General features: G+C 42.9%; 50 protein-coding genes (2 of these 50 only partly in view). 30 read left to right on the forward strand and 20 right to left on the reverse strand.

All coding sequences use genetic code 11. The features are described from left to right. The 3 genes in view from arsS to MJ612_RS02460 are tightly spaced (at most 9 nt apart) and all read left to right on the forward strand, a layout consistent with a single transcriptional unit that may run on beyond the window. A protein-coding gene (arsS, locus tag MJ612_RS02450; protein WP_187029109.1) for an arsenosugar biosynthesis radical SAM (seleno)protein ArsS crosses the window boundary here: on the forward strand, positions 1-538 show its 3' portion. 518 nt of this gene lie to the left of the window's left edge; only the last 538 of its 1,056 coding nucleotides appear in the window; the start codon falls outside the window, past its left edge; its stop codon occupies positions 536-538. A 9-nt stretch (positions 539-547) separates the two neighbouring features. Beyond that, positions 548-1,051, forward strand: coding sequence for a rhodanese-like domain-containing protein (locus tag MJ612_RS02455; protein ID WP_187029111.1), 504 nt, complete (start codon positions 548-550; stop codon positions 1,049-1,051). Continuing rightward, positions 1,041-1,643 carry a TIGR04282 family arsenosugar biosynthesis glycosyltransferase gene (locus MJ612_RS02460; protein ID WP_187029113.1) on the forward strand — a complete coding sequence of 201 codons (603 nt, stop codon included), beginning with the start codon at positions 1,041-1,043 and terminating at the stop codon, positions 1,641-1,643. The genes MJ612_RS02455 and MJ612_RS02460 overlap by 11 nt, the downstream gene beginning before the upstream one ends. Before the next feature lies 1 nt (position 1,644). Here the strand turns inward: MJ612_RS02460 and MJ612_RS02465 are convergent, their stop codons facing one another. Then, on the reverse strand, positions 1,645-2,730 hold the full coding sequence (locus MJ612_RS02465) for a L,D-transpeptidase family protein (protein WP_187029114.1): 1,086 nt from the start codon (positions 2,728-2,730) through the stop codon (positions 1,645-1,647). Positions 2,731-2,924: 194 nt separating this feature from the next. On the opposite strand from MJ612_RS02465, the gene MJ612_RS02470 reads away from it, so the two are divergent. Further along, the gene (locus MJ612_RS02470; RefSeq protein WP_187029116.1) at positions 2,925-3,797 is read left to right on the forward strand and encodes a hypothetical protein; all 873 of its coding nucleotides are present in this window, start codon (positions 2,925-2,927) and stop codon (positions 3,795-3,797) included. Continuing rightward, complete coding sequence (locus MJ612_RS02475) at positions 3,775-4,494, forward strand: DUF2461 domain-containing protein (protein WP_250419028.1); 720 nt, start codon at positions 3,775-3,777, stop codon at positions 4,492-4,494. Before MJ612_RS02470 ends, MJ612_RS02475 begins: the two co-directional genes overlap by 23 nt. A gap of 1 nt (position 4,495) precedes the next feature. Here the strand turns inward: MJ612_RS02475 and MJ612_RS02480 are convergent, their stop codons facing one another. The 3 genes from MJ612_RS02480 to MJ612_RS02490 are packed head-to-tail and all read right to left on the reverse strand — an operon-like array spanning position 4,496 to position 7,991. Then, positions 4,496-5,830 carry a glycosyltransferase 87 family protein gene (locus MJ612_RS02480; RefSeq protein WP_187029118.1) on the reverse strand — a complete coding sequence of 445 codons (1,335 nt, stop codon included), beginning with the start codon at positions 5,828-5,830 and terminating at the stop codon, positions 4,496-4,498. After that, entirely contained in the window at positions 5,827-7,293 is a 1,467-nt protein-coding gene (locus tag MJ612_RS02485) for a cellulose synthase family protein (protein ID WP_317233015.1), read from the reverse strand. The genes MJ612_RS02480 and MJ612_RS02485 overlap by 4 nt, the downstream gene beginning before the upstream one ends. A gap of 8 nt (positions 7,294-7,301) precedes the next feature. Beyond that, the gene (locus tag MJ612_RS02490; RefSeq protein WP_187029120.1) at positions 7,302-7,991 is read right to left on the reverse strand and encodes a glycosyltransferase family 2 protein; all 690 of its coding nucleotides are present in this window, start codon (positions 7,989-7,991) and stop codon (positions 7,302-7,304) included. A 120-nt stretch (positions 7,992-8,111) separates the two neighbouring features. Here MJ612_RS02490 and MJ612_RS02495 point away from each other — a divergent pair, with 120 nt between their 5' ends. Continuing rightward, entirely contained in the window at positions 8,112-8,579 is a 468-nt protein-coding gene (locus MJ612_RS02495; RefSeq protein WP_187029122.1) for a peroxiredoxin, read from the forward strand. Between the two features lie 53 nt (positions 8,580-8,632). Here the strand turns inward: MJ612_RS02495 and MJ612_RS02500 are convergent, their stop codons facing one another. After that, positions 8,633-9,196 carry a hypothetical protein gene (locus MJ612_RS02500; RefSeq protein WP_187029124.1) on the reverse strand — a complete coding sequence of 188 codons (564 nt, stop codon included), beginning with the start codon at positions 9,194-9,196 and terminating at the stop codon, positions 8,633-8,635. Between the two features lie 731 nt (positions 9,197-9,927). Continuing rightward, positions 9,928-11,289, reverse strand: coding sequence for a neutral/alkaline non-lysosomal ceramidase N-terminal domain-containing protein (locus MJ612_RS02505; protein ID WP_250419029.1), 1,362 nt, complete (start codon positions 11,287-11,289; stop codon positions 9,928-9,930). A gap of 234 nt (positions 11,290-11,523) precedes the next feature. Between MJ612_RS02505 and MJ612_RS02510 the strand changes: the two genes are divergently transcribed. From MJ612_RS02510 to MJ612_RS02565, 12 genes are all read left to right on the forward strand, one after another. Beyond that, positions 11,524-13,785, forward strand: coding sequence for a Tex family protein (locus MJ612_RS02510; protein ID WP_187029128.1), 2,262 nt, complete (start codon positions 11,524-11,526; stop codon positions 13,783-13,785). Positions 13,786-14,012: 227 nt separating this feature from the next. Next, positions 14,013-14,546 carry an outer membrane beta-barrel protein gene (locus MJ612_RS02515; RefSeq protein WP_187029130.1) on the forward strand — a complete coding sequence of 178 codons (534 nt, stop codon included), beginning with the start codon at positions 14,013-14,015 and terminating at the stop codon, positions 14,544-14,546. Positions 14,547-14,748: 202 nt separating this feature from the next. Further along, positions 14,749-15,387 (forward strand): porin family protein, encoded by a 639-nt coding sequence (locus MJ612_RS02520; RefSeq protein ID WP_187029132.1) that lies wholly within the window; start codon positions 14,749-14,751, stop codon positions 15,385-15,387. Positions 15,388-15,610: 223 nt separating this feature from the next. Next, positions 15,611-16,267: a porin family protein gene (locus tag MJ612_RS02525; RefSeq protein ID WP_187029134.1), complete on the forward strand. Its 657-nt coding sequence runs from the start codon at positions 15,611-15,613 to the stop codon at positions 16,265-16,267. Positions 16,268-16,444: 177 nt separating this feature from the next. Further along, entirely contained in the window at positions 16,445-16,996 is a 552-nt protein-coding gene (locus tag MJ612_RS02530; RefSeq protein ID WP_187029136.1) for a hypothetical protein, read from the forward strand. A 201-nt stretch (positions 16,997-17,197) separates the two neighbouring features. Further along, entirely contained in the window at positions 17,198-18,094 is an 897-nt protein-coding gene (locus tag MJ612_RS02535; RefSeq protein WP_250419030.1) for a M48 family metalloprotease, read from the forward strand. A gap of 137 nt (positions 18,095-18,231) precedes the next feature. Continuing rightward, positions 18,232-18,825: a hypothetical protein gene (locus MJ612_RS02540; protein WP_187029138.1), complete on the forward strand. Its 594-nt coding sequence runs from the start codon at positions 18,232-18,234 to the stop codon at positions 18,823-18,825. 119 nt (positions 18,826-18,944) lie between these two features. Beyond that, a complete protein-coding gene (locus MJ612_RS02545) occupies positions 18,945-19,145 on the forward strand; it encodes a hypothetical protein (RefSeq protein ID WP_187029140.1) in 201 nt (66 codons plus the stop codon). A 56-nt stretch (positions 19,146-19,201) separates the two neighbouring features. Then, on the forward strand, positions 19,202-20,116 hold the full coding sequence (locus MJ612_RS02550; RefSeq protein ID WP_187029142.1) for a M28 family peptidase: 915 nt from the start codon (positions 19,202-19,204) through the stop codon (positions 20,114-20,116). A 250-nt stretch (positions 20,117-20,366) separates the two neighbouring features. Next, positions 20,367-21,137 carry an outer membrane beta-barrel protein gene (locus MJ612_RS02555; RefSeq protein ID WP_250419031.1) on the forward strand — a complete coding sequence of 257 codons (771 nt, stop codon included), beginning with the start codon at positions 20,367-20,369 and terminating at the stop codon, positions 21,135-21,137. Between the two features lie 84 nt (positions 21,138-21,221). Then, positions 21,222-22,244 carry an SDR family NAD(P)-dependent oxidoreductase gene (locus MJ612_RS02560; protein ID WP_187029144.1) on the forward strand — a complete coding sequence of 341 codons (1,023 nt, stop codon included), beginning with the start codon at positions 21,222-21,224 and terminating at the stop codon, positions 22,242-22,244. Positions 22,245-22,287: 43 nt separating this feature from the next. Continuing rightward, positions 22,288-22,806: an NUDIX domain-containing protein gene (locus MJ612_RS02565; RefSeq protein ID WP_187029146.1), complete on the forward strand. Its 519-nt coding sequence runs from the start codon at positions 22,288-22,290 to the stop codon at positions 22,804-22,806. Positions 22,807-22,872: 66 nt separating this feature from the next. Here MJ612_RS02565 and MJ612_RS02570 read toward each other — a convergent pair whose 3' ends face one another. Together MJ612_RS02570 and MJ612_RS02575 are read right to left on the reverse strand one after the other, a co-directional pair. Beyond that, positions 22,873-23,583, reverse strand: coding sequence for a hypothetical protein (locus tag MJ612_RS02570; RefSeq protein WP_187029147.1), 711 nt, complete (start codon positions 23,581-23,583; stop codon positions 22,873-22,875). Positions 23,584-23,651: 68 nt separating this feature from the next. Next, on the reverse strand, positions 23,652-25,481 hold the full coding sequence (locus MJ612_RS02575; protein ID WP_187029149.1) for a glycoside hydrolase family 3 protein: 1,830 nt from the start codon (positions 25,479-25,481) through the stop codon (positions 23,652-23,654). Positions 25,482-25,644: 163 nt separating this feature from the next. Here MJ612_RS02575 and MJ612_RS02580 point away from each other — a divergent pair, with 163 nt between their 5' ends. From MJ612_RS02580 to MJ612_RS02590, 3 genes are all read left to right on the forward strand, one after another. Then, a complete protein-coding gene (locus MJ612_RS02580) occupies positions 25,645-26,475 on the forward strand; it encodes a rhomboid family intramembrane serine protease (protein WP_187029151.1) in 831 nt (276 codons plus the stop codon). Positions 26,476-26,928: 453 nt separating this feature from the next. After that, a complete protein-coding gene (locus tag MJ612_RS02585; protein WP_187029153.1) occupies positions 26,929-27,426 on the forward strand; it encodes an RlpA-like double-psi beta-barrel domain-containing protein in 498 nt (165 codons plus the stop codon). An 84-nt stretch (positions 27,427-27,510) separates the two neighbouring features. Then, positions 27,511-28,074, forward strand: coding sequence for an HD domain-containing protein (locus MJ612_RS02590; protein WP_187029155.1), 564 nt, complete (start codon positions 27,511-27,513; stop codon positions 28,072-28,074). A gap of 26 nt (positions 28,075-28,100) precedes the next feature. Here the strand turns inward: MJ612_RS02590 and MJ612_RS02595 are convergent, their stop codons facing one another. Then, entirely contained in the window at positions 28,101-28,292 is a 192-nt protein-coding gene (locus MJ612_RS02595) for a hypothetical protein (protein ID WP_187029157.1), read from the reverse strand. Positions 28,293-28,450: 158 nt separating this feature from the next. Between MJ612_RS02595 and MJ612_RS02600 the strand changes: the two genes are divergently transcribed. Further along, positions 28,451-29,386 carry a sterol desaturase family protein gene (locus MJ612_RS02600; protein ID WP_187029159.1) on the forward strand — a complete coding sequence of 312 codons (936 nt, stop codon included), beginning with the start codon at positions 28,451-28,453 and terminating at the stop codon, positions 29,384-29,386. A 60-nt stretch (positions 29,387-29,446) separates the two neighbouring features. On the opposite strand, the gene MJ612_RS02605 is transcribed toward MJ612_RS02600, so the two are convergent. After that, a complete protein-coding gene (locus MJ612_RS02605; RefSeq protein ID WP_187029161.1) occupies positions 29,447-29,878 on the reverse strand; it encodes a hypothetical protein in 432 nt (143 codons plus the stop codon). Positions 29,879-29,989: 111 nt separating this feature from the next. Then, entirely contained in the window at positions 29,990-31,039 is a 1,050-nt protein-coding gene (locus tag MJ612_RS02610; protein ID WP_187029163.1) for a nucleoid-associated protein, read from the reverse strand. 267 nt (positions 31,040-31,306) lie between these two features. Here MJ612_RS02610 and MJ612_RS02615 point away from each other — a divergent pair, with 267 nt between their 5' ends. Then, complete coding sequence (locus tag MJ612_RS02615) at positions 31,307-31,984, forward strand: porin family protein (RefSeq protein WP_187029165.1); 678 nt, start codon at positions 31,307-31,309, stop codon at positions 31,982-31,984. A 141-nt stretch (positions 31,985-32,125) separates the two neighbouring features. Here the strand turns inward: MJ612_RS02615 and MJ612_RS02620 are convergent, their stop codons facing one another. From MJ612_RS02620 to MJ612_RS02630, 3 genes are all read right to left on the reverse strand, one after another. Further along, on the reverse strand, positions 32,126-32,761 hold the full coding sequence (locus MJ612_RS02620; RefSeq protein ID WP_187029167.1) for a hypothetical protein: 636 nt from the start codon (positions 32,759-32,761) through the stop codon (positions 32,126-32,128). A gap of 286 nt (positions 32,762-33,047) precedes the next feature. Continuing rightward, positions 33,048-33,866 carry a response regulator transcription factor gene (locus MJ612_RS02625; RefSeq protein WP_394802018.1) on the reverse strand — a complete coding sequence of 273 codons (819 nt, stop codon included), beginning with the start codon at positions 33,864-33,866 and terminating at the stop codon, positions 33,048-33,050. After that, the gene (locus MJ612_RS02630) at positions 33,790-35,922 is read right to left on the reverse strand and encodes a sensor histidine kinase (RefSeq protein ID WP_187029169.1); all 2,133 of its coding nucleotides are present in this window, start codon (positions 35,920-35,922) and stop codon (positions 33,790-33,792) included. The genes MJ612_RS02625 and MJ612_RS02630 overlap by 77 nt, the downstream gene beginning before the upstream one ends. 280 nt (positions 35,923-36,202) lie before the next feature. Between MJ612_RS02630 and MJ612_RS02635 the strand changes: the two genes are divergently transcribed. Continuing rightward, on the forward strand, positions 36,203-37,360 hold the full coding sequence (locus tag MJ612_RS02635; protein WP_187029171.1) for a T9SS type A sorting domain-containing protein: 1,158 nt from the start codon (positions 36,203-36,205) through the stop codon (positions 37,358-37,360). Positions 37,361-37,432: 72 nt separating this feature from the next. Here MJ612_RS02635 and MJ612_RS02640 read toward each other — a convergent pair whose 3' ends face one another. Beyond that, positions 37,433-37,660 (reverse strand): hypothetical protein, encoded by a 228-nt coding sequence (locus MJ612_RS02640; RefSeq protein ID WP_187029173.1) that lies wholly within the window; start codon positions 37,658-37,660, stop codon positions 37,433-37,435. Between the two features lie 292 nt (positions 37,661-37,952). Here MJ612_RS02640 and MJ612_RS02645 point away from each other — a divergent pair, with 292 nt between their 5' ends. Continuing rightward, positions 37,953-38,324, forward strand: coding sequence for a hypothetical protein (locus MJ612_RS02645; RefSeq protein ID WP_187029175.1), 372 nt, complete (start codon positions 37,953-37,955; stop codon positions 38,322-38,324). Positions 38,325-38,474: 150 nt separating this feature from the next. Next, the gene (locus MJ612_RS02650; protein ID WP_250419032.1) at positions 38,475-39,047 is read left to right on the forward strand and encodes an AraC family transcriptional regulator; all 573 of its coding nucleotides are present in this window, start codon (positions 38,475-38,477) and stop codon (positions 39,045-39,047) included. A 60-nt stretch (positions 39,048-39,107) separates the two neighbouring features. Here MJ612_RS02650 and MJ612_RS02655 read toward each other — a convergent pair whose 3' ends face one another. Then, positions 39,108-39,518 (reverse strand): response regulator, encoded by a 411-nt coding sequence (locus tag MJ612_RS02655; protein WP_187029179.1) that lies wholly within the window; start codon positions 39,516-39,518, stop codon positions 39,108-39,110. Then, positions 39,487-42,870 (reverse strand): PAS domain-containing protein, encoded by a 3,384-nt coding sequence (locus tag MJ612_RS02660; RefSeq protein WP_187029181.1) that lies wholly within the window; start codon positions 42,868-42,870, stop codon positions 39,487-39,489. The genes MJ612_RS02655 and MJ612_RS02660 overlap by 32 nt, the downstream gene beginning before the upstream one ends. A 371-nt stretch (positions 42,871-43,241) precedes the next feature. On the opposite strand from MJ612_RS02660, the gene MJ612_RS02665 reads away from it, so the two are divergent. Next, positions 43,242-45,479, forward strand: coding sequence for a heavy metal translocating P-type ATPase (locus MJ612_RS02665; RefSeq protein WP_187029183.1), 2,238 nt, complete (start codon positions 43,242-43,244; stop codon positions 45,477-45,479). Between the two features lie 27 nt (positions 45,480-45,506). Continuing rightward, positions 45,507-45,713 carry a heavy-metal-associated domain-containing protein gene (locus MJ612_RS02670; protein ID WP_187029185.1) on the forward strand — a complete coding sequence of 69 codons (207 nt, stop codon included), beginning with the start codon at positions 45,507-45,509 and terminating at the stop codon, positions 45,711-45,713. Between the two features lie 39 nt (positions 45,714-45,752). Here the strand turns inward: MJ612_RS02670 and MJ612_RS02675 are convergent, their stop codons facing one another. From MJ612_RS02675 to MJ612_RS02685, 3 genes are all read right to left on the reverse strand, one after another. Then, on the reverse strand, positions 45,753-46,127 hold the full coding sequence (locus MJ612_RS02675; RefSeq protein ID WP_187029187.1) for a transmembrane 220 family protein: 375 nt from the start codon (positions 46,125-46,127) through the stop codon (positions 45,753-45,755). A gap of 124 nt (positions 46,128-46,251) precedes the next feature. Beyond that, positions 46,252-47,268, reverse strand: a complete 1,017-nt coding sequence (locus MJ612_RS02680; protein WP_187029189.1) for a PorP/SprF family type IX secretion system membrane protein — start codon at positions 47,266-47,268, stop codon at positions 46,252-46,254. A 5-nt stretch (positions 47,269-47,273) separates the two neighbouring features. Next, a complete protein-coding gene (locus MJ612_RS02685; RefSeq protein WP_187029191.1) occupies positions 47,274-54,497 on the reverse strand; it encodes an Ig-like domain-containing protein in 7,224 nt (2,407 codons plus the stop codon). Between the two features lie 1,109 nt (positions 54,498-55,606). Between MJ612_RS02685 and MJ612_RS02690 the strand changes: the two genes are divergently transcribed. Both MJ612_RS02690 and MJ612_RS02695 read left to right on the forward strand, forming a co-directional pair. Continuing rightward, a complete protein-coding gene (locus MJ612_RS02690) occupies positions 55,607-57,001 on the forward strand; it encodes an undecaprenyl-phosphate glucose phosphotransferase (RefSeq protein ID WP_187029194.1) in 1,395 nt (464 codons plus the stop codon). Continuing rightward, positions 56,991-57,671, forward strand: the 5' portion of a protein-coding gene (locus MJ612_RS02695) for a WecB/TagA/CpsF family glycosyltransferase (RefSeq protein ID WP_187029196.1). Its footprint extends 147 nt past the window's final position; the window shows 681 of its 828 coding nt (coding positions 1-681); the start codon lies at positions 56,991-56,993; the stop codon falls past the right edge of the window. The genes MJ612_RS02690 and MJ612_RS02695 overlap by 11 nt, the downstream gene beginning before the upstream one ends.

Genomic DNA, 57,671 nt, shown 5'->3' on the forward strand with positions numbered 1-57,671 from the left:
ACGCGGCGATGGGGTGTTTGACAAATCGATAAAAGCGCTGCAACTGTTAAACGAAGTGGGCTTTGGAAGGGAAGATTCTGGTTTGCAACTGGACCTGGTCTATAATCCATCAGGTGCATTTTTACCGGCAGCACAGCAATCTCTGGAAGCTGAATTTAAACGCAGGCTGAAGTCCGGTTACGACATCGATTTCAACAACCTTTTCTGCATTACCAATCTGCCGATAAGCCGTTACTTGGAGTATTTGCTGCAAAGCGGAAACTATGAAAGTTACATGGAAAAGCTGGTAGATGCTTTTAACCCTGCAGCCGCTGCCAATGTAATGTGTCGCAACACGATCTCGGTAGGGTGGGATGGCAACCTGTATGACTGCGACTTTAACCAAATGCTGGAGCTTCGCGTAGCATCATCTGCACCGCAACATATCCGCGATTTTAACTTACAAAGCCTGAACAACCGCAACATCGTTTTAAACCAGCATTGCTATGGGTGCACGGCAGGTGCCGGTTCCAGTTGCGGCGGACAAACTGTGGCTTAAACTAAACTGATGCCAAAAAGAATACTTTTTATACTTGTGGTTTTAGCGGCAAGTATATTTTTTACTGATCTGGGGAAGAACTATGCTTATAGTTTGATAACAAGTACTGTTTCCAACCAGGCTGTACCCAACATCGATCCCGAAGATCTGTATGCCTTGGAACAACCTTATGTACTGCTTGATTTGCGCACACCCGAGGAGTATGAAATTAGCCACTTGAAGGGTACAAGGTTTGTTAACTATAACACATTTCAGGTTGATGATTTGGCTGATATTCCGAAAGATGCTAAGCTTATACTTTATTGTGCAGTTGGAGTACGCAGCTCTAAAGCAGGCGTAGCATTACAAGAGGCCGGTTATACAAATGTGTTAAACCTGCGGGGCGGTATCTTTAACTGGGTTAATAAAGGTTTTCCGGTTTTTGATGCCAAAGGACAAACAGAACGTATACATGCGTATTCCAGATTCTGGGGATTCTGGTTAACAAAAGGAGACAAAGTATATGGACAATAAAGGACTGCTGCTGCTGTTTGTTCGTGCCCCTGAACTAGGTAAAGTAAAAACGCGCCTAGCAGAAGCTGTTGGCCCGGAAGTAGCACTTGAAATTTATATCCATTTGCTGCAACATACCCGCCAGATAACTGAAAAGTTAGATGCTGCAAAAGCCGTATACTTTGCTGATAACATTGTAGATGATAGCATGTGGCCGAAAGAAATTTACCAGCACAACCTACAAGCCGAAGGCGACCTTGGCCAGAAAATGCAGACTGCTTTTGAAGATGCTTTTGCGGCAGGCTATACTTCTGTAGTTATTATCGGCAGCGACTGCAAACAGCTTACCCAGGAAATAATAGAACAGGCATTTGATGTCCTGAAAACTCATGAGATAGTAATTGGGCCAGCGCTAGACGGCGGCTATTATTTATTGGGCATGAACAAACTATACCCGGAGTTATTTCAGAATAAAACGTGGAGCACAGCCACCGTTTTTGCTGAAACCATATATGATGTGGAGCGGCTGCACCTGTCGCATAAACTGTTGCCAGAGCTATCGGATGTAGACCACGTAGAGGATGTGGATTTCGACTGGCTGGCAGATTCCTGAACTATAACTTCAGGCTTTCATAACCATACACATCAGGCCGGAACTGCACCTGGCCTTCCTTGCTGACCCAGCAGGTCTGGTAAAGTATAAGCAGCGGCATCGGTTTTCTGATTCTAAGATACAGGTTCCGGTCCCGCCTGGCCAGCAATTCTTTCACTTTCTTTTCAGTTTGCCCCGACCGTTCTTTCAGCAAGTATAAAGCCAGTTCGTAAGGTTTCTGAAGCCGTATACATCCATGGCTGAAATCGCGCTGCTCGTACTTAAATAATTGTTTACGAGGCGTATCGTGCATGTACTGGTTGGCCTTGCTTACATATAAAAATTTCAGCTCTCCTAATTCATTTTGCTTACCCGGTAGCTGTGTTATCTGAAAATCATAATTGCCTGCATTGATCTTTTTCCAGTTAATCCGCCAGGGGTTTACCTGTTTGCCATGATGGTATACCCGCATATTTCGTTTATAGAGGTAGTTCGGGTTTCGGCGCAGAATGGGCACGATCTCATTCACGGCTATAGAGCGTGGCAGGTTCCAGATCGGGTTTACAACTATACTTTGCAGTACCGTTTTATTCAGGTAGGTTGGCGTAGCTTTCTCACCAATAATTACCCGCATCTGCAGCAGAACTTCACAAGTATCCAGCAGGTATAGCCTGAAATCAGGAATATTGATCATTACAACAGGAAACTCAAGCTCGGTGGTAGTTGTGTTCCAGCGATGCAGGTTGTTTTTTAATAATTCAACTCTTCGGGATGGCGGCACATTAATAGCAGCCACGGTTCCGGCACCTACAAGTCCGTCTGGTTTCAGCCCATGGCGTTTCTGGAAGTTTATAGTTGCCGCAACCAACACCGAGTCATAAACAGTTGTAGAATCGCAGTGCTCAAACCCCAGGTCTTTGGTAAGTAATAAATTATGTTGCAGTTTAGGTACAACTATGTTTGTATCGCCGGGGCTCAGTCGCAGGTCTGTTGGTAATGTGTGCCAGTCGTTTGTGTTGGCAATACAACTGTATAGTTCAATTGCCTGCTGCATCAACTGTGTCTGTCGCTCCGGGTTTAGCCATGCCGGATCCGAAAGCTGTGCCATACTCCTGAAAGGGAGATAGAGTAAAAGCACCGCTACACACCAGTAAAACATGATAAAATAAGAGAGTCTGTACTTTTATCTACGGACCAGCATTTTTATAGTATAGTTTTAAACTGATAACATTTTAACTTGTGGTATGGTTAATCATCAAAATATCATCTGTACTTAGGTTATACTTTCAAATCAACTGCTAAATGCACTTTAAGCAACTATACTTTTACAGTTTTATACTTCTGCTATTATCAGCCTGCTCCGATGCCGGAACCAACCGACAACAAGCAGAAAATGCCGAAGGCTACAAAGCCATAGCTCCTAATTTTAATGCTGACTGGGCGATGCACAAACTTTGGGATGATGGACTGGCCGAAGTAGCAATATATGATGCAGAGCGGGTGGTGTACGGCAAAAAGCGCAGTTTCGATTTCACGATCATTACGGTAAAAGAAGATTTTAATAATGAGCACAATGCTAAAACAGACGACTATATCCGCGGTGATCTTTTCCCGGTGATGAAGGTGAACCAGTTCTGCCGTATCCCAACCGATAACTACCCTTATCATTACCTTACTTCAGTATTTATTAAACGCGAACAACCGTGGCATCTGCATAAACAAACCACATCGTCGCAGGAGTGGTGTGGCAACACGTTTAAAGCCATTACCGATTCCGGCGATAAGTATAATTTAAACTATAATTCGTATTTCGACGGGCAGGGCGAAGGCAACTATAAACTGAAGAAGGAGTTGTTGTTCGAAGATCAGTTACCCTATACTTTGCGAGCACTGCGCTTCCGGAACGGCCTTACTTTTAAAGCCGATATTGCAGAAACGCAGCAAACAAACAAGGCCACGCAACCTGTAGCATATAACGCTACCATCACAAGTAAGAAAGCAACAATAAACAATAGAGAAGTATGGCAGGTACAGGTGCAACTTGCTCCGGATAAAATTAACAGCTACTGGTTTGCTACTGAATACCCGAACACATTAATCCGGCAACAAACCTGGGATGGCCGTAAACTGGAACTGAAAAAGATAAGCCGTTATGCCTACTGGCAAGGCAACTAACTATAAAACAACCATGTCAGCAACTATAGATAAAAGCACACTTCAGTTTTTAAGAGATCTGGCCCGCAACAACACCCGCGAATGGTTCGCTGAGAACAAGCCACGTTACGAAAAAGCACGCAAGAACTACCTGGATTTTCTGGATGAGATGCTGAAAGAAATGGCCCGCTTTGAGCCAGTGGCCAATGCACAAACAGGTAAAGATCTGGTTTTTAGAATTTACCGGGATGTGCGTTTCTCCAATGATAAACGACCCTACAAAGATCATTTTGGTGCCTATGTAGCTGATGGTGGCCGTAAATCTATACTTCCGGGGTACTACCTGCACCTGGCTGGTAATAACAATTCTTTTCTGGCCGGCGGACTCTGGATGCCACCCGCAGATTACCTAAAAGCTGTGCGGCAGGAGATTGATTATAACCTGCATGAGTTCAAGGCTATAGTTGAAGCTACGGCTTTTAAAAAGAAGTTTGGAGACCTGCAGGGCGAGCAGCTAAAAACTACACCTAAAGGTTACGAAAAAGAAAACCCTGCTATAGAATACCTGCGCTTTAAAAGCTGGAATGCTGTTATGCCCCTAACAGATAAACAGGTGCTGAGTAATGATTTCATGGCTGTAGTGATGGATGGATTCAAGAGCCTGAAACCTTTCAACGATTTTCTGACAGCGCCTTTAAAAGAGATCGGGGAAGATTAAGTTACGTCAGGTTTGCATGTTTGCGGCGCTGGCGGTACAGGTATAGTTCTACCAGCAGCCACAGCAGCACCAGGGTGTATTCCAGCGTTATAAGTGCGGTATCTTCGTTGAAAGAACTGGTGCGGTAAGCTGCATAGCTTAATATGGCCAACCCAGACCAAGCAATAGCAAACCGGAACAAGCTGGCTGCAGTAAGTGCTACCAGTGTTGTAATGTACCACGGATGTACTGTAGTTGCCAAAAGTAAATAAACAGCTAGTGCAGCGGCCATATAACCCATCAATCTCTTTACAGAGCCTAACTTTTTAACTGCTGCCATGGTCACTACTATAGCAAATGTTACCAGCGAAAGAAATGGCCCGATCACCGCGATCTGGTTATAGCCTGTAAGTTGAATTCCGGCCCATCGCATTAAATAATACACACTGGCATTAAACTCGAACCGCTGAAAGTATAGATTCACGCTTTTTGCCATATGTTCTATTACTTCCAGGTTTATCAGCGGGAAACTAACCACTAAAAGTGTAAGCCCTACAGCTGTTAAGAAATATACAAACCGCTTAAAGCCTAATTTGCGCCACATAAACGGTAAGAATAGCAGCGGTAATAATTTAACTCCTATGGCAAGGCCAAAAGCACAACCTGCCCAAACTACCCGCTGGTAAAAAAGCTGGTACAGGCCAAGCAGCACAAAAAAGATCATCAATGCTTCCAGGTGCAGGTTGCCAGTCAGTTCAAGTATAACCAGCGGGTTCAAGGCGTAGAGCAGTACATATCCGTCAGGTAAGCCCATTTTGCGTAATAGCCGCAGCAAGAGTAGTATACTTAGTATTTCTGCTGCTATAATCATTACCCGTATAGTTACTATACTTCCGCATATACTTTCAGGTGAAAGCTTTGCTGATAGCCAAAAGATAGCCTGCGCTACCGGCGGGTAAACACTATAGTATTCCGGGGAGTTGAGCTTCAGGTAAAGAGCCTCGTTTATACCTGCCACTGCTACAGCGCCTTCCTGCACAAAGTATTCTGGTAAATGTAAGTATGGGTTTATACCTGCTGCCATTAGCCTGCCATCCCAGATAAACCGGAAATAATCATCTGAAAGCAGGGGAGTGGCTGCGAGCAAAATCAACCTAAAAAAAATAGCAGCTGCAATGCCATGCCACACCGGTAACCGCTGATTCACAACATATACATACGCTGCAAAGCAGGCCGCAAACAGCAGCACCAGCTGTGTGAAATTTACCCGGGGCGTAGCGTAGCCCAACGCAGCATATACTATGGATGAAGCTCCAAGTACAACATAAGCAGCAATCGTCCGGCGTCGTTTGATCATGCCTTCTTGTAATGTGCCAATGTATAAAAAAACACTAACCCAAAGCCCATTGCCAGCATACTATGGAATGGCAGTAACCCATAATCTTTTAGTTGCAGATCGAGCCAAATGCCCCATACAAAGTATAAAGCCAGTAACCCTTCGAGCCATGTAACGATACGTATAGTTGGTAAGGTATAAAGTTTTTTCTGCCAGCTGTCCTGCGCTTTTACAATATTGTATTTCGGAGTCCGGATAAAAGGTGTTTTACGCCCCATATACCCTTCCAAAACAGCCACACTGTTATGCAACGACATCCCCATCGACATGATAAGAAACATTAAAAATTCTGGGATAAAACGGATAGCTGCCTTACTAACTCCACGCCTGCTTGCAGATACCCAGTAAAAAGTAACCAAGGCCAGAAAGCTTATTATAAAAATAGCTCCTAAATTAAATACCCAATCAAACTGAGGATTACTTTCTTTTATAAAAAGAACAGGTATAGAAAGTATAGCCGTGAGTAGTACACATACAAACACACTGCTGTTAAGCAGATGGAATAAGGCATGCAACTTTGCATGTAACGGCTTTGGAGATATTAAAACATCAGTCAGGTGTTTACGGGCTGTTTCTGCAGCGCCCTTTGTCCAGCGGTATTGCTGCGATTTCAGTCCGTTTATTTCAGCAGGCAGCTCTGCCGGAGACTCGGTTTGTTCCTGGTACACAAACTCCCAGCCCTTTAACTGTGCGCGGTAACTCAGGTCCAGGTCTTCTGTAAGAGTATCGGCTTGCCAGCCACCGGCGTCAACTATACAGGTTTTACGCCATACACCGGCTGTACCGTTAAAATTTATAAAGTAATGGCCATTGTTGCGACCCTGTTGCTCCACAGTAAAGTGTGCATCCAAACCAAACGCCTGCAGCCTGGTAAGTAACGAATAATCTCTGTTCAGATGTCCCCAGCGGGTTTGCACAACACCAATCTGAGGTTTGGTAAAAGCAACTATAGTTTTTTTTAGAAAATCAGGGGAAGGCACAAAATCAGCATCAAAAATAGCGATGAACTCCCCTGTAGCACTTGCCAAGCCATGTTGTAAGGCACCAGCTTTAAAGCCTGTACGGTCGCCTCGTCTTACATGCGCGAGTGTCAGGCCATGGCTTTGCAGCAGCTTTATCTTTTCAGCAATTAAAGTTGTGGTTTCATCAGTGGAGTCGTCCAGTAGCTGTATTTGTAGTTTATCTTTAGGATAATCGAAAGCGGCAACAGCATCTATTAACCGGGATACTACATAGCGCTCGTTATAAACTGGTAGCTGCACTGTTACAGTCGGCCAATCTTTCGGAATTACAGTCGGAACTTGTGTTGGCGTGCGGGTAAGGTATAACCAGGTAAGGTGCAGCTGTACCAGACTATAGCAGAATATGAAGGCCAGACAAAGACTATATACCACTACCACTATAGTTGCTACCAGCGTCATCATTTATGCAGTTATATGTACCTAAATATCGTGAAAATAATTTTATAGCCGGCCAGCACGGAGCCTTTTATAGTTCCCGATACTTTAGATACACCAATGCGCTTACGATAGGAGACCGGTACCTCTACTGATCTAATATTCCTTTTAGCTGCTTTTGCCTGCATCTCTACGGTCCAGCCATAGGTACGGTCCTGCATATTTAAAGCCAGCAGCGTGTCCAGTTTTATAGCCCGGAACGGCCCTAAGTCGGTATACTTTACACCATAGAGTAAGTGTAGCAGTTTAGTAGCCAGCCAGTTTCCGAACAGTTGCTGTGGCAACAACGAACCAGCTTCTCTTTTACCCAACACCCGCGATCCGATTACCATTTCTACTGCACCTGAAAGTATAGGCTCCAAAAGTAGAGGCATCTCGTGCGGGTAATCAGAGAAATCGCCATCTAGGAAAACGATAATATCAGGGCGGGTATCTACTGGTTTTGCTGCGACATAGGCAATCCCTTTCAGGCAGGCATGTCCGTAACCAGGTTTAGGCTCGAGTAAAACGGTGGCTCCGGCTAAGCTGGCAGTTTCGGCGGTGCGATCAGTTGAGTTGTTATTCACTACAATTACATCCTCTACCAAAGCTGGTATGGCAGCTACTACTTTACCAATTGAAAGCTCTTCGTTATATGCCGGGATAATGACGTTTACGCGTGCCATAGTTCAGGTTGAACTGCAAAGATGCCCATTTATACTTACTGATACCAGAAACAACTTTACCTTTACTGCCAACTTTTATAACAACATAGTGTTTAACTAGAACAAACAAGTTAAAACCAGATGAGTCAGAAAGTAAATGTGGGGGATAAAGCCCCGGATTTTGAATTGATTAAGCCAGACGGAAGTGTATTCAGGTTAAAAGACCAGTTGAAAGATAAACATGTGGTGCTATACTTTTACCCGAAAGACAATACACCCGGCTGCACCAAACAAGCCTGCGAATTCCGTGACCAGTATGAAGTTTTTAAAGAGTATGATGCTGAAGTAGTAGGCATAAGCAGCGACAGCGCAGACTCGCATGATAAATTCGAGCGAAATTTTCATCTTCCTTTTATACTTCTCAGCGATCAGGGGAATCATGTGCGCAACATGTTTGGCGTACCTCGCAAATTCGGTATTATACCTGGCCGCGTTACTTATGTAATTGATAAAAACGGGGTAGTACGCTACATCTTCAACTCCATGACAAAACCTTTGGAACATGTGAAGAATGCACTTGATGTACTGAAAAGTATGAATAAGAAATAATTAAAAAAGGCCTGCTGAACAGCAGGCCTTTTTTAATTATAATTTGCATGAATTTAACGCTTCAGTGTTAAGGATTTTCCATCATAGAATGATACATGAAGGAAACCGAATTCTTTATTGAAAAGAATTTGCTTAACACTATTTGGTTTAGTGCTGTCCGGAAGTACTTCAAATACATTAAAATACTGATGACCATTTACATCATAAGACGGATAAGTAGGGTTATCTTTATCTATTGGCCAGTCACCACGGTTCTGAACAGCTAATCTTACTGTCAGAGAATCAGGGCGACGCAGGATATAAGTAGATAAATTAAGATGTTTTCTGGTAGTATCCTGTATTGTTAAGGAGGCCTGTGAATCTAGTTTTTCAATACAATCGTCACCCAGAGAATAACCTTCTCCAGGTACGTTCTGAGCAACAGCACTGATAAATTTATAAGGTGCAATATCGCCTACTTCATTTTCGAAATTAACTCTGCTGTTTTCTTTGTAAGCTAACCAGGCAACATCAGCTTCTGAGATCTGAGTTATTGTAGGGTTTTCACACGTTTCGCAGGAATATAAAAATAAGCTGCCCAAGAGCAAGCTAACAATTGAGGTATAAGTTCTTTTCATGGGTGAATGTTAATTAAAACAGATGCAAAATACACTATAAATAACTTAAAATTAAATATTTTGATAAATATTACGACTATTTATCATACTTAATGTTTAGACATTTATTGTGTATATAAATCTGCTTCAGAAAGGAACTTGAGGAGGGGGTAATACCTGCAAATAAAAACTGTCGGCTCTCAGGAGCTTCAGCAAAAAAAGTAACATCAACACTACCCAACAATCTACTTTTTCCGCTTATTACTACGCTGCTAACCGACAGTTATACTTTAACTACTATATCAATAATTTATTACTAGTGGCTTCACCTTTGGTCGGATTAATAACCATAGAAATGTTCCGGCTATTGTACCCGAGAAAAAAGTGAAAGCTGTAACCAACCAGCCATTAATACCCCGCAATTCTGCATCATGATATACCCAGGTTAAAATAAAACCCAACAATGCGATGTATATTATAAATGTTGCAAGTATAACGGCTGAGGTAATATACGTCATCCAGATTTCCATCTTATTACATCATCAGTTGTACATTAACAGTTCTCTAAATTGCACTGTCTTTGTAAGATTAAACTTCTGGTGAAAAGATATGTTTTGGATAATTTGAAGAACTTAATTGTAATGTGGTTATTGTGCAATAAGATTCATTGGATTTTTCTACAAATTGAAGAATGTTATTGCCTAGGGAATTGTACTTGAAGCAACAAATGCCTTTTACCAGGCCAGTTGTAGTTATTTGTTGTTCTGGTGGGCCTGTATTACTTTCTTAAATATAGCCGTGAGATAATCTCCGCCCCAGCGTCCATAAAAGTTCATACCCCGCGCTTCGTAGGCATCAAGGTTATAGTGCCTTGATGGTAGCAGGTAACCCATGTAGCCACCATTAAACCCGGTAACTATCAGTTTCTGATTTTGCTGTGATGCCTGTTGCTCCAGTTGTGGTAAAAATTCTCCTGAATAATCGGCAGGTGCTCCGGCAAGTATAATATCACCTATTTGCAACGAGGTTACAAAGGATGGGTATTTGCCAAACAAGTTATAGAACAACCATGGAGCCAGATGGTAATTATCGCCTATCCGCCATTCCGGGTCAGGTAATAGTAAGGGCAGCCTGTTATAGCCAAGTTTATAGGAGTAGTCCATGCTTACCTTCGGTAATTCAGGAAGTATAACCCTAGCCAATTGATTGCCCATAGAATCTACACTTATAAAAGTATCCCCATGCTGGTAAACAGGCCTATGGCTCGCAACCGCTCCAGCTGAAAAGGCTGCAAAATCAACTTGCTTTTCCAGGGCTGTAACTAATGCACCAGGGTAATCGCGGGATAGAATCTGTTGTTTGGATGGTAACACAGTAGCATGGGCAGAAAAGGTAGCCAATACAGCCACATCTCCATCTGCCTGTTCAAACTTTATAAACCGCACGGTAGTATCACGTACTGCTTCTTCGCCATTCAATCGGTTTCCTACCAGGTGCCCGGCAATAGCTTTTCCGTAACCTACTTTAGCAGTTTGAGCATTGGCTTTGGCTAGTTTTATACTTTGGATGATTTGATCTGCTGTGCTATTGACCTGTTCCTGGCTATACTTGCCGGCCATTACCCAACCCATCAGGTTCTCACCCCAACCGCCAAAACTGGTATGTGTGTGTGTGGCTGATAAGTATAGCTGTTCTGGTTTTAAACCCGCTTTTATACTTGCCGCTTCCAGAGCTTTCGTCAGCGTCATGGGTGTAATAAGCAGGTCCAGAGCTACTAAATAAGCTTCCTGTTTACCGTTGTTAAAAGCAAAAGTCCTGACATAAGCAGAATCGTGTACTTCGGTGTATGCTTTACCAAGTCGTTTGCCATAACCAGCTAGCGGAAAAGGCGGAGGTGGAGTTATACTTATCTTTGCCCAGCCAACCTGCAAGGTATCTGCTTCTGAAATAATAGGCCTATGCTGCTGCAGTGAATTAACTGTTTCCTTATAATAAACGGTTTCGGCAAAAGGTGTGGCATCGTTACGACGAATAGCACAGGCCAGCAGCAACAGCAATGGCAGCAGAAAATAAAGCGCTTTACGCAGAATACGATAGATGGATCTCTTCTTCAAACATTGCAAGTTACTACAATTTTTCTGCTCGCTTAAGCTGTACATTATACAATTTTACAGATCAAACAAGTTTAGGAATTAAAGTATAAACTATAAATTTGGCTTTCTGAAAACCGGCACTATAACCGGATATGGCTTTGTGAACATGAAACTGCGGGTAATTAGCCGGAGAAACTATAAAGAGATATTTATTTAAACTTACTTAATACTACTGATCTTATCAGTTAATTGCCTATGGATTTCAACATCAACCATTTGCTCAAAATTGCTTCGGAGCTTAACATCACCATCAAACAGATCGAAGCAACAGCTACGTTACTGGATGAAGGTGCAACTGTGCCTTTTATATCACGATACCGAAAAGAGGCAACCGGCTCACTTGACGAAGTACAGGTTGCCGCTATCCGTGACCGCCTGGAGCAGCTTCGAGAGTTGGATAAGCGCCGCGAAAGTATACTTAAATCTATCCGGGATCAGGAAAAGCTTACACCGGAACTGGAAGAGCAGATCATGGCTGCTGAAACCATGGCTGTGCTGGAAGATATCTACCTGCCTTACAAGCCAAAGCGCCGCACCAAAGCAACTATAGCACGTGAAAAAGGGCTTGAGCCACTGGCACAGCGCCTGTTTGAGCAGGAAAACTTTGATGTAGAAGCAGAGGCTGCCAGCTTTATTTCGGAAGAGAAAGAAGTGAAAGATACTGCCGAAGCACTTGCCGGAGCCCGCGATATTATGGCTGAATGGATGAACGAGAATGCCGATGCCCGTGCTACCATGCGCCAGCTCTTCGAGAAGAAAGGTGTGTTTAAGAGCCGGGTAATGCTGGGCAAGGAAGAAGAAGGGCAGAAGTTCAAGGATTACTTTGAGTGGGAAGAACCAATTGAGAAAGCGCCATCGCATCGTGTGCTGGCCATGCGCCGCGGCGAAACTGAGAATATACTGATGCTGAGCGCACAACCTGACGATGAAGAAGCGCTTGCCAAACTTGAAGCTATATTTGTGCAGGGCAACAACGCAGCATCGGAGCAGGTTAAACTAGCGGCCAAAGACTGTTATAAGCGCCTGCTGAAAATGAGCATGGAAACGGAAGTACGACTAAGTTCTAAAAAACGTGCCGACGAAGAAGCTATTCGGGTATTTGCTGATAACCTGCGTCAGTTGTTGCTTTCCTCGCCACTAGGTCAGAAAACAGTGTTGGCTCTGGACCCTGGTTTCAGAACAGGTGTGAAATCAGTTGTACTGGATAAGCAGGGCAAACTGCTACATAACGAGACTATTTATCCGCATACAGGGCAGCATAAAGAGCAGGAAGCTGCGCAGGCTGTTCGTTACATGGTAACACGTTTTGAGGTAGAAGCCATTGCTATTGGTAACGGTACTGCCAGCCGTGAAACAGAAGCGTTTGTGAAAAGCCTGAAACTACCTGCATCTGTAATGGTGGTGATGGTGAATGAAAGTGGCGCTTCTATTTACTCTGCATCCGATGTTGCCCGCGAAGAATTCCCGGATCAGGATGTAACTGTACGTGGTGCTGTTTCTATTGGTCGCAGATTAATGGATCCTCTGGCTGAACTGGTAAAAATAGATCCGAAAAGTATAGGTGTTGGGCAGTACCAGCACGATGTAGATCAATCAGCTTTAAAACACTCTTTAGATGATGTGGTGATGAGCTGTGTGAATGCTGTAGGTGTGGAAGTAAACACTGCCAGTAAACAGCTTTTAACCTATGTATCTGGTTTAGGTCCAGCATTGGCTCAGAATATTGTAGAGTACCGTAACGAAAATGGCCCGTTCCGTACCCGTACTGAATTAAAGAAAGTGCCGCGCTTAGGAGACAAAGCCTTTGAACAGGCAGCTGGTTTCTTAAGAATCAGGGATGCGAAAAACCCCTTGGATGCTTCGGCAGTACACCCGGAAAGTTACCCGATTGTAGAGCAGATGGCAAAAGACCTGGGCGTAACTGTGCAGGACCTGATGCAGAAGGATGAGCTACGGAAGCAGATAAATCTGAAGAACTATGTTACTGAAACGGTAGGTCTGCCAACCCTGCAGGATATCATCAGTGAACTTGCCAAGCCAGGCCGTGACCCGCGCCAGACTTTTGAAGCTTTTAGCTTTACAGAAGGAGTTAATGAGATAAAAGACCTACGCGAAGGCATGAAGCTGCCGGGTATAGTAACAAATGTGGCAGCCTTTGGTGCTTTCGTGGATATCGGGGTACACCAGGATGGTTTAGTACACGTGAGCCATTTATCCGACCGCTTTGTGAGCAACCCGCATGATGTAGTGAAAGTGGGGCAGAAGGTGGAAGTTACCGTGCTGGAAGTAGATACTAACCGCAAGCGCATCTCACTAAGCATGAAAGGCGACCCTGCTGCTCCGAAGCCTGCTGCTAGCAGAGACCGAAACAACAGCAAAGGCGGTAACAAAAAAGAAGAAGAGCCGATGGATGATTTCCAGGCGAAACTGGCCAAACTGAAAGGGATGTTCAAGTAAACATTATACTTGTACTTTCTACAAGAAGCACAGCTTATAAAAAGCTGTGCTTCTTGTTTTTAATTCTATTCCAAATGAATAAGTACTACTAAAACCAAATAGATTAAGAAATACATCAACCCTATACTTATTCCTATTATAATTTTTAATAAAATATATTATAATTTGAATATTATGATTTTTGTTTGAAAATTTGTTTTAAATCTTTCAACCAAACTTATAAAATCATGAAAAAAATATTACTCGCATTAGGGCTGGTAGTTTTGGCCACTGGTGCAACAATGGCTCAGGAACAAGGACAAATTAACGCTAAAGCAGGTTTAGCATTAGGTACAAAAGCTTCAGTTGATGATGATGGTGATGCGAAAATGGGTTTAGGTATTAACTTAGGTGGTGAGTACTTCTTCACAGACGCTATCAGCATTGCTCCGACTTATACCTTATTTTTCCCAACTAAAATAGGCGAAACTAAAATTATTCCAAGCGTGCTTAACCTTGATGGCCGTTACTATTTTAATGCAAATGGTCTGTCACTTTATGGTACTGCAGGTCTTGCTGTTCAGAGCGTTAAAGTTAAGTGGGAAGGCGACTCTGATACAGGCAATTTAACAACCTTTAACTTAGGCGCAGGTATTTTATATCCACTTGCTGACAAAATTAGCTTAGATGGCCAGCTGAAATTAATGGGTGGCGATGAAGATGAGACTTTTGATGGTGCCCAATTTGTTTTAAGCGCAGGTATTTCTTACAGAATTAAATAAAGGTTATCTGAATAAGATAATACCTTCAAAAGTAAAAGGCACAGCTTAAAGCTGTGCCTTTTACTTTTGAACCACTTCGAATTGAGATTGTAGTTATGCCAGGTGTATAACATAAGGTATATAAAATATTTATTCTTAAATATTTGGAATTATATATATTAAACGTCAATCTTTGTATTACAATTTAATCTAATTCCTTTTTATGAAAATCAAATTTTTACTAGCATTGCTTTTTGTTGTAGGCCTAGGGTTTACATCAATGGCACAATCAATCTCCGTTGGTCCTCGCGTGGGTGCTACATTTGCTAAAATTAGCATTGCAGGCGATGATTCAGATGAATTCAATGAAGAAATTAAGTCAAACGCAGGCGTACAGATTGGTGCTGTTGCCAATGTTATGATTAATGACATGTTCTCAATTCAGCCAGAGCTTCTTTTAGTTCAGAAAGGTTTTAAAGTAGGAGAAGATGGTGACTTTATGAAAGTTAAGACTAACTATCTGGAGCTTCCAGTTCTTGCTAAAGTAAACTTTGGAACAGAGGAACTTCATGGTTTTGTTACAGCAGGTCCTACTGCAGGTTACCTGATGAATGGCAAAATGAAAATGGAATTTGATGGCGAAGAGGAAGAAGAAGATCTTGAGTTTGAAGATGAAGACAACAGATTAGAACTTGGAGCTAGCTTTGGTGTAGGTTTAGGCTACAAGGTAGGTGCTGGTACACTTAACCTGGATGTTCGTTACGGCTTAGGTATTTCTAGCCTTTACGAAACTGAAGGTGATGAAGAAAAAACTAGAAACCGTGTATTTGGTGTATCTGTAGCATACCTGTTTGGTTTGTAATCAGTACTAAAGTTTAATAAAAAAGGCCCTGCGAAAGCAGGGCCTTTTTTATTGGTATGAATTGTAACATCAGGTTCAGAATAGAATTAGATAAAAAATAAAAGGCATTGGGTATACTTAATATTGTGACCTTCAACGTTGATGTATTCGTATGCAAAGCTGCGGTTTTACATATAAAGCTGTTTAAAATATTTTGGAAACACAGTATTATTTATAACTCTTTATGAAGATCAAAATTTTCCTCGTTTTGCTGTTTATAGTAAGTATAGGATTTACATCAACGGCACAAACTGTATCAATTGGCCCTCGGGTGGGCTTAAACTTTGCCACACAAGTAGTAACCGGCGATGACAGCCAGTATGCCGATGACTGGAATGATGAAGTAAAGGCAGCAACCGGTGCGCAGGTAGGGCTAGCAACTAACTTTATGCTCGGCGAGGTGTTCTCCATCCAACCTGAGTTTCTGTACACACAAAAAGGCTACAGATTTGAAGACGCAGATGAGACTGTAACAGGTAAATATGATTACATAGATGTACCTGTTCTAGCAAAACTATCTTTTGGTTCTCCTCAGCTGAAGGGTTTTGTTACTGCCGGTCCTACTTTCAGTTACTGGATGGGTGGTAAAGACACTTTTGAATCAGATGGGATGGATTTCAGCGAAGATATTGATTTTGATAATGAAGATGATGGCATAGAAAACCAGTTTGAAGCAGGGGCAAGTATTGGCCTTGGGCTGGCTTACCTGATAGGTACTGGTACTTTTAATGTTGATGTACGCTATGGCGCCGGCTTATCCAGCGTTTACGACACAGATGATGACGCAAAGCTAAAGAATAACGGTGTCAGCGTATCAGTAGCTTACCTGTTCGGTTTATAGGCAAAACAATTTATACTTAAAAGGCACTGTGAGAGCAGGCCCTTTTTTGTTTTTATATACTTCTGAGCCTTACACTAAACTTTAACTGGTGCGTTTTTTGTTTGGTTAAGTATAAAATTACTTCAGATGAATCTAATTATCAGAAATTTAACTTTTTGTTTTAGCTTAATTCTCTTAGTGGCAGGCAGCTTCTCCTGTAAGCAGGCCAGCGACCTGAAAGCCTTTACTGAAGCAAATTATAAGCTTCAAGGTATAGAAGATCTAAGGCTAAACGGAATAGATGTAACCAATAAACGCACCCCTTTCGATTTCAGGACATCGGAAGGAGATAGCCTGTTAACTGCTTTTACAACCAATAATTTAAGCGCCACCACTACTTTATACCTCGATGTACAGATGCAGGAACCTGAGGAAACACGAACAATGCAGGTAACCGAACTGGAGTGGCAGTTATTAGTAGATGGAAAAGAAACCCTTATCGGAAATGTACTGGAGCCGATAAACCTGCAGAACGGAGATAATAAATTGCCGTTAACTACAACAGTTAGACTGGCCGAGGTAGAGGGGCTGCAGAATTATGAAGGATTCTCAACGCTAACAACACTTATTGCAAAAGGTAAAGATGTGCAGGATCGCCTAATCTTCCGTATCAAGCCAACTATAAATACACCTGTAGGAGATGTTACCGTTCCGGAATATATTACTGTTGGTCAGCCTGCAGTTAATTAATTAGTTTATACTTCAGTATACCACTTTAGTTAAAGTATAAACAGCCTTAGTAGTGTAAAAATATCTCCCTCAATTAAGCGTTATACTGGATATAAATTTCGCTTAAAAAAATCCTTTGTATATGGGTGCCTTACATATGTTTGGCAGCAAAGTTGCTTATGTAGAGTTACTTAACAGGAACATTACCTGGTGTAGATTAATATGAAAGCGATGTTCAGAGAGATAAAGAAAACAACCCTTGCACTGGCGCTGCTTCTTGCTCCGGCGCTTGGTGTGCAGGCAGCAACTACTCAAGCTGCTGAGGCCGTGGTAAGTGCACCAGCCGGTGCGCGTGATATTGTAAAAGAAATTATTGATGTAGTAGGTTTAAAACCCCGCTTTGAGCTCCGGGCTGCTGATATTGAGAACGCAGCAGCTGTTGTGTATAATGGCAAAAGGTATATACTTTATAATGAGGATTTCCTGGCTGCCATAAATAACGCTGTACACACTGACTGGGGTGGTGTAAGTATACTGGCTCATGAAATTGGTCATCACCTGAACGGACACACGTTAACAAGAGCTGGCAGTAACCCTGCTGATGAACTTGAAGCCGATGAGTTCTCTGGTTTTGTGCTGCGTAAAATGGGCGCAAGTCTTGCAGAAGCACAGGCTGCTATTAATCTCCTTTCTGAAGATCATACTTCGGCTACACATCCGGGGCGAAGCTACAGGTTAGCATCTATCAGTAAAGGATGGCGAAATGCTGATGCGCAGTTGATGGCAAGTGCTCAAGGGCCACAACCCGATCGGAATGAAGTAGTGGCAAGGCCCCCTTCAATAAAGCAAACGCAAACCAGAAACGTATCATTAGACAGCCGTTATGTACTAAGCCGTGTGCATTTTTCCGGAGCGCCGGGCGAGCAGTTTTACCTGACCACCCGCATGCAGTTGGTACATGTTACCAACGATGGTTTAAAAATTATAGGCAAACTGGTTAAGACCAATAACCGCAATTATCCTTATTATTTAGAAAGCGAACATTTACAGCCTCTTTTTGTAACTGTTAAAGGATCGGTGGTAAACCAACAGGGCCAGCGGGTAGGCTATCTGACTTAAGTATAAAGCGGCTACTATCAGGTAGCCGCTTCTGTTTTATATTACCCTTAACTTATTCGTATACCTTAGGATGACTGTCGTTACTACTTTGCGAAGTATAACACAGATCTTTTAAGCTTTATATTTATCTTTAGCTCATGATTCAGACTAAAAAAACCAGACTTTTATACTATACTTTTTTGTTGCTTTTGCCTTTGTTTATACTGGGCTGCAGTACTAAAAGCGATATTGATGCATTTAAAGAAGCAGATTATGATCTGGCTGGAGTAAATGCTGTTAACTTAAATGGTGTAAGCCTGCTAAATAAAACGGATGTAAGCGACTTCTCTTTTTCTGAAGCAGCGCAGCTCTTCAGTGCTATTTCGAAAAATGATCTCTCGGCTACTTCTACCTTAGGTCTGCGTGTTACACTACCAGAAGGCAGCAAAGACAGAACCATGACCGTTGAACAATTGAAATGGCAACTGATGGTAGATGGAAAGCAAGCGGTTAGTGGCCTAGTGAATCAGCCTGTTGAACTGAAAGACGGATTAAATACGATTACTGTAGCTTCAGCTGTAAAACTGGCTGAAGATCAGGGGCGCGTAGATATAAACCAACTCATGCAACTTGCAAGTCTTCTGAATCAGAATGGTAGTGATAAGCCTGCTGTTTCATTACAGATAAAACCAACTATTCAGACCTCTGTAGGTCCTTTTGAGCTACCAGCTTACATAACTTTAACTAAGTAATGTAATATTTTTAGATAATATTATAAGTTTTGATAACTTTTTAAAAAATCCGTCGTAGGTTGGCACATTCCTTGCTTTTTTACTGTTGAGCCTGTATAATCAACTAAAAGCCAAAGGAAATGAACACTAACGTAAACGTTATCCGCGAAGAACAAACAGCAATTGGCACTGTAAAAAATACAATGTTTAATGGCTGGGTTAAAATGGGAAATATTCTCGCTCAGACTGACTATGTGGTAACTCAAATCTCTAGCGACCCTTTTAAGAACTATAATAAACAGCAGGCTATCCGCGATCAGAAAAGCTGGGTACGCTGGTAGTTGGTCCTGGTAGGGGAGCTGTTGTTTATTTAAGCAGCTTATACTTACTTTGACCTATGATATATAAACTTATACTTGGGGCTTTTTTAGCCTTGCCGTTGGCCGGACATGCACAGCAATCTATGCTGCAGTCCGGCCAATTGCTTAAAGACCTTCGCATACTAGCAGCAGATTCGCTGCAAGGCCGTTCAAGCGGCAGCCGGGGCAACCAAATGGCCCAAGAATACATCATCAAGCGCTTCTCAGAAATTGGTCTCAAAGCCTTTAACAATAACTACAGGCAACCTTTTAAAATAGCCCGCAAAAATGCTGCTGACCTGGATGGTGTTAACCTAGTAGGTTATATTCCCGGCAGGTCTGAGAAGGCTATAGTAATTACAGCGCATTACGACCATGTTGGTGTAAGAAAAGGGGAAGTATACAACGGGGCCGATGATAATGCATCGGGTGTCGGTGCTTTACTGGCAGCAGCTACTTTTTTTAAGAAACATGCTCCTGAACATACCCTGATTTTTTTAGCTCCAGATGCTGAAGAGATGGGACTTCAAGGCGCCGGGGCTTTCCTGGATAATCCGCCTGTACCTCTGCAGAATATCCTGCTGAATATAAACATGGACATGCTCAGCATTAACAGCAAAGGTGAATTATATGCCAGCGGATCCTTCCATAATCCTGAGCTTAAAGCTTTTGTAACTCAGGTAAAACCACGCAAACATGCCAGGCTTGTGTTAGGCCACGATGATCCTCAGCTCGGCCATAACGACTGGACAAATCAATCGGACCATTACCAGTTCCATAAGCGCGATATCCCATATCTATACTTCGGTGTAGAAGACCATCCTCACTACCATAAACCTACAGACGATTTTAAAGAGGTTAATCAGTTATTTTATCCCGATGCAGCAAGTCTTGTAATTGACTTTATTTTGTTGATGGATAAGAACATGGATAAGCTGCCTCCAAGGAAATAATCTTTTTGGAAGGCTAACAGCAATAGAAAAGCCAATACCTTGGGTGCGTAAATGAAGATATATTTTACTATTTTTATATAATGATGTAATTATCCTTCTTTGCCTATCTTTTTGTATAATGCAGCGTAGATGGGAACGAGGCTCAGATACGTTTAGCTGATGAACTATCGTTCTTCTTATACCTGGTATTATTCCGGGTAACTATCATTTACTTTTCATTTGATTCGACTCTATAATCCCTGTGTTTAATATGAACAGGAAAAGTACGATATATGCTTTTATACTTTGCTGCTTGCTAGCGTTCTCGGATGCTGCAGGGCAATCTAAGCTGCTAAAACGCATGCAGGAAAGTAAAATACCTGAACGAGGGTTGGTTGTAATGGCTGGCGCCGGTGTGTCTGCTGTTCGGAGCGACATTTGTGGTACACCGGGATGTAACGAGTTCAGGCCTGTTGTTGGGATAGGGGCACTCTATAAATTTGATCCTATCTGGTCTGCAAGTCTGAACCTGGACTATGTAAAGCTTGGGTCCACCGAAAAAGATCCTACACGTCCGCTAAATGTATCCTTCAGAACAGATGTAGTAGAAGTAACCGGATCCGTACTTTATAATCTTCTGGACGCCTACAGCGGTTCTGGTGGGTATCGTTCTTCGCGTAAACGTTTTGTAGTGCCTTATATAAAAATGGGTGCCGGTGTTATATATTATACTGCCACATCTTACCCAGGTACCGGAGACCTCGAAGACTCCCAAACGACCTACGATCCGGAGCGAAAATACCCTGCTTTAGGTATAGTTGTTCCTTTTGGCGGGGGCCTTCGTTTCCGCTTCTCTGATCAGCTAAGTATAGCACCTGAATTGCTCTATCACATCACATCCAGTGATTATTTAGATAATATTGGACCACGCCTAATTCCAGGGAATGACAAAGATCATTATGGCGTAGCTATTGTACGTGTAATGTATACACCTACCAAAAAGGAAAATATCTTCTCCCGTAAAGCTCAGCAAGGCAAGTAAGTATAAATTTAACCAGACCCATTAAGTGCCGTAGTGTAAGTACATTTAACCATCTTTAAAGGTAATACCTGTATTATACTTACTATGAAAGCAACTAAAAAGAATAATATCTGGTGGATGGCTGCCGGCGCGGGCGTACTGCTAGCAGCAAGATCAATTTACCGCAGGCTGACTGCTTATAATTTTAGCGGAAAGGTAGTACTGATAACAGGCGGCTCCAGGGGCCTTGGCCTGGTAATGGCACGTCAGTTGGCTAAAGAAGGAGCAAGGCTTGTACTTTGTGCCCGCGACGAAACAGAACTGGAAAATGCCAGAATAGAACTAGCCGGAAAGGGTGCCGATGTGTTGGTGATGAAATGCGATGTAACGGTTGAAGAGCAGGTAAACAACATGATCGCTAATGTTCAGAATGAGTTCGGTCCTATTGATGTGTTGATAAATAATGCCGGTGTAATACATGCTGGCCCGGTTACTGAAATGACAGTGCAGGACTTTGATGAAGCCATTAAAATATATTACTGGGCACCTGTTTACACCACGTTGGCAGTGCTTCCTACCATGAAACTAAGGAAAGAAGGCCGCATTCTAAATATATCATCCATTGGAGGCAGAATAAGTGTACCGCATCTGGTGCCTTATAGTGCCAGTAAATTTGCTTTAGTTGGATTGTCAGAAGGATTGCGTGCCGAATTGGACAAGTATAATATTACAGTTACCACGGCCACGCCAGGTTTAATTCGGACAGGAAGCCCAAGACATGCTATCATTAAAGGGCAACATAAAAAAGAATATGCGCTCTTTAAAATCATGGATTCAAGCCCGCTGACATCGATGAGTGCAGAAGGAACAGCTGCCAGAATTTTAGATGCCCTGCGTTATGGCGATGCAGAAGTAACTACTACGTTCCCGGCTATACTTGGAGAGTTTATACATGGAATATCGCCGGCCCTGATGACCTCTATATTTTCGCTTGTAAATAAATTATTACCGGGAGAAGGTGGTATAGGCAAAAACCGAGCAATGGGCTACGAAAGCGAGAGCGAATTATCAATGTCGGAGCTAACGGAGCGAACAGAACAAGCGGCTATCAGAAATAACGAACTATAAAGTATAAAACACCCTTAAAGCTGCTTTGCAGTAAACCCGATACATGGAAGTTAAAGGAAGAAAGAAAGTATACGACGGCTATTTTAAGATGTATGAACTGACTGTAGAACAGGATGGCAAGACCTTTTCGCGGGAGCAGTTTGACAGGGGAACTGCCGTAGCAGCCTTGGTACACGATACGGAAAAAGATAGCTACATACTTACCCGTCAGTTCAGGATTGGGTCAGAGTCGGAGTTAGTGGAAGTAGTGGCCGGAATGGTAGATGATGGCGAAGACCCGGAAGAAAGTATAAAACGTGAGATAGTAGAAGAGATTGGTTACCATGTAGATAAACTGGAACACCTTTATACTTTCTACTCATCGCCGGGAGGCACTACCGAGAAGGTACTTTTATATTTTGCTGAAGTCAGTAAGCAGCACGCAGATGGCGGCGGAAAGGAAGATGAGCATGAAAAGATTGAAATCGTAGAGCTATCAGAAAGTGAATTTTATCAACTTAAAACTCCGGATGCCAAAACCATTATTGCCCAGCTTTGGCTGCAGTTAAGGCAGAAACGATAAGTATAATAAGTATAAAAAGAAGCATCATAAAAAGGAGAGGCCGATTCATCACCGGCCTCTCCTTTTTTATTTTTCATCTACACCACGTACCATATTCTGTGTATCTGCTGCCCCTTCCAAGGTAAGGTATTCAGCTTGTAGCGATCTTATCTTTAGTTTATCTGCTGTGCCTATTTGCCCTTCGATCTGGCCCCGGCGCTCATTCAGGGAACTATAAACATTATCTACATAGTCCCAGTCGTTCTGTGTCCAGGAGCGACGCTTGGTTCGCACAGTGCCCATAAACGTTAAGTAAGCCTCACGGATATTAGCTGGTTCTATTTTGCTGATATCTTTATATTCCCGTAACAGCTGGTCTTGCCAAGTCTTTAATTTAGCTGCATCCAATGGTTGTTGTTGCCTACGATCTTGTCTTGCTTCCCATGATTCGTAACGGCTCTTGAGTTGTCTGTATTCCTCTTTTGATTCCGCAGATAAACTATCAAAGTTCTCTTCTATATCTTTATTGATGCGGCGCAGCTCTTCCCGGGTTTGTGGCCATTCTTTGCGGATAGCTGTGTCGGTGCGGTCCTTCTTGTCATTCATCCACGAGCGTAGCTTTTCGAGTTTGTCTTCAGTGGTCTCACCGGTTCTGGCTACTACAGCGGTATCTTCTTCTTCTGTTTTCACGGTTGTAGTTTCCGCTTCATCTACAGTACGGGTACGTTCGCAGGCCAGTAGCCCGCTAAGCAGAAGTATAGCTGCCAATATGTTAAATTTTTTATTCAGCGTGTTCATCTTATCAAAGTTTATGAGCAATTATGCCATTTTAGCTATACTTACGGAAAGAAGTTTATCTAGATACTTTAGTTACCAGCCAGCAGCGATTTCTCTTTCCGGATCCCGTCTCCGTATTCAAACTGCTTGTTAACTGTAACCGGTAATCTGCCACGTGCAGCAAGCCTGCCAAATATGATTTTAGCGGCTGCCTGTTGTGCATGCTGCAAGGGTTGGTAAGCTACCAAAAGAGCCCGGCTGTCTTCTATACCCGGAAACTGGTTGATAGCATAAGCGTTATCGAAAAGTATAGTTACCGTATTTTTATCTTTGAAGATCTGCTGTACCATGGCTTTAGCATCTTCTGAGTAGCCCATGCTGTTGCTTGGCCTGATGCTTGGGCCGTACAACGACAGCAGCACCACGTCATAATTCTTCAATTTCTTCAGAAGCTTTTTTGTGTCCTTTGCTGTGGCCTTACGTGAGATTATAAATTTCCTGGTTCTAGCATACTTATCAGCTTCAATCTGAAACATGGTATTACGGCGTGCACCAACCGAAACGGTAGCAATGCGCATCTTGTGACGCTGTTTAATGGGAAGTAAATGTTTTTTATTCCGGAGCAAAGTAATCGAAGCTTCTGCCAGAATCTGATTGGTGCTGTCTGCAATAGCAGGATTTAGTTCTTCATAAAGGTTATTCAGCTCAATCGGCTTATAGTTGTCCAGGCCCAGCCATTGTTTGGCAGCCAGCACCCGGCGGCACTTCATGTCTATTTCTTCCTGACTAAGGTCGCCCCGCGCGATCGCAATTTTTATCGCTTGTATTGCTTTAGGTACATTACTCAGACGTTCAAGTATATCATTACCGGCCATCAATGCCCGAACTTCAGCTTCGCCAGGTTCAAAGTATTTTGTTACTCCTTTCATTACCATGGCATCCGTAAAAATCAACCCGTTAAACTTAAGGTGCTTTTTTAGCAGCCCGGTAACAATAGGCTTGGATAGAGTAGAAGGAACATGTTTTGAAGAATCAAGCTTAGGAATGTGCATATGCGCCACCATCATACTACCGATGCCATACTTTATCAGCTCTTTAAATGGATAAAGCTCCAGTGAGTCGAGGCGGTGCCTGCTGTAAGGTATAACAGGTAAATCATTATGAGAATCTACATCGGTATCGCCGTGGCCGGGGAAGTGCTTTGCTGTTGCCAGTATACCATTATCCTGCATGCCCTGCATATACGCTAAACACTTGGCGGTTACATCCAGCTTGTCTTCGCCGAAAGCGCGGTAACCTATTATTGGGTTTGCTGCATTGTTATTGATATCTGCAACCGGGGCAAAGTTAACATGCATCCCTAACCGCTTAAATTCTTCAGCCACTTCGGCCCCCATCTGGTAGATCAGCCCGTTATCTTCTATAGCTCCCAGCATCTGCTGGAAAGGATATTGCACTGTACTATCCAGACGCATACCTACACCTGTCTCGGCATCCATAGCAATAAGTAGTGGTACCTTGGCTGCTGCCTGATACTGGTTAGTGAGCCTGGCCTGCCGTACAGGGCCTCCCTGGAAAAAGATGATACCTCCAACTTGGTACTTCTTTATCAGCCGCATCACATCAGCTTCATACTTAGGACCTTTGTCAGAAAAGGCTTCCACGATCATAAGCTGGGCAATTCGTTGCTCTGGTGTCAGAGAATTAAAAACAGAATCAACCCAACGGGATGAAGGGTTTTCGAGTGCTTCGATGAGTGTGGCAGCCCGTTTATATGGTACATGTTCAGAGGGGTTAAATTCATCTTTGGCATACCGCATAGTATCGGAACCTTCGCAGGAGCTTAACCAAACAGCCAACAACAAGAGCAGGGAAATTAAGTATGGCTTAACAGCAGGGTGAAAATATGAGCGGTGCATAATATAGTAAAACACTCCTGTACTTACTTTTTATACCTGATTATGTTTTGTGTTGATCAAACTTTTTAGATAAACTTTAAGCTATAACTATAACCATGTTGCTGGTATTATAGGTTTATTAACCTTTTTTGGCTACTTTTTGATTCTACAAAAGTTTAAAGATATGAGAACAGGGCAGGGGATGCTGGAAAGCACACAGCAGGAAAGCAGCAGGTTTGGGTATAGTTTCCTGCCGGGGCTCCTGTTTGTTTTGTTGCTTTGGCTGGTGCACATGTTGTCTTACTTCAGCAATGCAGAACTTGCGTGGCTGGGCGTATTCCCACGTAACTTCTTTGGATTGGTAGGGGTGTTCCTGAGCCCTCTCATTCACTCTGATCTGAAGCACCTGCTTTCCAATTCTTTTCCGCTTATACTTTTGTCGGGGTTTATACTTTTTATACATAAACAGGAGGGTGCTAAAGTGCTGATTCTGGTTTATGTACTAAGTGGTGTGTTTACCTGGTTCATAGGCAGGCAATCTTATCATATAGGTGCCAGTGGAGTAGTTTATGGTATGGCTGGCTTCCTGCTGTTTCATGGTTTTTTAACCCGAGACCGTGGTTCTCTGGCCGTAGCCTTTGCTGTGCTGTTCCTGTATAGTGGTCTGTTCTATGGTTTGTTCCCGAAAGAAGAGCGGGTATCGTGGGAAGGACACCTGGCAGGCATGTTTGCAGGATTGGTTGCAACATTTTTTATTGGAGATCATACTTTTAGCAAACGTAGATCAAACAAAGCAGTAGTAACGGTGCAACCTGCTGTAACGCAGCGGCATGTGAGCAGCACTTTTATACCTTACTATATGCACTATACTATACATTATAGTTTAGAAAACACGGGTAAAGAGGCTAAACCCTTTGTTTACACCTTAACGCCCGATTTCCAATCTGATCAGAAACCACCCACTGTTCAATATACATCAGCTATAAAGGGTCTAAGTACCACGAGAAAATACTAGAAAGAAAATAAAGGAGTAAAGCATTAGCTGTTCAGTATACTACTAACTAAAACAACTCTCGCTGAGTTAATGGTCTATGTACTGCTATGCTTTTTTTGCTATGGAACAGCAGCCGGAAATTAAAAAATTAAAGGTCTTTTTGGGTAGCTTTTGGTTTAGCAATTCCTGAAGATTGCCTGATTTTAGCAGTCCGCGAAAGGTGCAAAAATTAAGCTGACTTTATAGGGTTTTAGCACTGATCATCAGGTGGTTATTTGACTATATGTATAATGAAAATTATATGATATAATATACTTTTGTATATTGAAAATATGATTAAATTTATAAGTATAATTTTTTATAAAAAAAGTGCTTTTTTATATGTGCTAGCCTAATATAGTAAAACCTATCTCGTGAAGTGTCGTTTAAGCGGGTTATTGTTGCCAAATCGATGTTTCACTTAAAGGATTTTATATGATTAGGTACAAAATACTTGCGGCTGTGTTCTCCATTATTGTTGCCGTAGCCGAAGAATTTTCATTACTAAAGTCAGAATCTCCCGCCCAGAAAGTTGAAGTTGATAAAGATGAATGGCTCCCAATTCCACAACCTGCACCCACTACCCCGATAGAACTACCCACCCTTACAGTAGCCGCTTCCGTTTACCATCCCGAACCCAACCAAACCGATAGCACTCCTTTTATTACTGCCGATGGCTCCAGAATTAACCGCAGAGATCCGGGTAAACATCGTTGGTTGGCAGTCTCCCGTGACTTGCATGAGCGGTGGGGCGGTAACATAGAATTCGGAGACTCTGTCTGGGTATCCGGAATTTCTGAAGACCTGGATGGAATATACATTGTGCGTGATGTGATGAACCGACGCTTCCGTAATCAGGTAGATATTCTGGTTGGTAGAAGAGATCGTGTGATGGGCTACTGGAGAAATGTAAGTATAGCCAAGGTAGATTGATCTATAAATGGACTATAAATATTAGTCCGGTTTGATTGAAAGTATAAAAAATGCTTATTTTAGAAGTATAACTATACTTTACAAATGACTAGAGAAGAAGCACGCCAGATACTAACTCAGATGACAAGCAGCGAAAGCCTGCTGCGCCATGCCCGCACAGTAGAACTTGTAATGGAAGCCTATGCTGAAAAATTAGGTGAAGACGTTGAACAATGGGCCATTACAGGTATGCTTCACGATGCAGATTATCAAGCTTACCCGGACCAGCATCCGAACGTAATAGTTAACCTGTTGCGCGAACGTAACGAAGAAGAAGTTGCGCATGCTATATCGGCACATTATACCCACTGGGGAATACCTTACAATACGTTGCTGGACAAAGCTTTGCTGGCATGCGATGAGATAACCGGTTTTATAGTTGCTTGTGCGCAGGTAAGGCCACAACGATTGGAAGGACTTGAACCAAAATCAGTTATCAAAAAGCTAGGGCAAAAGAGCTTTGCCGCATCTGTAGATCGCGATGAGGTACGGATTGGTGCTGAGCTTTTTGGCGTAGATATGAAGGAGCACATTGCATTTATCATACAAGTGTTGCAACAACACCAGGATGAGCTGCAATTACAGCCACAAACAGGCGCACAAGTATAACAGAAGCGGGTTTAATGCCCGCTTCTTTATTGCATGTAATCTCCGAGTATTTCGAAGCCTTCCTTTTCGTCTTTAGCTTCCACTACCTCATTTATCACAAACTGTATTTCCTGTTCCGTCCAGTTTTCTTTTTCAGCGGCTTTTACGAATACATCTATCGCCGCATAGCGCGATCCTGAAGTTGGCAGTTGAACTTTAACTTTTTTACGAATCCTCATAGTATAAATTTTTATAACCCGAAGGTACATACTAATTGGAAATTACAGAAGCTGCTAGTCTTTGCAGTAACATTACCCTTTATATCTTAAATGTGAATTGTTAACCCTTTGCGGCTCGTCCCGTTTCAAAAGTAGACACTAACTGGCCCAAGAAGCGAATGGAGAAAAAGCTTTACACATGGGATGATCTTGAAAAGCTGGACGATCTGACTATTATAAAATACATTGCTCCGGTTATTGTAGTGCTCGTGCTGGCAGAATGGCTGATAGGGTATTACAAGAACCGCAATTATTATGATAAAAGAGATGCATTCGTCGCACTGGCTATCGGAGTTGGAAATGCAGTTTTAGGTGCTGCATTAAAGATATCCATGCTCACTGCGGCCATGGTTATTTATAATATGGTTCCGTGGGCAATGCCACGGGTATGGTGGGTATTTATAGTTTGTTTTGTGACGGTTGACTTCTGCCGCTACTGGGCACATCGTATTTCGCACGAACAGCGGTTCTGGTGGGCAACGCACGTTACGCATCATTCTTCCACTAAAATGAATTTCCTGGTCTCGCTTCGTACCAGCTGGTTTGCCCCTTTAAAAATCATTTTCTTTTTGCCTGTGCCATTATTAGGTATAGATCTACTTACTTTTTTTGTGTGCCACCAATTAGCTGTTCTTTACCAGTTCTTTGTGCATACAGAGTTAATTAAAAAATTACCTGCTCCAGTAGAATATATCTTTGTTACTCCATCGCATCATCGGGTGCACCATGGTTCTAATCCTAAGTATATAGACCGCAACTATGGTTCTACTTTTATTATCTGGGACCGGATCTTTCATACTTTTGAGCCTGAAACAGAACAGCCCGTTTACGGCCTCACAACTCCTGTAAAATCTTATAACCCTGTATTCCTAGTCTTCCATGAATGGGTCGCCATTTTTAGGGATCTATATAAGTGTAGTTCAATAAAAGAAGCTTTTCAGTTACTGTTCTACCCACCGGGTACAAAGGTTACTGCACAGCAGCAATCAGCGCATAAAGAGAGGCAAACACAGGTAAAGAGCCTGGAGACAGCACTCTTGAAAGGAAAAGTATAGCTACCTGAAAAAACGAAAGGCAGAGATTATCTCTGCCTTTCTATTGCTGTATTCTCTAAATTAGTTATTATACTGTTCCTGTGTTCTGCCGGCATCCTGATTATTGGCAGGGTTGCTTTGTGCTTCCTTCGGAACTCCCATCTTCTCTTCGCGGCGCTGCTGGTATTGGGCAAACTGCAGTGGTGTAAGTATATCTTTGATCAGAGATAACCTGGTTTGGCTGATAATGTCCATCTCGCTGGCCAGCTTTTTAGGGTTGTTTTTATACTTTGCCAGTACTTTATCAGCCTGCTTCATGCTGGTCAGGTTCACTTCATTAACCTTTTTAAACTGCTCTGGGGTGAGGCGTAAATTGGTGGCCATACTTTGGGTTATAGCTGTTGCCCGTTGTTCAACTGTTTTTGAAGTTGCCTGTGCAGGTGCTTTTGCACTCTGCGCAAAAGTGGTAACGGTTGCAAAAACAAATACGGCCGCTAAAAGTGCTTTTCTCATATCAGTGATGGTTATATTCTTTCGTTTTATAGCCTGAGCAATAACCATTCCGGTTATACAAATCCATAGACTTTGTAAACAAGGGCTGCTAAGCTAAAGTTTCTGTGCGTTTTAAGATTCGCTGTAGAAGTATACTTTGTAAAAGTGCATCCCGCGTTCTTCATCAAAGCCCCGCTCTACATACTGTTCGCTCTGCTCCGGGTTATAGCCACTGAATTTGATCTCGATCTGCGTATCCAGCTTAATAAAGTTGCGGAACTTGGGCTTCATATTACGAACGGTGCTCTTATTTATTGTAAACCCTTGTATGTCTTCTAAATTGCGTTCTTCGGCAAAAGCCTGGCTATAGTTCTTAAACCGCTCCGCTGATTCGGGCTCATCTATTACACTGCTGGTAAATTCTTCCAGGTCAAACGTCTCGTTCTTCGAAAAATAATCTACAGAACGGCTGATAAAATCTACTTGTTCTTTCCTGCTCTCGCTTTTGGCAAATACTTCTTCCGAAAAGTCCTTGCATAGGTTCAGTACCGTCCTTGTATTAAAGTTTGTATCTTTTAATTCATCTACGTGCAGAAAGTCATCTTTCCAGAACTGGGCGTCGGTGCTGTTGGCATCTACCATTTTCACACGATAACCGTCTTCAGCTTCTGTGTTATAAATCATACACCCTTTATCAACACCTTTCAGGTTAACGCCGGCATGGTAATCTATACTTAAGTCGTTATGACTGTCCTGGAAGGTCAGAAAAGTATCCTTGTTTTCTGATTTGAAAATTCCAATGGCATCTACTTCTTCGTCATTCATAATGCAGCCTGAAAAGTATGCCACATATAACTCGCCGCTTTTTACTTTCGGATGATCGGACTGCTCATATAAGTGATTCAGGATATGAACTGAATATTCATGAAACTTAGCTGGCTCATTAAACATAAGAGTAGCATAAGCAAACATCTCGTTCAGGGCAAGATCAGAAGTATGGGTAAACCGGAAAAACTCCTCCTGCTTAAACGGAGAAATAAAGTAGCGCAACAGCAGATCACTCAGTTGTTCATCTCTAAGGTCTACTACATCCTGAGAGGCAACTACACCTTCTTCCTTTGCTTTATTACCTACCCTGTGCACAGCTAAACGCTGCAGCCTTACCTGTATTTTATCACTCATCTGCTACTTTGTTTTGTTCCGGACCGCAAAGGTAAGGCTTATACTTTATAGTTGCAGGACATTAGTTAAAGTATACTTCTCTAGGTTAAGATTTATACCTGAAGCAAACTGTAAAATCAGATAATATAAAATTAAATTATTGATTTTTAGTTACTTAAAACAATTTACAAACCTAGGTTAATAGGTGAAAAGGTTTTGGCATGGTTTTTACATCATGCAAATCAGAGCCGCGCAGCTTAACAAATTCATATTATAACTAAGGGGATCATGAAGAAGATATTTTTACTAATAGCCGTGGTGTTGGGCTTGGTGGCTACAAAAGTAAACGCGCAACAGCAACCTGTTCGTTTTGGTGTACGGGTAGGTGCAAACTTATCAAACTGGGAGGGTGAAACTGTAAACAGTGCTCAGAACCTCATAGACTTATCGGATGGTAATGTGAACCACAAAATGCGAGAAGGTATACATGCCGGGTTATACATGAGCATACCAGTAGGGCCAGGATTTGAAATTGAGCCGGGCTTGCAGTATTCACAAAAAGGTACGCGTTTAACAGGCAAGCTGCCTTGGGTTGAAACAGAATTTCTGAATACTAACCTTACGATTACAAATAAATCAGAATACATTGAGTTGCCCGTGCTGGCAAAACTATATGTAGGCGAAGGATTCCATGTGTTTGCAGGTCCGCAGGTAGCTTATCTGTTATCTAACAAAGTGCAGGCGCAGGCTAGTATATTAGGTTTTAATGCGCTAAACCGTGAGTGGGATATGAAGAACGGTTTCCGTGAGATGGATTTCAGTTTAGTAGGAGGTATAGGTTATAAGTTTACAAACGGACTTAACCTTACTGCCGGCTACGATTACGGCCTGAATACAATTGATGAAAATGCAAACTTCGAGACGTACAACAGAACTATAAAAGCGTCTATCGGTTATACTTTTTAGTGTTGAGCTATTGTTTAGTGTTTTGGTGATTTACTGCAGGCTGCTATACTTTAGCAGCCTGTTGTTTTAAACAGAAAGGGCGGCCAACTTTACTAGTTGGCCGCCCTTTCTGTTTAAAGTGAGTAGCTATCCGAACTTAAACTATGATTTTTTGTAAGGGAATTTCTTAGAAGAATTACGCATTAATGAATTGGTAAGAGACTCTCTGCTGCTACCAACACTGCCTGAAGCAACATAATCATACTTCCACATTAAGTCTCCTGCTTTACCTTCGTGAATGGTAATGCTTGTGTTAACTGAGTTTGTACTACCCCAGGCACCAACTAACAGTCCTACAGCAATGGCAGCACCATCCGACATTGGCTTAGACATGGTAGCTTTACCAGAAACTACTGCATCAACACCTAATAGTTTGCAGATCTCTTCTTTAGACTGCAGGCGAAGATCTTCATAAGAAATACCAGCCTGCTTTAATAGTGCGTTTGTTTTGCTAACATCCTGGAAATTGACTGTATACTTGCCTTTGCTCATTTCTCTGAGGTAGTAGCCATATACATCGCTTTGTATACCATAACCATAGTCACGCTGCTGATTTTCGATCATCTCAGCTGTAACGCCTTTTGGTAATCTTCTTGATTCTATAGTTACATCAAATGGCATCACTGCTACCACTTTGTGTGTATCCTTAACATCTTTAAAAGAAGAGGCCTGGTAAATCTGCGGACCACAGCTTGCCAGCGTAATGCAGATAATTGCGAAAAGTAAAAGTTTTTTCATGGGCTAAAAGTTGGTTTTCTATTAATAAATGGATAGCTCCCGTTGAAGTAACTTAGGCTGTTTGATACTATATGCCTTATTCTGACAAAAAAACACAAACAAACTATAACAGAGGGTAAATATAATAGGAATATATAGATGTTGGAATTATACAGCCACTAATTTTAGTGAAAATATTTCTGATTTATGTCTGACTTAAATAAGAAGTATTTTGTGAAAAGGCTATTTTGTAACTGCCTATAAAGTACTACTACAAGTGGCCGGGAAGAATATTTTAGAAAAAAACTTATAGCATAACACCTTGTTGCACGCATAACCTGTAACCCTGGCCGTGCAGGTTCACGATTTCAACAGAAGGGTCATCTTTTAAATATTTCCGGAGCTTGGCAATGTAAACGTCCATACTGCGTGCGGTAAAGTAAGTGTCCTCGTGCCAGATTTGTTGAAGGGCTATTTCACGTGGTAACACATCGTTTAAGTGGCGGCAAAGCAAGTGGAGCAATTCAGCTTCTTTAGGCGACAGCTTTATAAGCTGGTCTTTGTATGAAAGCTGGCGCAGCTTGTGCAGGAATCTATACTTTCCAATAGTATACTCATCGGGCTCAGGTTTATCGGCTATACTTGGATGGTGGCGGTTAAGTATAGCTTTAATCTTGTAGAGTAGTACTTCCGAATCAAATGGTTTGGTTACATAATCGTCAGCGCCAATTTTAAATCCTTCCAACATATCCTCTTTCATAGTTTTCGCCGTCAGAAAGATCAAGGGCACATCCGAGTTTAGTTTCTTTATCTCGCGGGCCAGGGTAAAGCCATCTTTTTCAGGCATCATCACATCCAGTATACAAATATCGAAAGTGCCTTTACGGAAAGCTGTGATGGCCAGGCAACCATTTACACAAAGTGTAACATCATAATCGTGCAGCTCCAGGTAATCACGGAGCACAATACCAAAATTAGGGTCGTCTTCGGCCAGTAAAATACGTTGTGGTGCTGCAGTCATGGTGGTAAGTATAAAATGGAAGTATAAATTAACTATTGCTGATCGGCAGAAAGATCTCGAAACGGCTGCCTCTGCCGGGCTCACTCCATAACCTGATATTACCATGGTGTGCCTGCACAATCGCTTTCACATAGCTCAGGCCCAGCCCAAAGCCTTTTACATTATGCAGGTTACCGGTTGGTACACGATAAAACTTCTCGAACACACGCTGTTGGGTATCTTTGCTCATACCCATTCCTTTATCATCCACTGCTATCAGAATACCACCTTCTACATTTCGGGTGCTCAGGCTGATCTCAGGTGCAGCAGGGGAATATTTATTCGCATTGTCCAGCAGGTTGCAGATCACATTATACAGGTGCACTTCATCCGATTTTAGTTCATGTTTCAGGGCATCCAACTGCACATTTATCTGGCCTAAGCGTTGCTCTACCTGCAGGCGTATACTTTCTATAGCTTTAACTATAAGCAGGTGCACATCCACTGGTTCCAGCTTCATTTTAAACTCGTTCTTCTCAAGCAAAGCAATCTGCAGTACATTCTCAACCTGGGTATTCATGCGCTTGTTCTCCTGGCGGATGATGTTGGTGTAGTACTTAATCTTGTCCGGGTTTTCGTATACTTTGGGGTTTGCTATAGAATCGGTGGCCAGTGAGATGGTGGCAATTGGGGTTTTAAACTCATGCGTCATGTTGTTGATGAAATCGTTTTTCATCTCCGACAGCTTTTTCTGCTTATAGATAATGTAAATGGTAGTGCCAAACGTAGCGATGATCACCAATGTAAAGAACCCGGATAAGGCCAGCATTCCCCACAGCGATTGTATAGCGTAATTTTTACTTCCCGGGAAGTACAGATCCAGGTAATCAGACTTGGCAAAAATATCGTTCGGGAACAGGCTTGCTTTATACTTTGGCAACGATGCATCGGAGTAAGGAACTACGTTTTTAGCAGCTATTGTATCTTTTTTGCCAGATACCACCCAATACCCAAACGGTAAGTTTATACCCTGTTTCTGTAATTCTGTCTGCAGCAAGTTGTGCAACGTATCCAGGTTAAGGCGGTTTTGCAACGGCTCGTCTTTGGCTACATATTCAACCACCATTTTCTGAACCACATCATTCAGCTTTTCAGTTTTTTGTTCCAGCTTTTCGGTGGCAGTTTTTTTAAGAGAAATGTTTTGTTTTTTCTGCTTTTGCTCGGCTGCAGATCTGGCTGTTTCTTTAGAGTTTTCGTTTGTTTTTTTGCTGTTTTCAGTTTTAAGCCATTGGGTTCTTTCGGTAAGGGCTCGTTGTTCTGCAGCTTTGGAATTGGTGCTGGAATATAGTTTTAGAATTGCCTGTTCTGATGCCGACGACGAACTAACATAAACCGGTTTTGCCACACCCTTCCGGAAAAGAAAAATGCTGTCATTCCGTACTTCCACGGTAGTAAACTCATGGGGCATGGCATGCGTTGCCATGCGCTTAAAATTATGCATGCTGTCTAACCTGGTAGCAAGCAAGCGCAGTGTGTCCACCGAAAAATCCAATACCCGGTTATAGTTCCTGAAATGCATGGCCATCGAATCAGCAGACAGAGCGATCTTGTAAGCAGGTGCTGGTTGCCTTAATATGTGAGTTGCTTTTTTGGGATCTGTTAAAACATGAACCTGATTAGGGAGCGTGTGCTTCATACTTTGGAGCACGTCAAAATACTTTGCGTTGCTTTGGTTTGTAAACTTCGCTTCCTTCACAAGTATAGTATCGCCGTTAGCAAGCTTAACCCATGTATGTCCTTTTTTGAGTTTAGGTGCCTCTTGTTTCCAGGTTATACTTTGCGGGGCTTTGGGTTCCGGGATCTGCTTTTGGTGAGCGCTTACTTTAGAAGGAATAGCTTTAACAGGTGCGGCTTTAGCTTTTGGTTTAGTAGTTGGTTTTAACGTCTGCGTATCAGCTGTTAGCGGCTGGCGTAAATCCTGCATCTTATCTGTTACTACCGATACTGCTTCCTGGGTTTCGAGTTTATCTACTGTGTTGGTCAGGGCTTCGTTTACGGCATGGTCAAACTGGGCCTGCTTAACCCGGATGGCATCATTTATCCAGTATAGCTGCAAGCCCACCACACCGAGCAGCGAGATGCTCATCAGCACAATTACCCCGATGATTGTATACTTTTTCACAAATCAAATTTAAACTATAAACTGCTGCGTCGCCTGACTTTAACAAATATTTAACTTATCAATATCCCGATTATTAGCTAAATAACACGCTGGTGCTGAAGTATAAATAAGCTATAAGCTACAATTATATCTTCAGATACACCAATAATACAGCTACTGTTGCGGCCTGCAGCAGGTTTACCGTCAACTTTAACTTTTCCTTAACATTCTTTAACCAAGCTTTAACTAAAATGCGCTTAGCAGCTGCGTAATTTTGACTATAACCTAAAGCATTAAAACTATGAACACACCAATCTTACAACACCTGCTAAAATTAATCATCAGTCTGATTTTAAGTTTACTGCCAATCTTAACCTTAATGGCACAGCAAAAAACAGAGAAAAAAGATAATACCGTTCGGGTTAAGATGTTTAAATCAGTAGATGGCAAGTTCGTTTACAGCAAAGACACCGTAATTAATGCCGCTGACCACGAAGCACAGATCGCGGCGCTTAAAAACCTGAAATTTGATGAGAAGACCTGGACAAAGCTGGAAGCCAGTAAAATAGTTATCGACTCAATAAAGGGTTTGCATATGTTCCGTACACCTATGGCTTTCAAAGTTCTGCAGGACACAGCTATGATGCATCGCCTGAAAGATGCAAAAGTGTATAAGTTTGAGAGAAAGCTTGATGGTGAAAAAGGAGCTATACTTTTTGAAACGTTAAAAGGCGCAAAAGGAGATTCGTTTATGCTGAAAGCAATGAAAGGAGATAAGTTTATACTTCATGCTGACAGCCTGTTAGGTACCCGCTTTAAAACAATGAATATAGATGCTGATGGTAAAGCTATACACATTTTGCAGGCAGGTTCAGACTCTTCTCATGTAATTGTCAGAGTAATGGGTAAGGATGGCATGATCATCAGAAATGGTGATATGGTGCACGCCGGAGACTTTTCAACCCGTTATGCCACTTCCGATAAAATCAAGATCGAAACCGATGAATCTGGCAAAACCACTGTGTATGAGATTGATGAAAAAGGTAGCAAGAAAGAGATTGATGCTTACCATTTCGGCAGGTCAGGCCAGAAATCTACAGTTATACTTTTAAACCGCACCAAGGTAGAAGACATTACCAAAGAAGATAAAAAAGCGCTGAAAGAGGCCGGGATTAAAGTTGAAAAATCAGCTAAAAAAGAATTGAAAATAGAAAACCTAAGCTATTACCCTAACCCAAGCAGCGGCCGCTTTAACGTGAGTTTTACATTACCAGATAAAGAACCGGCAACTCTGCGGGTACTGAATAGTGTAGGTAAGCAAGTATACCAGGAGCAAATAACAAAGCCGGCAACCTTATTCGAGAAGCAGATCGATATTTCAAGCTACGGAAAAGGTATTTACTACCTGCAGGTAGAGCAGGGGGGAAGAACGCTCACCAAAAGACTTTTAGTGCAGTAAATAGTTTAGATCAGTTTGTAAACGCAAAAGCCGGCTACTACTATTACCGGCTTTTCTATATTTTATACCTGATCAATGATGATGGTGATGATCATGATCATCGGGGCGACTGTTGAAGTTAGCTATAGCGCCAAGTATAAAAAAGGCTACCCAGCAGATATAAAGCGCACTAAAGTTCTCTATGGATTTACCAATTAAGGCAAGTATAAGATGAGCCAACAGCGTCATAACCAGTCCTGTAGCAGCAACAAACTGGTACGAATTCATTTCCCGCGGGTCGTATAGCTTCGATAATTTCATTCAACTTATCTGATTTCTTTGTCTGTAACGCGGTAACTATACTTTAGGTGCCACAATACCAGATTTATGCAAAGATAATCATAGGTTGTGTTGGTTGTTCTTCTTCAGGTTTAACAAACTCTAAACTATATCTAAACTCTATAATCTGATACATCAAAGTATAATCTGCAGATAGCTGTACTCTCACAGGAAAAATAAGTTTTTAGTTGTAAAATTATGTTAAGTATAAATAAGCAATTCTGAACATGCCCTTATGTTGAGCGTATACAAGGCTACATTAAAGACTAGTATTATGGCAATTGAAGAAGAAAACAGACAAAATACGCCAAGTAGTGAAAAAAACGTGAACAGCGATTTCAATAAAAGAATGACCATGAACAATCACCCGGATCCGTCTGCGAAACGCAATGTAGGGCCAGGTGGACAACTGGAGCGACCTGGCCAAAAAGATAAGCTGGAGAACCTGCATATAGGGGGTAACGAGACCACTGGCTATGGTGCCAATGACGTAAACAGTGTAGATTACCTTGCACAAGGTCCGGGATTTGAGTTCGAAGGCAGTGATACTGCTATGGATGATGACGTGAACGGCATACGAAGTAAGGATCAACCGTTAGGGAAGAAGAATACAGAAGATAACGACTCCGATGGGTCAAGAATATAACATACATTAAAAGCGGGAGCCCAAACAATGGCTCCCGCTTTTGGTTTTAAGGAATAGAAGTAAACAATATGTGATTTATTTTTAAGTTTGCTTTAATCAATCTACATCTTTGAAATAAAGATTAAAATGCCTGACCATACGCAACCTACTATGCCTTATACTTTACACATCCGGAACATGGTGTGCGACCGTTGCATTAAAGTTGTTACTGAAGAACTGGAGAAACTACAGCTGCCTGTTCAGGAAGTAAAGCTTGGCGAAGCGGTGATAAGCCGCGAACTGCAACCCACAGAAATAAACCAAGTTAGAGGTATACTTGCAGAGAATGGTTTTCAGTTACTGGAAGACCCCAAAGCAGAGTTGGCCGAAAGAATAAAAATAGCTGTAATTGACCTGCTCCGGTCTGGGAGGGTAGAAGAACTGAATGTTAACTTATCTGATTATCTGGCAGCGCAGTTAGGGAAAGATTACAATACACTGAGCACCTTGTTTTCAGCCTCTGAGGGAATAACTATAGCCCGGTTTATGGTGCTGCAAAAAGTAGAGATGGCTAAAGAACTACTGGATTATAATGAGCTTACCCTCAGTCAGATCGCTGATAGGTTAGGATATAGCAGTGTTGCACATTTATCCGGTCAGTTTAAGCAGGTAACTGGTTTAACCCCTTCTGAATACAAAAAAGGAAACTCTGTTTCGCGTAAACCATTAGACCAGGTCTTGTAAGTATATCTATTGCATCAGCAATAACAAAAAAGCCACAGCTTTAAAGCTGTGGCTTTTTTGTTATTCGCATATAAACTCTTCTTTTATAAAGCTCAGAATCTCGGGGGAAAGCGGCTTTGAGAAAAACTCTTTAACTTCTTTGTGGCTTTTAGCACTTACAATGTCTTTCCTGTCAACAGCGGAAGAAAGCATAAACAGGCAGCAATCTTTGGTTACAGCTTCTGGTAGTTGTCTGTATTCGTCTATAAAGCTCCAGCCATCCATGCCTGGCATATTTATGTCCAAAAAAATAAGGTCAGGGAAGGAATCAGGTGCAGTTATAACGAGTTCCTTCAGGTGTTCCAGTGCATGTTCTGCACATTCAAAACTGATGACTTCATCAGCAAACTGTTCATTTTTAATGATGTTCTCACAGACAAAGTTATTTACCTGGTCATCATCAATTAAAATTACTTTCTTTAATATGCTCATTTACTATGTTACTCTTTAAAAAGTAAACACTAAATGTAGTGCCTACTCCCACGCTGCTATCAACTTCTACCTTCCCACCAAGCAGCTCTGCCTGTGTTTTAACTAAGTATAATCCAAGGCCTTTGCCTGCTATACCCGGATGGAATCTTTTATAAAGTCCAAAGATTCTATCCTTCTCTTTTTGTATATCAATTCCCAGGCCAGTATCGCTGATCTGTAAGCAAATATACTCATCAATTACAAAAGATTTCAACTTAAGGTGCAACTTTCTGCTGTTATCACGATATTTTAAAGCATTCGAGATAAGATTTAATAAAATGCTCTGTACATAACTTTTAATGGTAACTATAGCAGGTGCCTGATCAAAGTCGCTCTCAATGGTTGCATCTGCTTCCTTTATTTCTTCTGACAACGTGGCGACAATGTGCTGTAAAACATCTGAGAAATAAACTTTTTCTTTTACATCCTGCAATTCGCTGCGCAAGGTTAACAGTTCGTTCAGATCCCTTATAGTACTGTCGAGGAGCCGGGCAGATTTAAACATATTATCTATTACCCGTTTATTGATAGGGGCATCAGGCTTATTTTTATCATAGATAGAGGTTAGTCCCAGAATATTGGCAATAGGTGCACGTAGGTTATGCGACACAATGTAAGCGAATTGTTGCAGGTTGTTGTTCTGGTTAATGAGTTGGGCGTTTAATTCTTCCCGTTTAGCTTCGGCTACCTTAAGCTGTGTTACATCGGCGGCGGCTCCATCCATTCTTATCAGTTGCCCGTTGGCATCCAGCGTAGCAGAAAGACTAACAAATAACCATTTTACTTTATGCTTACTATCAAATATCCGTACTTCATACTGTGCCTTCTTACCCTCAAATAAACCCCTTAAAGCTTCCTCTACTCTATGCAAGTCTTGCGGGTACACAAACTTAGACCAATTAGCTATATTGCCAATAAATTCTGAAGCAGTGAAGCCAAGCATTTCATAGCATTGCGGACTTATATAGGTAACATTTAGATCGGAATCCATTGAGAAAACTATCTCAGGTATGTTTTCAAGTATAGATTGCAACAGGTTTTTGGTTTCAGTTATTTCCTGCTCTGATATTTTACGTTCGGTAATATCCTGTATAGTGCCTGAAAGCCGGAACACCTTACCTTGTTCATCTTTAAAGACTTCACCGATCTGAATTACCTGGCGTTCTTCGCCAGTGGGTGTAATAACACGATGTTCCAGCTCTACTGGTTCTCCTGTTATCCTGGCCTGTGCATAGGCTTCCGATACCATGGCTTTATCGTCAGGATGCACGAGCTGGTATACTGATGCAGGTGTTGGTTTAAAGGTGTCAGGAGTAACACCATAGATTTTGTATAAATTGTCTGACCACGTTATTCTTTCTTTGTAGATATCATATTCCCAGCTACCTACGTGGCTAAGCTCCTGTGCGCGAGCTAACTGCATCTGGCTGTGCTTTATACTTTCCAGGTTTAGTTTTTGCTCTGTTATATCTTCTATACTGAGTGCAACAGCAAGTACCTGGTGTTCTTGGCCGAATACTGGTCTGAAGGCAACTTCGTGCCAGATGCCGGCATTGTTTGTTTCAAACACTGTAGTTTCTCCTTCAAAGGCTTTTTTATGGCTTGCTATAGTTGAGTTTACCTGGTCTAGCGTTACAAAAGACAGAATGCTCTCTCCGGAACGTAAGGTTTTGAGCTGAAGAGCTTTCACCTCGTCGGCAGCCTTCGTATTAAAGGCGATAATTTTTAACTGTGAATCTAAAAGATAAATGGCCTGCGGAGAACTGTTTAACAGATAACGTAAGTTTGCCTCACTTGCCAAAAGCTTTTCCTGCACTTCTTTCTGAGAAGTAATATCGATAAGTGTACCGTTCCAGATAACTATACCATTGAATTTGCGCGATGGCAAACTATGCCCTCTGAGCCACTTATACTTTTGTTGTTCTTCGTGCCATGCCCTAAATTCGAGCTCCCAGGGAATCATGTTATGGTAAGAATCCAGAATTGAATCCCATAAAATTTTTACATCATCGGGGTGTACGGTTCTGAAAATGACATTAGCATCAGCTTTTATTTCTTCAGGACTAATGTTAAATAAATCCAGAATACCTTCGCTTACAAACGGAAAAGTAAACCGCATCTGCTCATCTAACTGGAACTGGTAAACCGCGCCAGGTATACTCGAGCTTACTTCTATTAACTGCTTTTCACGGTGCTCTAATTTCCTGATCGCTTCTACACGCGCATCAATATTAATCGCTACAACAACTCTTGGTTGTATATCCCCCTGTGCCGGTAATCCATGTGACTTGATATCTACATAAAAGGTACTACCATCTTTCCGTAGATGCTTCCAGTTATCACTAAAACTGAAGTTTGCATCAATATGGGAAAGTATATCTTTTAACAAGGATTTCTGTTCTTCAGGCTGAAGGTCTGAAATAGTAAGGTTCAGGAACTCGTCACGCGTATAGCCATACTCCTGCAACGCAGCTTCGTTTACTTCTAAAATGTGTAGCGTATCAGTATCAAACACCCACATAGGTATTGCAATGTTTCGGAACAGCGACCTGTAAATTGACTGACTCTCGCTGAGTGCGCTCTTTAGTTGTTTTCTTTCCCGTATTTCAGAGTCTAGTATAGCATTGTGATACCGGACTTGCTGCAACACTTTCCGGACAAAGTATGCAGCAACAACTGTTACCAGTAGAGCAGCCAACAGCAGCAGGTTGTAATTCCGGATGGTGGAATCTATAGTATGCAAGGCTTCGGTGCCACGTTTGCGTGTATTTACACTTATGGTATCACCAAGTTTATTAAGGTAGAGCTGATGTAATTTGAAAGCAGGAAATAACTTACGGTTTTCGAGCAACTGGGCTTCGCCATTCTTTTTCTGCCGGCTCAGCAATATTATCTGATCGATTATAGAAGTGTATTGCTGGCGGTTATCAATGTAGTTCTGAACCAATACCTTTCGGCTGGGCACATAAATTAACTCTTTGAGTGTTGCCATGTCAGCCCTGATAGCAGCATCTATCTGTTTTATTTGTTTCTCCAGGCTAGCCATGGTGGTGGTGTCAGTTGTCTGCAGGTGCCTTACAGTTGCATTATAAATAAGGTCCTCATTGTTATGCAGCTTGTTTATAAGCTCCAGCCTGTACAGTGCATCAGAAACCATATCGTTATAGTTTTCCTGCACTTTGCGGGCAGCCAGGTAAGAATAAGCACTGATTACAAGCAATGTAATAGCCAGAACAGCAAATGCAATGGCAGTATACCTGGTTATATTGGTATGATGCGGAACTGGTGTCTCATCTGCTAGCCTGGACTTCATAGCCTTAATGTTTAGTGCGGCCGGATTTTAATAGTTAGTTACATTACTGGTAAGCTGGTGGTTGTGAGTTACTTCTTCTGGTTAAGGTATATCTTACTTTAAAGTAACAGGCTAAGTTGGGTACGCTTTCCATTTATTTGGTAAATAATTAAATGATGACCTGAACTTAGCTTACAAGTTGCACAATAGCCGATATACGCTTCTAAACCTCCTTTTAAAAATAAAGAAATCCGGTTGTAAGAACCTTAGATGTCGAAGAAATTGTGCCGGAGCAGGGATTACCCAAAAATCTGTAAATCATAGGAACAAATGTGTAACAGCTACGGGGTGGAGTGTGTGTAAATTTGTAAAGTGATAAAAGCAGAACACGAATGGCAACATTAACACATACCAACTATGAAAAAGCTACCTACCCGGTAGAAGGAATGACCTGTGCCTCCTGTGCATCAAGTATAGAAAGCATGCTGCGTGCCCGTGAAGGCGTAGCAGAGGCCAGTGTGAACTTTGCCGGTAAAAGTGTGCAGGTAGTTTACGAACCGGACCTGGTTAACCCAAGCCAGTTGCGTGAAACGGTACAGGAAATAGGTTTTGACATACTGATAGAAACCCAGACGCAGGAACAACTGGAAGAGCGTGAGGCAAAAGCGATCAAAGCCCTGAAAATTAAAACAATTGTGGCCGGTGTGTTGGCTCTGCCGGTTTTTATATTGGGCATGTTCTTTCATGGGGTCTTTACATGGGGCAACTGGGCCATGCTAATACTTACCACACCTATACTTCTGTGGGCTGGACAGCGGTTCTTTACAGGAGCATGGGCACAAGCAAAGCATGGCCGCGCCAATATGGATACCTTGGTAGCACTGAGTACAGGTATAGCCTTTGTGTTCAGTGTGTTTAATACCCTGTATCCTGCATTCTTCCTGAGCAGAGGTCTAATGCCACACGTTTACTACGAAGCTGTAGCGGTAATCATAGCTTTTATACTTTTAGGAAAGTACCTGGAAGAAGGAGCTAAAAACAGAAGCTCTGAAGCTATTAAAAAGCTGATGGGTTTGCAGCCCAAAACAGTGCGTATACTCCGGGATGGTGCTGAGCTGGAGATAAAAATTGAAGAAGTACGGGTAGGAGACAGGGTGGTGTTATTGCCCGGCGACCGCGTACCTGTGGATGGTGAAGTAGTAGCCGGTACCACTTACCTGGATGAAAGTATGCTGAGCGGCGAACCATTGCCGGTGCAGAAACAGCCCGGTGATAAGGTGTTCGCCGGAACTATAAACCAGAAAGGTAGCGTGCAGCTTACAGCCGTAAAGACTGGCGGCGAAACCATGCTGGCGCACATCATAAAAATGGTGCAGGAAGCGCAGGGCAGCAAGGCGCCTGTACAAAAGCTGGTAGATAAGATAGCCGGAATTTTTGTGCCAATCGTGCTGGGTATAGCTATACTCACCCTAGTGTCCTGGATCGTATTGGGTGGTGAAGCATACTTAACGGAAGGTTTCTTGTCGATGATTTCGGTACTGGTAATTGCCTGCCCTTGTGCCCTTGGCCTGGCAACGCCTACTGCCATAATGGTAGGAGTAGGCCGTGGTGCTGAAAATGGTATACTTATAAAAGATGCTGAAAGCTTGGAGCGCGCCCATGAAGTGAATGCTGTTATACTTGACAAAACCGGAACTATAACCCAGGGTAAGCCAACAGTAACGGATGTGATCTGGGCCAGTGATGTGCAGGATGCAAAACAACTGGAAGTATACTTTTATGCCATGGAAGCGCAGTCGGAGCACCCGATAGCGCAGGCAGTTTATACTTACTATAAAGAAGCTGGTTTGCAGGTGCAGCAGCCGGATTATTTCAGCAGCCTGACAGGTATGGGAATAGAAGCTGATTTTAAAGGCAGACGCTACTATGCCGGTAATCATAAACTACTGCAGCAGCATGGTATTGAAATATCTGAGGAACTGGCATCCACAACTATAAAGCTGCAGGAGGATGCTAAAACGATAATCTATTTTGCAGATGAGCAACGCGCACTGGGTGTGTTTGCAGTAGCAGACCCTATAAAAGAAACTGCTGCTCAGGGTATAAAAGCCATGCAGGAGGCTGGTCTGGAAGTATACATACTGACCGGTGATAACAAGCAGACAGCTGCTGCGGTGGCCCGACAAGTTGGTATAAGAAATTACCAGGCAGAGCTAATGCCAAATGATAAAGCCGATTTTGTTAAGCAACTGCAGTCGGAAGGTAAGCATGTAGCCATGGTGGGGGATGGTATAAACGATGCACAAGCTCTAGCCACTGCCGATATAAGTATAGCCATGGGGCAGGGCACTGACATTGCCATGGATGTAGCAGGTATTACACTGATGCGTTCTGAACTGATCCAGGTAGCGGCAGCCATAAAATTATCCAGAGCTACAGTAAATACAATACGGCAGAACCTATTTTGGGCCTTTTTCTACAACGTGATCTGTATACCTGTAGCAGCAGGTCTGTTGTTCCCATTCACAGGATTTCTGCTCAGCCCGATGATTGCAGGTGCGGCCATGGCCTTCAGTTCGGTATCGGTAGTAGCCAATAGCTTAAGATTACGTACAGTGAAGTTAAAATAAGTGTTTAGTTAGTAAATTATGTTAAATATGAAAACCTATAAATTCAAAACCAACATCAACTGCGGAAGCTGCATCAGAGCGGTAACGCCACACATGAACAAGCTGGAAGGAGTAACCTGGGAGGTAGACACCAACAACCCGGACAAGATCCTGGAGGTGAAATCTGAAACAGTAGATGCCGCAGAAATTAAAAGCACGGTTGAAAAAGCCGGCTTTAAAGCGGAGGAAGTTTAAAGTTTAGCAAGTATAAAAAGAAAAGGCTGATCTGGTGGATCAGCCTTTTTGCGTCAGTGGGGTAGATGGTGCTATTTTAGCCCGCCCCGGCATAATTGCATACAGGAACATAACCAGTCCGATCAGGAGCAGACCCAAAGCCTCACGGGCTTCTTCAATGTTTTTGATATCGCCACCGCCTACTTCCAGACCTTCGTATTTTTCCGGCCAGATGTAAAATGCGCCTATCACACATGCAGCACAGGCTAATGCCATTACAATAAGTGGTAACTTACCAAAGGCAGCTAAAATGCTCAACGTGGCAGCAACCAGATAGATGGAGACCCAAAGTGCCGGGTCTGGGTCATTATACTGCATGGCAGCAAAGCTGATGAAGAGCAAGGCAAGCACAATTCCTATAATCCTTCTTAACATAGTATGGCTATATAGTTCAAAGCATATTGTTATACTTTAATCTTATTTAAAAGTTATACTTGTAGTAAAGCAAAAAGGACAGCGCCAGCTGTCCTTCTATACCTTAATCTTAGTTAATGACTAGTTACCACGCCCACTCCGGGCAAATAATCCTGCGTGTATTACGAAGCTTAAAACCTAACACTACTTCGTGGCTGCCTGCATTGGCCTGGCCAAGTGGTGAAGTGCTTGCATCGTAAGAGTATGCCAGATCAAACAAGTGGCTGATGTTCATGCCTGCCATGGCTGTGATAGATTCGTTGTGGCGGTAAGCCGCACCTGCCCATATTCTGTCAGCATAAAGCACTTTGCCTGAAACATCGAACGAAACAGGACTTGGCTGTGCCATTTTTACCATTACTGAAGGAATAACAGCGAGGCCGGACATCACATCAAAGCGGTAAGCAGCAGTGGCAAAATAATGCTGTTGCAGACTTCCGTCGCTACCCTGCGGAGTGCCATCATTAATATACTTACGCTTGCTTGGTACCAGCTGTGCCCCTGATACCCCTACGTAAAAGTTATAAGAGTACAACCATAAGCCCATGTTCAAATCAAACTTGGTTTCGTTTACGCGGCCGTCATAAATTGCCGGGTCGTTACCTTGCGCCGTGTTTACAGTGCCCGGGTCCAAGCTGTACTGGATGAGGCCCGGAGCTACGCCGGCTGCTACACGTAACGATTTGGTAAGCGGCTGATGATAGGCATAGCTAAAACTCAGGCTTCCGCGTTTCAGGGGACCAGTTTTTGTGCTGGCTGCCATGGCACCTATGCCGTGGTGCGGACGAATACGTCTGTACCTGTTTGGCTTTTTGGTGGTTTCCTCTTTTGCTGCAGAACCCATACGCCCGCCCCTGTACGAGGCAGTCATATCCTTATTAATTGGCATATGGAATGTAGCGTAGTACGTTTGCGGAGCACCCTCCAGGCCAGACCACTGCTGCCTTGTTCCCAGTTTCAGATCAGCATAGTTCTCTATACCGGAAATGGCCGGGTTAAGCAAGTAATTGTTGTTGGAGTACTGCGTGTACTGTGGTTTTTGCTGGGCCATTGCCTGGCTTGCCAGCAGTAACACAAATCCTAAGGCTAAAAGTCTTTGCATATACTTTATTTAACGATTGTTATACTTCCTGATAATGGTTTCTCACCCGGCTCCAGCTGAATGATGTAATAATATGTTGCAAGTGGTAATTCCTGCCCGTTAAAGCGGCCGTCCCACGGCGACTGGTACCCGTTTGACTGGAACACCATAGTACCCCACTGGTTGAATACCTGTACTTTACAGTTCGGATATTTCTTGAGGTTCGCTATTTCCCAAGTATCATTTATACCATCACGGTTCGGGGTGAAGGTGTTTGGTACTTCCACGAATGGCAGCACGGTCACAGTTACTTCATCGGTAAATACACAGCCACCTGCCGTAGTTATTGTTACCGTGTAAGTAGTGGTAGTTTCTGGTGTCGCCACCGGGTTTGCTATATTCGGGTTGCTCAGGCCAATAGCCGGAGACCAGGTATAGGTATCGCCACCGGTTGCTTCCAGAGGCGTACTTCTGCCTTTGATGATCGTTTTATCCGGACCGGCATCAGCAGATGGCTCTGTTACAGTTACTGTTACCGCTTTGCGCTCACTGGCACATGAAAGGGATACTTCCTGCACATAATAAGTGGTAGTATGTGTAAGTGCCGGCGTTTTAAAGGTGCTGCCTGTTCCTAGCAGTAAACCTTCGCTGGCCGAAGCATACCACTCCAGTTTTCCGCCTTTACCAGTTGCTGTTAAAGTAGTGCTGTTGCCTGCGCAAACTATAGCTTTTTGTGCTGTTGGTGCTGCAGGCTGCGGGTTTATACTTATTTCCACAGCATTACTTATCAATCTGTCACAAGACTCAGAAGTTACAATTCTTCTGAACCAGGTTTTCTGGGTTAGAGGCACTGGCGTGTAGCTCTGGCCATTGTTTGCTCCCGGTGCGGTAGTAAAACCTTTGTCCGGGCCATCGGTGCTGTATTCCCACAGGTAAGTATAGCTGCCGCTTCCACCTGCTGGCATAGAGCCTGTTAAGGTAGATGGCGCTGAAGCATAACAGATCGTCTGGTTAGTGCTGATCTTGTTGTTGCTCATGGCTGGCTTCACCGTGATCATTATTTCCTGGCTGTTATCTGAACGCTGACCTGAAATGACAACTCTGCGGAACCATGTATCCTGCGTAAGTGCTGGCGGTGCATAGTCAATGCCATTGCTTGTTCCTTTTGCAGATACCCAAGTTGAGCCCGGCTCAGCGGTCTTATACTGCCACTGGTAAATGTAGTCTCCTTCGCCACCTTCCGGAGTAGAGCCTTTCAGTGGTTTTGGCGTATTGCCGAAGCAGATCACTTGGTCGGCCTGAATGTTGTTATTCGAAATACCTTTTGTGATTGTGATCTTAACCGGATTTGAGATGCTTTCGCAACCACCGGAATATACACGTCTTCTGTACCAGGTATCGGCGTTCAGCACTCCCGGCGAATAGTTTTTACCATCGTTCAGGCCGGTAGCAGTTGTGTAGGTTCTTCCATCCGTACTAACCTCCCACAGGTAAGTATAAGCACTATTACCACCTGCTGGTAACGAGCCGGTTAACGGTGCCGGGCGCTGACCTGCATAAATCGTCTGATCAACTGTGATTGTGTTCTTAGTTATCTGCGGAGATACTGTAACTTTCACCACATTCGATACATGCGAGCATGCACCTGAGGTAACAACTCTTCTGAAGTAAGTTGTCGTGAATAGTGCACCTGGCTGATAATCTGCACTTCTGCCGTTCTCAGCAACCGGGTTAAAGGCAGCAGGCGTATTGGTAGTTGCGTATTGCCACTCGTAGGTATAGTTGCCGTTGCCACCTGTTGGCGCTGAACCTTTAAGTATAGCTGGAGCAGAGCCCACACAAATCGCTTGTTCTTCTGTAATGGTATTATCTGCAATTACCGGGTTAACATCAATCTTAATAGCTGCTGAATAATCGAAGCATTTGCCGGATGTTACCTTGCGACGGAACCATGTAGTTTGTGTTAAGGCAGCAGGCTGGTACGATTGGTTGCTGTTCACACCGGCTGCAGTTGTATAGTTTACGCCATCGGTACTCATCTCCCATAGGTATGTATAAGTGCTGATGCCACCAGCATGCCTGGAACCGTTGATGATACCTGGCTTTTCGTTTTCACAAACTATAGTTTGTGTTGCCGTAAGGGTGTTGGCAACTATAGCCGGATTAACTACAACCTGCACCGGAGCACTTTCTATCTGCGCACAAGGACCTGATACAACCGTACGCTTAAACCATGTAGTTTTTGTCAGTTTACCTGGCTGGTAATCCTTCACGTTGCTGTTCGGGATTATTGTAAACGAAGTGCCGTTTTCGCTATAGGCCCAACTATAAGTATAAGTACTGTTGCCACCTGTTGGAGCAGAGCCTATTAGAAGTTTTGGTGTTTCGCCTTCACAGATTGCTTCTGCAGCAGCCAGAGTGTTATTTTCCAGTGCCGGCAATACTTCTACTTTTACCGCTTCACTCACATTCTCAAAGCAAGGTCCTGAAACAACTACACGACGGAACCACGTAGTTTTAGTTAGCGCAGTAGGCTGGTAAGCCTCTGAAGTAGCATTGGTAATAACTTTAAAGTCGGCATCTACACCTTCGGTTTTCTTTTCCCAGCGGTAAGTATAGCTAAGCGCATTACCACCTTCCGGACGGGTACCTTTAAGTATAGCTGGTGTCTGGCCGGCACAGATTGCTGCTGTTGGTGCTACCAGAGTATTGTTTGTGATATTCTTGTTTACAGTTACTGTTACTGCTGTTCGATCAGAGCTTCCGCAACCATTGGCATTTACAGTTTCTACATAATAAGTAGTTGTCAGGCTCAATTCCGGTGTTACAAAACTGCGGCCATTAAATACCGGAGTTGTGGCAGTAGCAGAAGTATACCAGTTATAGTTACCCGCAGCTGCAACAGTAAGTGTCGCTTTAGTACCCTCGCAAATAGTAACCGGAGCAACTGCTGGTGCAACCGGAAGCGGAACAACCGTTACTTCGATAGCAGGAGATACATCCACGCACGTAGCTGATAATACTTCGCGCTTATACCAGGTGGTAGCTGCTACTTTGCCCGGCGTATAGGTTGGCTGGTTGTTTACACCAGATGCTGGCTTGTAAGCGCCATCGGCACCTGTTGTGCTGGCCATCCAACGGTAAGTATAATTACCATCGCCGCCTGTTGGTTGGTTGCCTGTAAGTATAGCTGCCTCCGTACCGAAACAGATCACCTGGTCTTTAGAGATGATGTTGTTAGTGATTGCCGGGTTTACATGGATCTTGATGGTATTGCTGATGCTGGCACCGCAAGGTCCGCCTGTCACTTCACGCTTGAACCAGGTAGTTTTAGTAAGTGCTCCAACTGCATAGTTAATACCATTGTTCTGGCTTGTAGCCGGTACGAACTCAGTACCATCTGTGCTCATTAACCAACGGTAAGTATAAGTGCCGTTACCATTTTCCGGCTGGCTGCCTGTCAATACCTGCGGAATAGCATTGGCACAAACTGTCTGCTCGCCTGTAATGGTGTTGTTAATGATCGGTTTATAGATCATGATCTTGACAGGCTGACTAATATTTACCAGGCAGGTACCTGAGGTAACTTTTCTGCGGAACCATGTAGTTTGAGCTACAGCGCCCGGGCTATAGTTTTGCTCGTTGTTGATGCCTGTGACTGCCGTATAGTTACCGTTCTCGCCGGTAGTACTCATTTCCCACAGGTAAGTATAAGTTTTATTACCGCCTGTAGGTTCGCTTCCGTTCAACTGATCTGCTTCCGTTCCTACACAGTAAATTGCATCTTTAGATACTGTATTGTTGGCAATAACAGGTGTAACGCTAACCTTAACCGGCTCAGACACGTGCGAACACGATGCTGAAACGGCCACTCTGCGGAACCAGGTAGAGATAGAAAGCGCACCAGGCTGGTAATCTTTGGCAGTAGCTCCCGCCACTCTGCTGAAACCAGTTGTTGCCGACTGTGTGCTGCTTTCCCAATAGTAAGTATAGCTGTTATCACCACCGGTAGGAGTAGAGCCTTGTAATAACGCAGGTGTTTGTCCGGCGCAGATCTCCGCTACCTCTTTTACAGTATTATTGCTGATAACATCCAATACTGTTATAGTTGCTGCTGTTCGCGGGCTGATACAACCTTCTATAACAGCCTGCACATAGTATGTTTTGCTCTCGTTTACAGATGCAATACTGAATGAGCGGCCTTCGAATAGCTTTGTACCGCCAGTAGCCACATCAAACCACTGGTAAATAGTGGCATTGCCCTGTGCAACAAGTGTAGCGCCGCTGCCCGGGCCACAAAGTGTAACAGGAGCTACTGTTGGAGCTGGTGTAGCCGGGCGTACCGTAACTTTTACAGGCGTACGTACGCTGGTACAGCCACCTTCTATAGTTGTTTCTACATAATAGGTAGTGGTAGTAGTTAGTGCTGGTGTCTCTAATGTAGGACCTTCGCCTAGAAGTTTTCCGCCAGTGGCAGCATCGTACCAGGCCAGTTTACCAACCGGGTTCTGTACCTGCAGTGTTGTGCCAAAGCCAGGGCAAAGTGTCTCTGCAGTAGCTACTTTAGGTGCAGTTGGTAATTCGTTAACAGTAACTACAACCTGATCTTTAGTCTCGCAGCTGCCTGTGCCATAAGTATAGGTTAACGTAAATGTGCCTGCATCAGCCGGCGTAAATGTACCGTTTGCTGATACGTGCTGCGACCCGCTCCAGATGCCACCAGCCGGGCTGGCTTTCAGGGCAAAGCTTCCACTGTTTAAGCAAACAGTGATGTCTTGTCCGGCATCAGCAACAGGTGCTTCGTTTACCGTAACCTTCATGGTGCTATAGTTGCTGCAGCCTTTCAGGTCGGTGTAAGTATAAGTTAAAGTATAAATACCTGTTTGAGTAGGAGGGGTGAAGGTGCCATCTACAGTTACGTGCTCGCCGCTCCAGGTACCACCAGCCGGGCTACCGATAAGCCTGGTAGCAACTGGTTTGTTACAAACTGTTATATCAGCACCTGCACTTACTATAGGTAACAGATTAACTTTAACAGTTATCTGCTTTGTAGTGCTGCAGCCAGTTTCCTCATCAAAGCCTGTAACGGTGTAAGTAGTAGTCTGAGTTGGTGTAGCCGTTACGTTTGCACCGGTTGTAGCGCTAAGGCCTGTTGCCGGAGACCATGTATAACGGTCGGCACCAGTGGCAGTAAGTATAGCCTGGCCCTGACCCTCGCATATTTCAGCAACATTAGCTGTCACTTCAACTTTAGGCGGCTCATTTACCACTACAGTAACAGTGGTTGTGCTGGTACAGCCTGTTGCAGTGTTCTTGCCGGTGATAGTATAGGTTGTGGTTTTAGTTGGTTTTGCAGTAACGGTACTACCCGTTGAAGCGCTTAAGCTTTCAGAAGGAGCCCAGGTGTATGTATCAGCACCCGTTACACTAATTGTTGTGCTTGCACCAAGGCAAAGCGCAGGAGTAGCAACGGTTGCTTTCACTTCTGGTAAAGCATCAATCCTTATCTGCTGTGTAGCTGGTGCCGATTCACCACATTCGTTTATCGCCACAACGCTAATAATATATAAACCTGCTTCAGTAAACTTTATACTAGGGTTAGCCGATGTGCTGCTTCCTGATACAAATTCGGTAGCATGATCACCGGTTACTGTCCATTTATAACCGGTTATACTTCCGGACTGGGCATCATAAGTAGGTTTATGAGCTGCGTTATCAGCAGTAAAAGCTATAGTTTGCGGACCGCAGTATACCTTGTTTGCAGGTAGCGTAACAACAGGCTTACTACGTATAGTTATCTTTTCTTCTTTTATACTTGCCGGGGCACACTCGTTTGTAGCTGTCAGTTTTATAGTATAATCGCCGGCTTTTGTAAAGTTAAACTCAGGGTTTTCGGAAGTTGCAGTAGAGCCAACAGCAAACGCCCAGCCAGTTGCAGGAGAAACTTCCCATTTGTAAACAACACCGTCACCTGCTGATGTATTTTGGGTCTTGAAAATAGTTGGTGTACAGTTGTCAGAAGAGGAAGGTAGAAGCGTGAAATTTGCCTTTGGAGGCTCATTAACTATAATTTCCTGTTCTTTAGAACTCGAACCGCACGAAAGGCTGGTATCCAGCGATTTTGCTGTTAAGGTAAGCTTATATTTGCCAGGTAGTGTAAATACTATTTTAGGGCTTTTTGATGTAGCTGTTGTACCCGAAACAAAACGCCAGCCGGTAGCAGGTTCAATCGTCCACTCGCTCTGGTAAGTTTCTGTATTGTTTGTTGCATCGTAACCGCTCTTGGTCAGGTTCTGCAGGTTTACAGGTTGGTTAACACACAGCGAGGTGCCATTACCCACAGCAAAATCGGCTTCAGGACCTTTTGAAATACGAATACCTGAGAAGGTAGCACGCGAAGAGCTACATGGGTTTTTGGCGTAACCGGTTAGAGTAAAACCAAATTCGGTGTCTTTCGATGATTCGTTGAAGGTGTGTTCGATGTAACGGTCGGCTGGCAGTTCATTATGCTTGTATGTTATAGCCGGGGTGCCATCATCAAACTGGAAAGTATAAACTGTTTCAGGAGAGTTACCCTCTACGCCGGTAATTTTAAAGCGATAAGTAGCAGGGGCGCATTGGGTGTTGTTGCCGTCACTGGAGATACCTAAACCAGGGTTACTGCCCACAAACATTCGTTTTGTAGTGCTGGTTGAGCAGCCATTTTCACCAACTACAGTTACTACTATATCATAGCCTCCGCCTGCTGTGTAGGTGTGGGTTGTCCTGTCAAAGTCTTTGCCGAAGGTGCTGGTTTTGCCATCACCCCAGTTAATGTGATATTCTTTATTTGTTTCTTTTGTGGTAGAGGTATTCTCGATGTTGAGCGTGAACCTAAAGCTGGACGAACTGCTGGAGTAGCTGCAATAGGTGAAGTTAAGCTCGGGATATTCCGGGTCTTTGATACTGGCATCCGGGGCGCCGGCTATGGTTATAGTTTCAGAAGTAGCCTCGCAGCCATCTTCTGTTACAGTCTTTACCCAGTAAGTGCCGGGCTTGGTTACTTTAATGCTGGAAGTTGTCTCGCCTGTAGACCAGGTATAAGTGGCAGCTGCAGATGATTGCAACAATATGCTCGCACCATTACAAAGTGCTGTTCCTTCTGGTGTAGTTATTTCAGGCTTACAATCCTGGGCAGCAGCATTGCTATACCACATCCCGAAAAACAGGACAAGGAATGGCAATAATCTGCCTTTATAAAATGGCTGCATTGGCTAAAAGTTGTATAGTTTTATTACAGAAGCAGTTTTTTTAATTGTATTTAAAGTCAATCAGAGTGAGCCACGCCAAGCAGCTCAATTTGAATCATTATTTGTGTTGTACCTGCAGGTAGTGTTGCTAAAACACTAATCTTAAAGCACCACACTCCTTGCCTTTAGCTTTTTATTCGCTGTAATAGCAAGTATAGGTGTATCAGTAAAAGTAAAATATCAGCCTTTGCTGAGTCTTTGTTTGTGAATTGTAATATTATAAGTAAATGAGAATATAAATTCACAATGACTGACAAACCAAAATTAGAAATAATAAGTTTAAACGGCTGATAAAATTTTATAAAAATTGAAGCTAACGTGGTGATAGTTATTATTTAAAGCAAGTTGTGGTGCTGTTGTGAACTATAAGTTAATGTAGTTTAAGGATTTTTTAGAGCTACTCTTCATAACTTGTACTTAAGTATAAATTAGGATTTAATAAATATAATATTGTTTATTGTTTCCCTTCTTGTTACTTAGTTAATTAATAAAGATGATGATGCAAGAGATGCTGAAGAGCTGTTTGTTGAACCTCTTGTAAGAACAGAATTCAAAAATTTAACTATAAACCACCTATTGCTTTATATCTGATCCTGCACTTTTTTCCTCGTAGCTGATAATTTTTTTAACTCAATTACCTGTTCTTAAATATAGTGTTCACGGAATATTATAATTGATGATTTAGGGTAAACAACTGTATAATTCCTTGTGGATTAGAATAAAAAAGTTTTGAATTTGCTATTAGGATAAATATTAGAGGTTTTTAATATAAAGAAACCCATCTATTAGTCAATTCCAATTTTTTAATAAATATCAAGAAAACACTAAACCATTCAGAAGGGTCACCCGTAATTTAGACAGCTTAGCACAGGGAACGGAAGCAGCTGGCAGCGTCTCACCAGTGCAGGCAAAATCTTATAGTATACTATTTAAATTTTATCGCTTAAACCTAAAGTGTCCGGAGAAGCCGGATGTGATGTTGGAAAGCATGTTGCCAGTATTAGCATGCAGAACTTTATTCGATAAAATGACCAGAATTATATGGTAAAATTTTTACAGCGACTCTAAACATGAATAAATATCAGCATTACTATAGTTTCAACAGGATTATTTTGTTGATTCTGGATGTAGCCCTAATAGCCCTTGCATTTAACTTATCAAATCTTTTCAGGTACGGTACAGTAGCATTAGATCATCAGTACAGCGTGTTTTTTGTATTGTTTGCTTTGGTATGGTGGATCGTTTCCGGCTTTTCAAACTTTGTATTCCGCATTGATGGTTTCTTTTCAATTGGTAAAAAGCTGGCTAACCTGATTAATGCCTTTGTATTACATGCCTTTATACTTGCAAGCTGTATTGTAATCTTCAACCTGGAAGAAATTTCGCGCCTTTTACTGCTGTATACTTACATCTCAACTGCGCTGCTAATTGGTTTCAGCCGGTTAATGTTTATGCAGTTAAGCCGTTACTTTACTAAATCAGACATGGCTTACTCTCGCTTTGTGGTAGTAGGCAGTGGCCAGGCAGCTATAAACCTGTACCATACTTTCAGTAATGATGAAAACCCAGGTACAAAGTTTATGGGCTTCTTTGATGATGAAGCAGATGTAAACAGCCCATATTATAACCTGGTAAAAGGTTCGGAGAATGATCTTCAGGAGTATTGCCTGCAGCACGGTATTGACGAAATATACTACACAAAACCGCTTAACAACAAAGAGCAGGTAGATGAACTGACAGCTTTCTGCGACGATAACTTTGTATACTTCCGTATAGTGCCTGATTTCAGTGCCATCGTGCAGAAGGATGTAAACTTATACTTCTATCATAACATCCCGATGATAAGTGTGCGCAAAGAGCCGCTGGAGCAGGTTACAAACCGTGCTATTAAGCGTGTATTCGATATTGCCTTTTCACTGGCTGTTATCCTGCTGATTTTCCCGATCGTGTTGCCGGTTATTGCACTCCTTATCAGGTTAGAATCAAAAGGCCCGATCTTCTTTAAACAGTTGCGTCCGGGTAAAAAGAACAGGCTGTTCGTATGCTATAAGTTCCGTACGATGTTCGTGAACACGCAAACCGAACTACAAGCCACTAAAAACGATCCGCGTATTACCAGAATTGGCCGTATCCTGCGCAAAACAAATTTAGATGAACTGCCACAGTTCTTTAACGTACTGCTAGGCGACATGTCAGTTGTTGGGCCGCGTCCGAACCTGGTATCACAGCTGGATCATTATTCAAAAGTTATATCAAAGTATAAAATGCGCCATTTCGTAACGCCAGGTATTACCGGTTACGCACAGGTTAGCGGCTACCGAGGCGAGACCAAGGAAGTGCACCTGATGGAGAAGCGCGTAGAGTACGATGTAAAATATATGGAGAACTGGAGTTTTATGATGGACATGAAAATTATTTTCCTGACCGTTTGGAATATGATTAAAGGTGAGAAAAATGCTTACTAATGATACCTATACTTCGCCTGCCGTTACACCACCCTTACAATTAAAGCGCAGGTTACTTACAGCTGATATTACGGCTGGCTCTTTTAAAAACTTTGTTGAGCAGGTGTTCTGGCTTAGTGAACACAAAAAGTCGAGCTATGTTTGTTTTGCCAACGTGCACATGCTGGTAGAAGCCTACAAAGACCGAGACTTTAACAACATACTTAATAACGCGGATGTGGCTACCCCAGATGGTGGTCCCCTTTCCAAGCTTATGAAAATGCTATATGGGCAGCAGCAGGACCGAGTGGCAGGTATGGACCTGTTGCCGGCACTTCTGCAGCAGGCCGCAGCCCGTGGTAAATCGGTATACTTTTATGGCTCTACTGATGATGTGCTGGAGGCAGTAGTAGAAACAGCAAAGAAAAAGCACCCAAAGCTCAAAATAGCTGGTTATTACTCACCACCTTTCCGTAAACTGACATACATTGAAGACACAGCTATCGTAAACATGATAAATGATGCGAATCCTGATCTGGTGTTTGTAGCCTTAGGTTGCCCGAAGCAGGAACGATGGATGGCAGAGCACAAAGGTAAAGTTAATGCCTGTATGTTGGGCGTTGGCCAGGCTTATATGACTTTTGCAGGCTTGGAGAAACGCTTGCCGAAATGGGCGCGTGATTTATCGCTG

The organism is Pontibacter deserti, assembly GCF_023630255.1.
Classification (GTDB): Bacteria; Bacteroidota; Bacteroidia; order Cytophagales; family Hymenobacteraceae; genus Pontibacter; species Pontibacter deserti.

Coding starts and splice junctions, on each gene's coding strand:
- MJ612_RS02650 (WP_250419032.1), top strand. CDS start 38,475: ATGCCTTATACTTTACACATCCGGAACATGGTGTGCGACCGTTGCATT.
- MJ612_RS02655 (WP_187029179.1), bottom strand. CDS start 39,518: ATGAGCATATTAAAGAAAGTAATTTTAATTGATGATGACCAGGTAAAT.
- MJ612_RS02580 (WP_187029151.1), top strand. CDS start 25,645: ATGAGAACAGGGCAGGGGATGCTGGAAAGCACACAGCAGGAAAGCAGC.
- MJ612_RS02555 (WP_250419031.1), top strand. CDS start 20,367: ATGAACAGGAAAAGTACGATATATGCTTTTATACTTTGCTGCTTGCTA.
- MJ612_RS02470 (WP_187029116.1), top strand. CDS start 2,925: ATGCACTTTAAGCAACTATACTTTTACAGTTTTATACTTCTGCTATTA.
- MJ612_RS02685 (WP_187029191.1), bottom strand. CDS start 54,497: ATGCAGCCATTTTATAAAGGCAGATTATTGCCATTCCTTGTCCTGTTT.
- MJ612_RS02595 (WP_187029157.1), bottom strand. CDS start 28,292: ATGAGGATTCGTAAAAAAGTTAAAGTTCAACTGCCAACTTCAGGATCG.
- MJ612_RS02665 (WP_187029183.1), top strand. CDS start 43,242: ATGGCAACATTAACACATACCAACTATGAAAAAGCTACCTACCCGGTA.
- MJ612_RS02600 (WP_187029159.1), top strand. CDS start 28,451: ATGGAGAAAAAGCTTTACACATGGGATGATCTTGAAAAGCTGGACGAT.
- MJ612_RS02510 (WP_187029128.1), top strand. CDS start 11,524: ATGGATTTCAACATCAACCATTTGCTCAAAATTGCTTCGGAGCTTAAC.
- MJ612_RS02560 (WP_187029144.1), top strand. CDS start 21,222: ATGAAAGCAACTAAAAAGAATAATATCTGGTGGATGGCTGCCGGCGCG.
- MJ612_RS02615 (WP_187029165.1), top strand. CDS start 31,307: ATGAAGAAGATATTTTTACTAATAGCCGTGGTGTTGGGCTTGGTGGCT.
- MJ612_RS02640 (WP_187029173.1), bottom strand. CDS start 37,660: ATGAAATTATCGAAGCTATACGACCCGCGGGAAATGAATTCGTACCAG.
- MJ612_RS02545 (WP_187029140.1), top strand. CDS start 18,945: ATGAACACTAACGTAAACGTTATCCGCGAAGAACAAACAGCAATTGGC.
- MJ612_RS02610 (WP_187029163.1), bottom strand. CDS start 31,039: ATGAGTGATAAAATACAGGTAAGGCTGCAGCGTTTAGCTGTGCACAGG.
- MJ612_RS02540 (WP_187029138.1), top strand. CDS start 18,232: ATGATTCAGACTAAAAAAACCAGACTTTTATACTATACTTTTTTGTTG.
- MJ612_RS02605 (WP_187029161.1), bottom strand. CDS start 29,878: ATGAGAAAAGCACTTTTAGCGGCCGTATTTGTTTTTGCAACCGTTACC.
- MJ612_RS02515 (WP_187029130.1), top strand. CDS start 14,013: ATGAAAAAAATATTACTCGCATTAGGGCTGGTAGTTTTGGCCACTGGT.
- MJ612_RS02620 (WP_187029167.1), bottom strand. CDS start 32,761: ATGAAAAAACTTTTACTTTTCGCAATTATCTGCATTACGCTGGCAAGC.
- MJ612_RS02670 (WP_187029185.1), top strand. CDS start 45,507: ATGAAAACCTATAAATTCAAAACCAACATCAACTGCGGAAGCTGCATC.
- MJ612_RS02475 (WP_250419028.1), top strand. CDS start 3,775: ATGCCTACTGGCAAGGCAACTAACTATAAAACAACCATGTCAGCAACT.
- MJ612_RS02500 (WP_187029124.1), bottom strand. CDS start 9,196: ATGAAAAGAACTTATACCTCAATTGTTAGCTTGCTCTTGGGCAGCTTA.
- MJ612_RS02575 (WP_187029149.1), bottom strand. CDS start 25,481: ATGCACCGCTCATATTTTCACCCTGCTGTTAAGCCATACTTAATTTCC.
- MJ612_RS02520 (WP_187029132.1), top strand. CDS start 14,749: ATGAAAATCAAATTTTTACTAGCATTGCTTTTTGTTGTAGGCCTAGGG.
- MJ612_RS02690 (WP_187029194.1), top strand. CDS start 55,607: ATGAATAAATATCAGCATTACTATAGTTTCAACAGGATTATTTTGTTG.
- MJ612_RS02590 (WP_187029155.1), top strand. CDS start 27,511: ATGACTAGAGAAGAAGCACGCCAGATACTAACTCAGATGACAAGCAGC.
- MJ612_RS02585 (WP_187029153.1), top strand. CDS start 26,929: ATGATTAGGTACAAAATACTTGCGGCTGTGTTCTCCATTATTGTTGCC.
- MJ612_RS02570 (WP_187029147.1), bottom strand. CDS start 23,583: ATGAACACGCTGAATAAAAAATTTAACATATTGGCAGCTATACTTCTG.
- MJ612_RS02660 (WP_187029181.1), bottom strand. CDS start 42,870: ATGAAGTCCAGGCTAGCAGATGAGACACCAGTTCCGCATCATACCAAT.
- MJ612_RS02565 (WP_187029146.1), top strand. CDS start 22,288: ATGGAAGTTAAAGGAAGAAAGAAAGTATACGACGGCTATTTTAAGATG.
- MJ612_RS02550 (WP_187029142.1), top strand. CDS start 19,202: ATGATATATAAACTTATACTTGGGGCTTTTTTAGCCTTGCCGTTGGCC.
- MJ612_RS02495 (WP_187029122.1), top strand. CDS start 8,112: ATGAGTCAGAAAGTAAATGTGGGGGATAAAGCCCCGGATTTTGAATTG.
- MJ612_RS02455 (WP_187029111.1), top strand. CDS start 548: ATGCCAAAAAGAATACTTTTTATACTTGTGGTTTTAGCGGCAAGTATA.
- MJ612_RS02490 (WP_187029120.1), bottom strand. CDS start 7,991: ATGGCACGCGTAAACGTCATTATCCCGGCATATAACGAAGAGCTTTCA.
- MJ612_RS02525 (WP_187029134.1), top strand. CDS start 15,611: ATGAAGATCAAAATTTTCCTCGTTTTGCTGTTTATAGTAAGTATAGGA.
- MJ612_RS02645 (WP_187029175.1), top strand. CDS start 37,953: ATGGCAATTGAAGAAGAAAACAGACAAAATACGCCAAGTAGTGAAAAA.
- MJ612_RS02635 (WP_187029171.1), top strand. CDS start 36,203: ATGAACACACCAATCTTACAACACCTGCTAAAATTAATCATCAGTCTG.
- MJ612_RS02480 (WP_187029118.1), bottom strand. CDS start 5,830: ATGATCAAACGACGCCGGACGATTGCTGCTTATGTTGTACTTGGAGCT.
- MJ612_RS02485 (WP_317233015.1), bottom strand. CDS start 7,293: ATGATGACGCTGGTAGCAACTATAGTGGTAGTGGTATATAGTCTTTGT.
- MJ612_RS02680 (WP_187029189.1), bottom strand. CDS start 47,268: ATGCAAAGACTTTTAGCCTTAGGATTTGTGTTACTGCTGGCAAGCCAG.
- MJ612_RS02625 (WP_394802018.1), bottom strand. CDS start 33,866: ATGGTAATATCAGGTTATGGAGTGAGCCCGGCAGAGGCAGCCGTTTCG.
- MJ612_RS02465 (WP_187029114.1), bottom strand. CDS start 2,730: ATGGCACAGCTTTCGGATCCGGCATGGCTAAACCCGGAGCGACAGACA.
- MJ612_RS02535 (WP_250419030.1), top strand. CDS start 17,198: ATGAAAGCGATGTTCAGAGAGATAAAGAAAACAACCCTTGCACTGGCG.
- MJ612_RS02460 (WP_187029113.1), top strand. CDS start 1,041: ATGGACAATAAAGGACTGCTGCTGCTGTTTGTTCGTGCCCCTGAACTA.
- MJ612_RS02675 (WP_187029187.1), bottom strand. CDS start 46,127: ATGTTAAGAAGGATTATAGGAATTGTGCTTGCCTTGCTCTTCATCAGC.